Origin of the sequence: Anaerostipes faecalis (assembly GCF_018982945.1) — a bacterium.
In the GTDB taxonomy this organism is placed as follows: domain Bacteria; phylum Bacillota; class Clostridia; order Lachnospirales; family Lachnospiraceae; genus Anaerostipes; species Anaerostipes faecalis.
In genome coordinates, this window is the sequence record NZ_JABRXE010000007.1 from 57,672 (window position 1) to 111,014 (window position 53,343).

The following is a 53,343-nucleotide window of genomic DNA, read 5'->3' on the forward strand; positions in this document are numbered from 1 at the left end:
TCACTGAATACATTTAAATTTTTGCCATTTGCAAATTTGGTTACATTTTGCACTGCGATTTCATTATCGACTAAAATCTCTATCTGAGTTTCACCATTTATCTCATCTAATGCCTTTTTTGTATTAACTACTGGTAACGGACATACCAGTCCTCTTGCATCTACTTTTTTCATGCTATTTTTCTCCTTTTAAATCAATACAGTATAAATTCCTTCCCAAATAATCTTTTGTTTTAACATAAATTCTTTCAGATTTTTTTCTTTCTCAGGTTCTGTACACCATGCCATTCCACATCCTGCCGTGATTTGTTTTGGCACAGGTATCAGTCTGCCTGAAATATTATGTTCTTTACAAAGAGTTTCCATTTTTATGGCGCCTGTGGTAGTTTCAAAAGTTACCACCAGCTTTTTTGTTTTCTCTCTCATATTTCTATCCTATCTTCACGAAAATACTTATGAAAGGCTTCTTGTGCTGCTTTCTCAACTTCTTTTTGAAAAGCCATATATCTTTCCATCATATCCTTTCCCTCCGGTGTCAAAGTTGAATAGCCGCCCTTTTTTCCTCCAGCTTTTCGTTCTACCAAACGTACACCCAGATCATGTTCTGCCCGATTTAAAATTTTCCATGCTTTACTGGCAGCCATTCCCATCTCATTATAGGCAGCAGAAAGAGAACCTTTTTGCTCTATCAGTGCTAAAAGCTGAGTAACACCTTTTCCAAAATCAGGTTCTTCCTTAAATACCCTTAATTTAACATCAAACTGTTGAGGCAGATATTGTTTCATTTTTTACCATCCTTTTCCGAATCCACAATTAGGATAAGTGCATATGTTACAGTTAAGACATAGACCACCTTCTCCAAGAGCTGCCAGTTCACTGGACGTTACCGGATCATCTGCCATAATTCTAGGAAGGACCAGATCAAAGATTGTTCGTTTTGCATACATTACGCATCCAGGAAGTCCTATGATTGGTATATTCTCTTTTGTATATGCCAGCATAAACATAGCTCCCGGCAATACAGGTGATCCATAAGAAACCACCTGAGCACCTGTATTTTTAATGGCAAGAGGTGTTCTGTCATCAGGGTCTACACTCATTCCGCCGGTACATAATACCATCTCTGCACCATCTTCTATTGCCTTTAAAATAGCTTCTGTCACCTTTTCATGATTATCTGGAAGTTTTACATGATGGAATACTTTTGCACCATACTCTTCTATTTTTTGTATGACGACAGGAGTAAACGTATCTTCGATTCTTCCATAAAACACCTCATTTCCTGTAGTAATGACAGCTGCTTTTTTAGGTTTATATGGCAACAATGATAGAATCGGCTGATTACCTGCCAGTTTTTTTACATCATCCATTTTTTCTTTCTCAATCACAAGTGGAATAATGCGGGTACCTGCCAGTTTGTCTCCTTTTTTTACTGGTGTATTCCCATGACGGGCAGCTATCATCATCTGCCCATAGGAATTTATCTGTAGAAGCTTTTCTTTCCTGATTTTGAAAAGACCGTCATATGCAGCAGACAGTTCAATTTTTCCTTCTTTAACCTCAGATTCTATCATACCATCATTTTTACAGATATCACAAAGAATTCTGGCGGCATCATTTTCATGTAGCATATTTTCTCCTGGTTCCCATACATATAAATGATCTTTTCCCAGAGATAAAAGTACTGGAATATCTTCTTTGGTTACCACATGTCCTTTTCGAAATCTTGCATCTTTTGTAACTCCTTTGATAATCTGCGTCATATCATGACAAAGAACAGCACCCTCTGCATTTTTTGTGTCAATTAATTTCAAAAAATATCCCTCCTATTTTTGAATGGTAAAGCCATAATCCTCAAATACTTCTAATGCTTCTTTGGATTGCAAAAATTCTACAAATTTGTCTGCCGCATCCTTATGTTTGCTGTTTTTCAATGAAGCAACAGGATAAATAACAGGTGTTTTTAACATCTTGTCTGAAGCTTCTGCTATGACTTTTACATCCTTTGTACTTGCTGCATCTGTTGCATATACAACTCCACAGTCAGCACTTCCTTTTGCTACCCAGTTTAATACCTCTGTTACGTTGGTACCGAGGCTTGCCTTTTTCTGAACCTGATCCCAGTTTTTAAGATTTTTAAAAACCTCCTGAGCATATTGTCCGGCAGAAACACTTTTAGGATCACCGATGGCAATGGTTTCTGCTTTTGTTATATCTTCATAAGATGTGATTTTTACATTCCCTTCTTTTGGTACGATTAATACCAGTTTGTTTTCCAGCAGATTTACAACATCATTTTTTGCTATGTAATCTTCTTTTACCAGCTGATCCATTTGTTCGGTGGCTGCTGACATGAAAACATCTGCCTCCATTCCCTGTTCAATCTGAGTCTGCAGTTTTCCTGAGCTGTCATAACTTCCTTCAACCTTAATACCTTCATTTTCTTTTTCAAACATGGGGATTAGCTTTTCCGTATAACATTTTTCAAGACTTGCCGCTACTGCAAGAGATAATGTAACTGTCTCCTTTTTCTTCGCTGTTTCTTTTGAACCGCATCCTCCAACACTACAAGCCATAACGGCTGCCAGTAATCCTGCAAATAACTTTTTACCTTTCATCTTTTTTACCTCACTTTCAAATGATATTGATTTATTGTATCTGACCCCTTATGATTTGATATTTCTTATTACAAAGATTATTAATTTCTTTGCTGTTATGACTTACCAATATGGAAGGTCTATGAAAATCTGCAAGCATATTTCGGATTTCATGCTGCAGTTCTTCCCGTAAATCTTCATCTAATGCTGAAAATGGCTCATCTAGCAATATAACTTCCGGTTCATATGCCATTAATCTGGCAAGAGCTGCTCTTTGCTTTTGTCCCCCGGATAGCTGCCTTGGGTAACGATTCTGTAATTCTTCAATATGAAAGCGTTTTAACATCTCCATTGTCCTGTTCTCTATTTCCTGCTTTGACATTTTTCTCGCTTTCAATCCTGTATGTATATTTTCCTCCACAGTCATATTGGGAAATAATGCATATCCCTGAAAAAGGTATCCTATTTTTCTTTCCTGTGGTGTCAAATTAATGTTCTTATCCGAATCAAATAATACTTTTCCATCTAAGATTATTTTCCCTTTGTCTGGTGTTTCAATTCCGGCAATGCATTTTAAAGTCATGCTTTTTCCACTACCAGATGGTCCCATCAGCCCTAAACACTCTGCATCAGCTTTTAATTGGGCTTTTAGAGTAAATTCTTTTAAAATTTTTTCAATGCTGACTACAAGCCCCATAGATTTTCCTCTCATTTTTCCTGTTTTTTCTTTTCTAAAAATAAATAAATATTCATTGCCATTACCATAACAAAACTAATAATTATAATCACCAGCACATACTGATATGCAAGATCCATATTTCCTGCAGCAACCTCTGCATAAACTGCCAATGGCAATGTTCGTGTTCTTCCTGGAATGTTTCCTGCAATCATAGCTGTAGCCCCAAATTCTCCCAGCCCTCTGGCAAATGCCAGAACACCTCCGGAAATAATACCGGGCAAGCCATTGGGAATCATGATTTTCCAGAAAATTGTCCATTCGCCCATTCCAAGTGTTCGCGCTGCATAAATTAAATCTTTATCAATCTGCTCCAATGCTCCTCTGGCAGAACGATACATCAATGGAAAAGAAATAACAACTGCTGCCAGGACTGTCGCACCCCAGGAGAATGCAATCTTAATATGTAAATTGTGGTAAAAAAATTTCCCAACAGGTCCATAAGAGCCAAAAATATATAAAAGAAAAAATCCGGCTACTGTTGGAGGCAATACCAGTGGCATGGTTAAAATCCCATCCAATATTACTTTAGTCTTTTCACTTTTTCGACATAAAACCCATCTTGCAGCCAAAATTCCCAGAAAAAATGTAATAAAGATTGTCACTATAGATGTTTTCATAGATATCCAGATTGGTGATGTATCCATTTTTAAACTCCTTTAGAATGATTTCCGCATTCAGATACTGTTCCCCTTAAAATATTAAGTCCATGTTCCAATTCACTAATGATAAAAGACAAGCTTTCTTCCACTGCTTTTTCGCTTCCGGGAAGATTAATAATCAATGTCTGTTTTCGAATAACAGATACTCCTCTGGATAGCATAGCTCTTTTAGTTATGCTCATGGACCCTGCACGGATAGCCTCTGCAATTCCAGGAACATTTCGCTCTGCCACTGCCATAGTTGCTTCCGGTGTGCAATCTCTTTCAGAAAATCCTGTTCCTCCTGTTGTAAGAATAAGATTTACCTGACGACTGTCACACAATCGAATCAGCTGTTTTTCAATCAATTCTTTTTGGTCAGGAAGGAGAATCTGCTCCACCACATGATAACCTTCCAGTGTTAAAATTTCAGCTGCCTTAGGACCGCTGGTATCTTTCCTTAATCCTGCAGCACCCTTGTCACTAAGGGTAATTACTGCTGCGGTTAAAGGTGTATCCGCAGCAGGCAGTTCCACATACATATGATCTCCTGTGGAAATACTTCCACCAGACAAAACTTCCGCAAACACCCCTTCTCTTGGCATAATACAATCTCCTACTCTTTTATATATTTCGCAATGATTATGACATTCTTTTCCAATTTGTGTCATCCGAAGAATCACATCTTTACATTTCAAAATCGTTCCCACAGGAAGATGTTTAAAATCAATACCTTCCACTAGAATATTTTCACCAAAGGCACCCTCTGCTGCATTTCCCCCTTTGTTATTAAATTCTTCTACTTTATCATAACTTAGCAGACTAACCTGCCGATGCCAATGTCCTGCATGAGCATCTTTATCAATTCCATAATCTTTTATCAGCTTTACTGTCTGAACATTTCTTTTTGCTGTTCCTCGCTTGTCACTGATGCACACAGCTCTTACGATTCCTTCCATTGAAAATCACCACTCTTTCCTCCTGTTTTTTTCAATAAATGAATTTCATTTATCATCATTGATTTATCCACAGCTTTGCACATATCGTAAATTGTAAGTAAAGCTATTTGAACTCCTGTTAATGCTTCCATTTCAACTCCTGTTTTTCCTGTGGTTTTTACTGTGCATTTTGCCTGAATTTCCAGGTCTTTCTCCATCATTTCAAAGTCAACGGTACATTTTGTCAGCATTAGAATATGACACAGGGGAATCAATTCAAATGTCTTTTTTGCCGCCATAATTCCTGCTATCCTTGCAGTTCCAAGAACATCTCCCTTTCCAATTTTTCCTTCTTTAATTTTCGTAAAAACTTCCTGGCTAACCTGAATTTTCCCTACAGCAACCGCAGTTCTCACAGTTTCGTTTTTATTTGTAACATCAACCATTATTGCATTTCCCTGTTGATCAAAGTGTGTTAATTCGCCCATAATCTATCCTTTCATTATCCTCCAATGGAAGACATATTAACTTCAGAAGGTTCCTTTTCAAAATCATGTGATTTTGGTTTTTCATAAATTGCCTTTTTAATTTCCTGCATCATTTCATCTTCATCGTATTTATTTCGGATCATATCCCGCAAATTCAAAGTTTCCGGATAATACAGACACGGTTTTAACTGACCGGCAGAAGTAAGCCTGATCCGGTTGCACATATGACAAAACTTACCATGAAGTGCTTCTATGAATCCAATCAATCCATCGTACCCATCTAATTTATAATACGTTGCAGGACCATTTCCAATAGAGGAAGTATCTGAAATTTTTTCAATCCGTATACCTTTTTTAATAATTTTTGTTAAAATCGCTTCTTTATCCAGAATTGAAAAATCTTCATATTCAAATCCCATTGGCATACGTTCAATAAATCGAACAGGAACTCTGTGGTTTTTTACAAAATCTATAAAAGCCCATATATCCTCCATAGAAGTTTCTGATTCCAGTACCGTATTAATCTTCACCGAAAGTCCTGCTTCTGATGCAGCAATGATAGCATCTTTTACAATTTCAACCACATCTGTTCCGGTAATCTTTTTATAGGTTTGTGAATTCAGTGAATCCAGGCTTACATTCACACCATCAATTTCTGACTCTGCTAATTCTTTTATAGAATCTTTCAACTTTATACCATTGGTAGTTAAGGTTACAGAAGATACTCCAGGAAGTTTTTTCAACTGCCTGATAAAAGAAATGCAATCTTTTCTTACTAAAGGTTCTCCACCGGTAATTTTAAATTTATGAATACCAAGTTTTACAAAAATTCTACATAAGGTAAGAATCTCTTCATATGTTAAAATATCATTGTGGGATAAATGATCTATATGATCCGGCCTGCAGTATCTGCAGCAAAGATTACATCGATCTGTAATCGAAATCCTAATATAATCGATTTCTCTTTGAAACTGATCTTTCATAATACCTCCTGAATGGTTATTCTTAAGTGAGAGTAACGACTTTTAAAAAATAACCCTTTCACAGGGCATTTTTTATATGAAACTGACTTTATTATAACATAGAAATTTCTTTAAGCGATTTATAGAGATATTTTTTCTACTCAACTTTAATACTATTTCCTTCTTCCGGGGTTACATAACCAATAATCCTGGCACAAGGTATTTCACTTTGCAGCTGTCTCAGCATGTCTTTAGCCTCATCTTCTGGTACTGCTATCATCAACCCTCCTGAGGTCTGCGGATCATAAAGAATATCCTGCATAGCTTCTGAAATATTTGGGGAAAATGTCACTCCACTCTGGGCATATTTACGATTTCTATAAGCACCTTCAGGTATCATGCCCATCAGCGCCATTTCAAAAGCTTCTGAGTGATATGGTATCTGATCTGCCATAAAGTGAATCGTTACACCACTTCCCTGAGCCATTTCATATCCATGTCCCAGAAGGCCAAATCCAGTAACATCTGTACAGCTGTGAGGATGGAATTTCACCATAATATCTCGGGCCTTCTTATTTAATGTTGCCATTTGTTTATAAATTTTATCCATGATTTTCATATCAATAAATTCAGCTTTTGCAGCTGTAGTCAGAATTCCCACACCTAAAGGCTTGGTTAAAATTAAAACATCTCCAGGTTTTGCCCCTGCATTAGTAAGCACTTTCTCTGGATGTACAAAACCAGATACAGATAGCCCATATTTCGGCTCCTGATCCTGAATGGTATGTCCTCCTGTAATAATAACACCTGCTTCATAGGCTTTTTTGTATCCACCTCGCAATATGCTCTGAATAGACTTCTGGTCCATTTCTTTTGTGACACACATGACGTTTAATGCCAATTTGGGGTCACCTCCCATAGCATAAATATCGCTAATGGAATTGGCAGCAGCAATCTCACCAAACAATTCCGGATCATCTACAATAGGAGGGAAAAAATCGATGGTCTGTACCAGGGCCGTCTCGTCATTGATCACATATACAGAAGCATCATCACTTTTGTCATATCCCACAATCAGTCGTTCATCATATCTGGTGGGAATATCCTGAAGCAATCTGGCAAGAGTTCCTGCTCCTACTTTTGCGCCACATCCTGCACACTGGGCCAGTTTTGTTAATTTTACTTCTGTTTCCATATCTACACTCCTTCTGCCATGTCTCTTGTTACATTTCTCAGCCACTTGTAGCTTTTGAATCTTATCCATGTAACTGGCACTTTGATTAATTCATCACTCATTAAAATCACATATACCACAGGTACACTTGCATGAAATACAAAAGCTGCCAGTGCGCCAAATAAAATAGAGCATCCCCACATTGTTGACATATCTAGAATAAGTCCAAAACGAGTATCTCCTCCTGAACGAAAAGTTCCAACAATCATTGTTGTATTAAAAGCCTGTGCCACAACAAAATAAGACATAACAAAAAACATGAATCTTAAATATTCTTTTGCCATTGGTGTCAATGCAAGGAGAGATGTGGCAACAGGAGCTGCTATCAGAATCATTCCTCCACCTATAAGTCCCATTAGAACACTTAAAACCAAGAATCGCTGTGCATAGGCTTTGGCATGTTCAGGTTTCTGCTCTCCAATGGTTTTTCCAAGATAAATTGCTGTTGCACTTGCCAGTCCAAATGCAACAACTGTTGCCAGCTGCCTTGCAACCTGTGCAACAGAATTTGCTGCTACGGCTGCACTTCCCATATGTCCAAGAATGGCGGTATTGGCTGCAGTTCCCATTCCCCACATAACTTCATTTAAAACTACAGGAAGTGCATATTTCAGAAAGTCTTTTAACAGCACAGAATCCAGATGAAGAAAATATCTGAACCGAAATAAAATATCCCGGTTAAATTTTTTTGCATAAATAAATACCAGAAAAAGTTCCAAGATTCTGGAAATCAGTGTTGCTAAAGCTGCGCCACGGATACCCATCGCCGGACATCCAAACAATCCGAAAATAAAAATCCCATTAAGAATTACATTACATATTAAAGATATCAGATATACTACCGTTGCAACAACTACTCTTTCAACACTGCGCATAATATACAGATAAACCTGTGTAATGCCCATCATAACATAAGAAAAAGCAACGATTTTTAAATACTTGATTCCTTCTGTAATTACCAGAGGATCACTTGTGAAAATTTTCATAAGTAACCCTGGAATGGTCAATGCTGCAATTGTAAAAATCAGGGTAATAGTAACAGCTGCACGGATTCCCATTCCTAAAATTTTCTCAATGGTCTTTTTATCCCCTTTTCCCCAATACTGGGCAGTTAGGACCGTCGCTCCTGAAGTCAGTCCAAAAAGAAACAGTACCATAATATATTGAACCTGCCCTGCAAGCGAAGAACCTGACAGTACTTTTTCTCCAACTTTTCCAAGCATCATAACATCCGCAGCGGTCACTCCCACATTGATTAAATTCTGCAATGCCATAGGAACTACCAGGGCAAATACATTTCCATAAAAAGTTTTCCAGTCTATTCCAAGTTCACGATTATTTTGTCTAATAAACATTTTATATACCTCTCTTTAAAAAATCTGCTTTTATATCTTTTCGTAATTAATATTCCATAAAATCAGATGCTTACTTTTATTATACCTGTATTCGTTTAAATATCTACTATATTTTTTTCGTATTCATAAGAATCAAAAAAGTGAAAATTAATTATCCATAAATTCCCAAAAACTTGATATTCAGGGGCTTCTATGCTATATTTACCAATAGAAATTAATAAGATGTGTATTGGTAAATATACATAGAATTGGAGAAAATTATGATTTACAAATGGGATATTACTATTCCGGAACTAACTGGAGCAGAACCGCGCAGTGCATACATATACCTTCCAGAATCTTATAACGATAATCCAGAAAGGCACTATCCTGTACTCTACATGTTTGACGGACACAATGTTTTTTTTGATTCTGATGCAACTTACGGCAAATGCTGGGGAATGAAAGAATACATGGATCAGACCAGCACCCAGTTAATCGTTGCAGCTGTAGAATGCAATCATAGTCCGGATAACGGGCGTCTGCGGGAATACTCGCCCTTCACATTCAAGGATTCTAATTTTGGTAAAATAACCGGTCTTGGAAAACTGACAATGGAGTGGCTGATTAATGATTTTAAAAAAGATATTGATTCCCGTTTCCGAACAATTCCTGACAGAGAGCATACATATATTGCCGGAAGTTCTATGGGCGGACTTATGAGTTTATACGCTTTAATGGAATACAACAATGTTTTTTCCAAAGCAGCAGCACTGTCCCCTTCTTTATGGACAGCACCAAAAAAGATTATTTCGCTTATAAAAAATTCCATGATCCAGCCGGATACTGTTCTTTATATGGATTATGGTTCCAATGAACTGAATCAACATGATAATATGTTGCTGATTTATGAAAAAATAGCGAGAAATCTTTTACACTGTGGTGTTTTGTTAAACAGCCGGATCGTTCCTGGTGGTGATCATTGCGAAGCCAGCTGGGAACAGCAAATTCCGTTTTTTATGCATACATTATTATACTAACAAGAAAAATTGGAGGTTTTTATGGAAATTCATTATTTTAAACAGTACAGCCCTGCACTGAATCGAGATATGGAATGTAAAGTATATGGACATGGAGGACGTCCAGTCTTATTTATTCCTTGTCAGGATGGGCATTTTTATGATTTTGAAAATTTTAAAATGACCGATGTCTGGTCACCATGGATTGAATCTGGACAGGTCATGGTATTTTCCATTGACACTATTGATGAAGAAACCTGGTCAAACAAAAGCGGAGATCCTCACTGGAGGATTGATCGTTATGAGCAGTGGATCAAATACATTGTTGATGAAATGGTTCCTTTCATGCGTGCAACTGTTAACCAGCGAAACGGATGGGACGGCTATCCTGGTATTATTGCATTTGGCTGCAGCCTTGGTGCAACACATGCTGTAAATCTTTACTATCGCTTTCCTGATATTTTTGATGGACTTCTTGCTTTAAGCGGTATTTACACAGCTGATTATGGATGGGATGGATATATGGATGAAATGGTTTACAACAACTCCCCTGTTCACTATCTTGGAAATATGTCACCAGATCATCCTTATATTGAAAAATATAATTCCGGGAAATCCATCATTTGCGTCGGTCAGGGTGCATGGGAAGAACCTGAAACAACCCGACAGCTTGCTTCTATTTTTGCAGATAAAGGAATCCATACATGGGTAGATTTCTGGGGATTTGATGTAAACCATGATTGGGACTGGTGGTATAAACAGGTAACATATTTTGTCCCTTATTTACTTAATGATTAAATTTCAATGATTTTTAGAAAGAAGGTATATATGAAAAACTTTATTTTTATCTCTCCAAATTTTCCTACAAACTACTGGCAGTTTTGTAAAGAACTAAAAAACAATGGATTAAATGTACTTGGAATTGGAGATCAGCCTTATGATGATTTAAGCAATGACTTAAAGGAAAGCCTGAATGAGTATTACAAAGTAGATAGTCTTGAAAATTATGATGAAGTATATCGTGCTGTTGCATTCTTTATTCATAAATATGGACCAATCGACTGGTTAGAATCCAATAATGAATACTGGCTGGAGCGGGATGCAAAACTTCGTACTGCATATCATATCACAAGCGGGTTCCAGGAAGAAGATATTCCTCGCATCAAATTCAAATCCAAAATGAAGGAATTCTACATAAAAGCAGGAATTCCTGTAGCTCGTTATCATTTGGTTGATACCATTGAGAACTGCAAGAAATTTATTAAAAAAGTGGGATACCCAGTTATTACAAAACCAGACAATGGTGTTGGTGCTGCTGATACATATAAAATCAGTAATGACAGTGAATTAGCTTCATTTTTTGAAATAAAACAGGAAAATGTTCAATATATTATGGAAGAATTTATTAATGCTGAAATAAATTCTTACGATGCCATTATTGACGCTGATGGTAATCCTATGTTTGAAACAGGAAATGTAACTCCAATGTCTGTTATGGATATTGTAAATAATGCTGACAATTCCATTTATTATATCGTAAATAAGCTTCCTGCTGACACAAGAAAAGCAGGACGCGCAACAGTGAAAAGTTTTGGTGTAAAAAGCCGTTTTATACACTTTGAATTTTTCCGTCTTTTGGAAGATCATGAAGGAATGGGGAAAAAAGGTGATATTGTGGCTTTGGAAGTTAACATGCGTCCATGTGGAGGATTCACTCCAGACATGATCAATTTTGCTCACAGCACAAATGTATACAAAATCTGGGCAGATATGATTGCTTTCAATAAATCCACTCTTCCTGTCGGAAACCACTCTTATTGTGCATTTGCAGGATTAAGAGATGGTAAGAAATTTGTAATGACCCACGAAGATATTATGAATAAATACGGAGAGCATATGAAAATGGTAGACCGCATTCCTGATGTTTTTTCAGGAGCCATGGGAAACCAGATGTATGTGGCAACTTTTGCAACAAAAAGGGAAATGAATAGTTTTTACAATAATGTATTAAAATGTGAAGAATAATTCATTTGCAAAAAAGCAGATTATCAGACTTTAGAAGCTTGATATCTGCTTTTTTACTACTATACTACTATCTTTTATACTACTATCTTTTTTTTACAAATTTGATCTTTTCATCCCAGAAATCAGGCTGTACTTTTATTTCTAACTGTTTCCAATCTTTAGGTACCTGGTAAGCAATAATACCATTCATTTTTTTACCTGCACTAAGATCTCCATCTAGCTGATTTTTCTCTTGAAATTCATCTAAAGAAAGGGCCATAAAATCCTGATTTAATGAATAATCATCTATATATGCCTCAAAGTTTAATTCTGAACTTATGGCAATATCATGATCAGATTTATTATCAATCTGGAATTCACATACCATAAATATCTTATTTTTATCTGGCTTGTTATATTCTTCCCCTCGTGAAGTCTTCACACTTTTTAATGTAATCTGAATATCATTCTGTGTTGCTGTTTCCCCTATTTTATATGAAGTTTTCTTAGGCTTTTCTTCTTCTCCTCCTATAAAACTTAAAGCAACAATGATTACGATCAGTGTCAGCAAAATCCATTTAAGTTTTCCTCCTTGCTTTTTCCTGCAGTTAGGACAAACTTTGGCTCCCGCCGGTATCTCGCTTTTACAATGTCTGCATAGTTTTGTGCCTGTTTTCTCCTTTTTCATATATCTCCTCCTGTGTATTTATTCCTGATAATCATATCAAATATGATTTTCTTCCTGTTCCGCTGACAGCGTAAAAAAATATAACGGCTGTTACAACAATGGAAAGAAAAAAAGGATATTGCTTTAGAAAGGCCTAATTGAAATAATATTAATTTTTAATATTTTACTTCTGGTTTATTGAAAACTCTTTTTATAGGTTCAAAGTTTCTTTTTAGCTTTTTCACCATAATATTCCGATCTGAATCTTCCACATATACATCATATTTCTCTTTCAGACTTCCAAAAGTGACTACCTTATGTATATCCAGTATTTCTAAAAGTCTCTCCAGCATATGCTCTCGTGTTGCATCACGATGATACAGCTTAATATAAGTATATCCTGGATAATCCACAGAATCATACATTACAATTCTATACTCGTTTATCCATTGCTGCTCCAAAAGTCTCTGATGCAGCTTTTCAATCTTGCCTCTTTCATCTATGATCGTAAAATAAACTACATTTTCACCTTTAGGTAAAGAATGTTTAATATAATTACGAAAAGGTGATTTTTTCATTTGCTGATAAATTTTCAATACTGCTTCATTGTTTAGTTCTTCATAATAAATAATCAGAGAATCATCGATTACTACATTTGTAAAATATGCTACATGCTCTTCTTTCATAATATCTATAATTCTTTTAGCTTGTTCATATGTCATATGATAAGACATAAGGTATGAATTATTTTCTATATCATATAGAACTGCTCCATTCATTGCAATGATTGGAAGTTTTAAATTCACCCCGTCTAACGATTCTCTTACAGACGCTGGAGTACGAATAGTTGACACTGTAAACATAGCACCTTGTTCAATCATTCGGTTTAATTCCACTTTACTAAATGGTGTTAATTCATCATTCTTCGTCAGTATTGTGTCATCCACCCCTGAAACAAACAGCACATCTCTCCTCTTTTCCCGCGGAAGATGGAAAGAGTTAACTAATATGGCAATTACCACACCAAGCAAGGTGTCCCATACTCTGTCAAGCACGAATAAAAAAGGATTTTTATCAAAAATATGCATAACTGTAATGCTCAGAAAAACCACACAGGAAAAATATGATGCATTTTTACATTCTAATAAAACTGTAGTATATAAAACAACTCCTGTAAAAAATGAAATCATTAAATAGTAGAAAAAACTTCCAAAACTCCAGAGTTGAAGCCCATATACTTCTATTATGATTACAATCAGTCCCCAAAAAGCTCCTATAAAAGTTCCTATGGTTCTTTTTCTTGCCATCTTCATACTGCTACCATGGTAGGGCTGAATACATTGCAGCACGGCTAATGCCGAATAAAAAGGAATTCCTGTCTTGCCCATACAAAAATAGACAGCAAAACATAATATTACAGCACATACAGAACGTACGATTCTCTGTCCCACAGGAGGTATTTTTAAATTAAGTCTCATCTTCTAACCCTTACTTTTTCAGCTATTATAAGCATTCTGTCAATCGTTTTAATACTTCTTTTAACAATTTATAAAAACGTTCAAAGGAGTCCAGCGGAAGGCATTCTTTTGGAGTATGACATTCGTAGATGGCCGGACCGACTGCTATGGCATCCAATCCTGGAAGGGCATCCGAAAACAGACCACACTCCAGTCCTGCATGAATCGCTTCTATTTTCAATTCTTCATGAAATAATTCTTTATAACTTTCTTTAAAAATTTCTCGAATCGTAGATTTATCAACATAACTCCATCCAGGATATTCCCCCATGAAATCACATTGAAATCCGAATATATCTGCCAGTAATATAATCTTCTGCTTCATATTGTCCATTAAAGAAGCTACAGAAGATCTTGGAGAAAAAACTATTGTAACAGAATTTTTTGAAGTTGCTACAATCCCCATATTGGAAGAAGTTTCAATAAATCCATCCATTGTCATATTTCTTTTTTGAACTCCATTCGGAGCCAGATACATGGCATTGACCACATCTGTTCCATCTTTTTTAGAAAGAGCTGCTGCCTTCCCTTTTTTTAATGATATTTTGCAGGAAAAATCCGGTTCGCTGGCAATAACTTCTTTTGTTATTATTTCTGCCATATCCAATGCCAGTTTTTCGGCTTTTTCAGCTTCCTGATAATCTGTATAGATTAGAACTGCATCACATTTTCTTGGAATAGCATTATCCTTATTACCGCCATTAATACTGACAATATTCCCATCCGTATCTTTTAGTAATCTATATAATATTCTAGCCATTAAAAGATTAGCATTCTCCCGTCCTTTACCAATATCTGAACCCGAATGTCCACCCGTCAGGTGATCTATAGATATCTGTAGCAATATTCCTTCTAAGGATTCTGTCTCTACATTCTTTGAACAATTGATACGTAATCCTCCGGCACAGCTAACTGTTGCAATTCCTTCTTCCTCAGAATCCATATTAATCATTGTTCTGGCATGGATCAAAGATTTGTCCAGAAATGCTGCTCCATTAAGACCAATTTCTTCCTGTGTTGTAAATACGCACTCTAATGGCGGGTGTACGATATTATCATCATCCATAACCATTAACATCAATGCAACGGCAACACCGTTATCGGCACCAAGAGTTGTTCCTTTTGCCATCAGATTTCCATCTTTTATCATTAAATCTAATCCGTCCTTAAGGAAATCATGGTCTACATCAGAATTTTTTTCACATACCATATCAATATGCCCCTGAAGCATAACTGCCGGAAGATTTTCTTTTCCTTTACTTCCTTCTTTTTTGATAATCACATTATAAAATGAATCCTGATGATACCATAATCCTCTCTCCTGGGCAAATTTGACAAGATAATCACTGATTTCCTTTTCGTTTTCAGATCCACGTGGAATTGCACTGATTTCTTCAAAAAAATGAAATAATTTTTCCGGTTCATAACCTGTGATCTTATAATCCATAATGTATCACCTATTCCTTCCTGGTTTTTGTACTTTTATGTAAATATTTTTTCCTGTTGATAAACTTGCTCCATATTTATGATGTATTATTCCATTATAGACATTATACCTGCAAAAATAAATACAATCAGGAATACAATCAGTATCTGCAGCAGCCAGCTCCATGGTTTTTTATCTTTCCATTTCCCAAGGATTATTGTTTTTATATCCATATAATCCGAACAAAAGAGAATGGAAATAAAAAAACACAAGAAAAGGGTACTTCGTTGTAACCACAATGTTTTTCCTGTCAATATATTACCTGCTACATCTGTAAGTTCTATGGTAAAACAGAACCATCCAAGAAAAAAGTATCCGAAAACAGCAGAAATCATTTTTACTGGATGACCTGATCTAAAACCTGGAAAATTCAAAATATTTCTTTTTTTCTTCATAATCCCCATGGATATTTGAATATCTTTCTGCAATTCCCTCACATCCTGGTATCTTGAATTTACATCAAGTTTTATACATTTTTCTATAATCTTCCTATATTTACCAGATGGTGCTTTTTCATGCGGAAATTTACCAGTCATCATCCTGTGAAATGTAATTCCAGCCGCATATATATCTGAACGTGCATCAGACTGTCCAAAACCATACTGCTCAGGAGCTGCATACTCTTCTGTTCCTAGTAATTCTGTATCTCTGCTTTGCCCTGGTTCATAGTTTCTGGCAGCATTAAAATCAATTAAATATAAAGTTCCTTCATTACTTATCATAATATTTAGAGGCTTTATATCTCTATGAATCACCGAAACTTCTAAATGATGAATCTGATCTAGGATTTTGCAAAGATCTAACATCAGTTTTGCTGCCGTATCTTCATCTAAGGGACCTTCGTTTTTCAAAAATTGTTCTAGATTCCGTCCATGAATATATTCCTCAATAATAATGGCATTGGCTTGATCACAATAAATATGATAAACTTCTGGAATTCCTTTTATATGATTGCCCATTATCTGCTGATAAACTTCTTTTGAATACCAGCTTGTTGTTTTCTTTACAAAAATTTCTCCTGTATCTTTTTGTTTTACCAAATACACTTTCCCTGATTCATCCAATGGTGTTAGTTCATCATAACATGATAATTGGTATTCCTCTTCTATTGTCATAAAACAATCCCCTATCACTCTTGTATAATTACTTCACCTATTGTATCATAACAAAAGATAAAAGAAAAATGCGAGGTAATCATCATGTCAAATCCATCAACAGAACAACTGAATCACAGATTAAAATCTGCAACTTTAGCTTCCTTTCCATCTTATCTAAAAGAATTATCTGCTGCTCCAGATTTACAGGAATTTTTTTCCTGCTATATTTCTCAAAATAATATAACACCTGCAGAGATTATTAGAAATAGCGGCATATCTCAAAGTTATGCCCATGAAATATTAAATGGCAAGAAGCCTCATCCCTCCAGGGATTATCTCCTTGCCCTTTGTCTTGGTGCGAATATGGATTTAAATACAACGCAACATGCGTTAAGAATTGCACAATTAGGTGAATTATATTCAAAAGTTCCAAGAGATGCTGCCATTATGCTTCATATTAACCAGAAACAATGGAATATTACAAAACTTAATCTTTTTCTAACAGAGCATAATCTTGATATCATTCATTATGCCAAAAATCTGACAGACAACTCTGAGTTTTAAATTATTTTTTATTATTATAAATAATATAAAAACCTAATCCGATTCCTGCTCCGGTAATAATCGGTATGATCATTTCATTTGTTATTATTCCAGTTGTCATTCCAATTATAAATATGATAACCAGAGCACATAATGTTCTTAAAACTAATTTGATTATATTCATATTCTGTCTCCTTTTATTGTCCTTCATTAGTTTTTATATCACAACTATTCATGGTCAAAACCAAATACAATAACAATACTTATATAAATAACTGTATGTTTGGTCTCTATTATGTAGTTTAAAATATAAGTTATCTGGATTATAGCATGTGGATTTACAGATTACAATTCTAATTTTATGAAGTAAAAAGAATATCCCTTCTTTTGATTTATACCATCTTTAGTATTTTATTTTACAGATTTAGCATTTGAATAAATTCTTTCCAGACGCTCATCATTATAATGTTCATCCACCCACATCTGCCAGCTGTCACTTGCCTGAATTCCATCCTTTCTTTGAGCAGATCGTGTTAAAGCCATACATGAAACTACAATATTACAACTCATAAATAGAATCAATATCCATGTGAAGATTTTTCCCCATAATAAAGGAAGCTTCTCTATTATTTTAGAAAAGAACGGATAAAGATGTTTGATCCAGACCACAGCTGCAATTCCCCAAAAAAAGCAGTATAGTAGATTAATCCTGCCTCCAAGATTAAAAGGAATCTTGCTGTAATCCCAGAACACAGTACCAAATATCATCTCGGTAAAGACACTGCAGAAATATTCATATGCACCTCCTAAAACGGTTCCTACAATAAACAAAAAACCATCCGAACGGTCTTTATATTTATATAACATTGCAGTTACAGCTGCAATTGCGAGACCCCAGGCACTTGAAGATCATCGCAAACAAATCTGCAGTTATGCTCTTGAGCAAGTAGTTCTGGCAATCGTTGTCACAACCGGAATTGCTTCCATTTTCTTGACCCGTGACTTTACACCTGATTATAACAGTGGTCTTGCCCATGCGATTTTCTATGCTTTGACCAAGTACCCTGTCATAGAGGAAAAGCATCTCCATGGTGAAGTCGTTGGATTTGGAGTATTATTTGCGCTACTCTGTGATGAACAAGAGGAAGAATTTCTCAAAATATATAAGCTCAATAAACAACTTGGTCTCCCGACAAAACTTTCTGAGATTGATATCACACCGGATGAATTTAGAGAAACGATTACACGGATTCCTTTCATGTCTGATGTCAACCATTATCCTTATCCGATTACAGAAGATATGCTTTACCAGGCATGGAACAGATTGAAAAAAATGTCTGTTCTATAGAAGACGGCTCATTTAGGCGACTCACATTTATTTCTATGTTCATACAATTAGAATGACAATCGCAACAAAAAATATGCATAACTTATATAACATAATTTACACAGATAAGTTTTTTGTGTTATACTATTTTTACAAGAAGAGCTTTCGCTCTCCTTAGCTAATGTAATAGCTTATGGATAATCAATAAGATTATCCCGATGATTAAGTCCGTCAGTGCCTGTCGCAACCAGTCTCTATCGGGTTTTTTCTTTTTAATATCTAAAAAATGGACCATCCAGGACTCGAACCTGGGACCATATATCAGTACTTCTTGAATCAGAAGATCTCTTTTTATTTCTCTTAAGGGATCTTCTTTTATGCTCTTCCATGCTTTAATAAGTACAATTATTTCCAGAATAAGAACCCCGACTATTACTAATTTTGTCATCTATATATTTCGTCTTTCTCACTTCCTGGTTATTCAACCAATCCTCTTAATTGAATCTCTATTGAAGGTTTTGGAAATAAAATCGGCGTTCAGAATTATCTAATGTCTACTCGTTTGCTTGAACTATGTCATAAATGGCTTTCTGAACAGCTTTAGCAAAAGTTTTTCAACACCAACTCTTCTAAAATACTTTTTAGTACTTTCACATCTACATCCCTCCTTCCTTTGATTTTTTTATTTATCTCTGATTTGCCTTAACTCTACTCTTTGTAGAGTAGCATGGTAAAAAATATTGTCTTGCAGAATCCTATAGATTCTACTTAACATCTCCATTTCTGGAATCCATGGAACAATTTTTCCTTTTTCCCAAGATATAATCGCGGCCCTCGTAACTTCCTTTTTTTCAGCTACTTTTTCCTGTATTAGTTCAGCATTTACTATTGCTGTAGCTAAACTAACCTGTATTGCTTTCAAATGTTTACCACTTTTCTCAACTTTTTGTAGATATTGTAATTATATAAAAAGTAGATATCAATACATTTTGTAGATTATTTTTACAATTTATATTGTCCTTTTCTACTTAAAGTAGTATGCTTTAAATAAGTTATTTATCTCAAAGAAAGAGGTGAACATATGGGGAACGATTATTATAAAGATATTTTTTCAAAAAACTTAACAAAGTACATGGAACTCAATGAAAAAGATCAAATGGATTTAATTAATGATTTAGGATTTAACAAATCTTCTGTATCGGCTTGGTGCAATGGAACAAGATTACCGCGAATGGATAAAGTTGATGCTCTAGCTAAGTATTTTGAAATTAATCGTTCTGATTTAATAGAAGAAAAGGACGAAAATGCATCAACTTATTATCTAAACAACGAAACAAAACAAATTGCTCAAGAAATATACGAAAATCCAGATTTACGAATTTTATTTGATGCATCAAAGAACGCTTCTCCGGAAGATTTAAAATTTGTAATTGAAATGGTAAAGAGAATGAAGGGTGATGACTAGATGTCCGTACTTTTGGACAGCCAACGTAATTTACAAAGATATGCCAGATGGATTAGAAAATTATCCAATCGTTTTAAATTCTTGCCTAAGCTTTGAACAGAAGCGTATATCTACACAACATGAAATAGAGCATATCGAACGCGGTGATTACGATGATATTCAAAATGTAGATATTTTAGAATATTACCGACATAATATTAAAAATTTAAGCTAAATTCAATATTGATAATTTTGACCATGAAAGGGGTTGTGCAATTATGAAATTTGGAATGAGGAAGCCAAGTTTAAAAAAATCCATTAAGGCAAGAACTACAGCTAAAGCCAAACGCGCAATTAAAAGGGCTGTTATTCCTGGATATGGGAAAAAAGGAACTGGCTGGATAAAAGATCCAAAAAAGTCTGCATATAATAAAGTTTATAACAAGACTACATTCGGATTAAAAGATTTACTTAAATGAAATAGAAAACCGCCCGGCGGCAACCAGGCGGCAAAAATAGCAGAGAATAATCCTCCATCTATAAACAAATTATATTATACCAATTAATTATATTTTTTACAATTACAATGGAGGAAAAAGTATAAAAAAGAAACTACTATGTATCCTACTAACATTTGCATTACTATTACCTGTAATGCCAGTTCAGGCAGACGACACCTGTGAACATAATTGGAGCAACTGGTCCACAGATTATGAAGCAACATGCGGAGATACAGGAGAAGAATCCCGTTACTGCTATAATTGCTATGAAACTCAAACCAGAGACATTCCCGCCAAAGGAAATCATGACTGGGACGATTGGTATGTTGTAAAAAGTGCCACCATCTACAAAACAGGATTGAAAGAACGCGAATGCTGGTATTGCTACACAACACAAACAGCTACAATCCAAAAATTAAAACCTTTTGTTAAATTTACTAAAAAGACCGTAAAGATAAAAGCAGGAAAAACTTATAAATTAAAATTAAAATATGCCAAAGGTGATTCTGCAAAGAAATGGAAATCTAGCAATAAAAAAGTTGTTACTGTATATAAATCAGGAAAAATTAAGGCCAAAAAGAAGGGGACTGCAAAAATTACAGTTACGATGAAATCTGGCAAAAAAGCAACATGCACAATTAAAGTATCTGCAAAAAAGAAGTCTTCTTCAGCTAAGAAATCTAACAAGGGTGGAACTGTTTATTGGGTACCAAACGGATCCGTGTATCATTGTACTAAAAATTGTCCTACATTGAGTCGTTCTCGTACAATTTATAGCGGTTCAAAATCTAAATGCCCTAAAAAGCGAGCATGTAAGGTTTGTTATTAACTTGTTTTTCTGCAAAAGTTAATAAATCAAAATAAAAAACCACCCAGCATAGCTGGGCGGCGGAACCTATCAACCAAGGATGTTGATATAGTCCTACTTCGCAACTAGAATTATATCATACATCCTACACAAATTACAAATGGATAGGGTGTATTTTTTGCACCTTCACTAAAAGGAAGCCAGAATGCTTAATGGCAGAAATCATGAAAATCACATAAATTTATACGAAAAAAAGAGCTAAGATATGATATACATTCTTAACTCTTTTTTTATTCACTTGTAGGAATATTGTAGGAACGACCTACTTTTCCTTACTTTTTACTACTTTTATCGTTCCAAAAAAACCACGAATTTTAGCGGTTTCTTAGAATTTACCTGCTTTAGCAGCTTCTTCAATGAAAGCTTAAAATCATGGTTTTATGCGGTTTCTTTGACGTGTTTATAATAATAATGTAGAAATAATTTGATTCCTACAGCTTTTATTTTTGATTTTTGAGTTACCTTATTTCTGTTAATTTATCTATAATTAGTTTTCTTACTGCATAAAGTAATGCTATTATACATGCAACAACAAATACATTCATAACTATAATTCCAAGAAATATTTTGTTCATATTAGTTGTTGTCAGCTTAAAAGCAATATTAGCATTTACTGTAATCAAGGCAAATATCGCAACAAATATAGATACGATTCCTATTAAATCCGCATATAATTTTTTAATATCCATAACTGCAGAATTAACTTGATCCTTTACAATATCTTGCTGCATTTTAAGATCCTTGCTAATCTTGGCTATATAGCACATCCTATTACATTCTAACATTACATGATCATACAATTTATTAAAGGATGCTTCTACATTCTTATTATCTTCATCATTCTTAAGATTTCTCTGCACTAATTGCAAGAATGCCTCCATATTATCTTGCAATCTAATTATAAAAGTGGTTTCTTTTTTCATATTTTGTTGAATAGATGCAGAAATTACAGAATATGAATGTCTATTTCCATTTGAGTATAACTCATACAATCTATAATATATTTCTAACAAGCGTTCACTACTAGTATTTTTATCTTGTGCTATTTCTATAACCATCTGCGCTATTTCTGCAGACACATTATCGGCATCGCTTTCTTCATTTCTTACTTTGCTACTATTTGTATGGACATCTTCATCAAGAAATATCTTATCATTATTAGTTTTGTACATAATTTCTCATCACTTCCTTCGGTATTACCTTATCAAAATTTCCATTAAAACTTTGATGCCATGGTCCACCGACTTTATGCGATCTCTCTACTAGCTCCCACGGATCTAATTCAATACAAGCATCTGTTACATTATCTATTAAATTCTTATCTCTTACCGAAAACATACTTTCTGTACTCTGCATAATTCTTGGCACAATCGCATGTCTTCCGAAAATATTATACTTATAATACACTTCTTTTACTACTGGTCCATGTCTCCATGCTTGAATATCATCCCAGAAAGCGCATTCATCAAATTTTCTTAGAAAATTCAATTGTACATAATATAATATTTTTTGTAACTGTAAGTTAGATACTGGTCGGCCCAATCCTGCACATCTGTCCACAATATAATCTGCTATATCTACTGCACTATACATAATTTTTCACCTCCCAAAATATCAAAAAGCTGCTACTTCAAATAAGTAGCAACTTATAGTAACTGTTAACTGATTCTATTTGCATCTATCTACTATTATACTCTTTTATACACTTCTATGTGCTTCTATCTGTTATTTATTATACACGTTTTGTGATATTTTGGATACATCATATATAGATTTTTCATTTTGAATTTTACAAGATATTGTGGTTTTGGATTGTGTTTTAATCTAAATACACAAGAATTGCAAACAAAGAAGACAGAGATTTCTCTCTGGCAAAACATTATTATTTATTGCTTCCTATTAGAATATAGAGACTTGCATGTATTTCTTATTCCGAAAAAAATAAATAAATTTTTGCATAAAAAAAAGACCGGGATTTCTCCCGGCCGTAATCTTACACAATCTGTAAATATTTTGTTGGTACCCAGCTGTTAAGCTGTTTAATAAGTGCTTCCTGCTGTCCGTTGTTTGTCTGGACTTTTGTTACTGTGTATTTCTTTCCGATATATGCAGATGGGACATCTTTTCCATTAGCAGATCCTCCATACTTCGCATTTCCGACAATTTTAACAGATACACCTGTTTTAAATACTGCTGCTACCTTAGCAGTTGCACTTGTTTTGATTGCATGCCCTACGATTGCTTCTGCAATAGCTTTTCCAATCGCATCCGCACCAACTGTTTTGTACAGAAGATAATCATCTTTATCATCGACAAAACAGATTTCGAACAACAATGCTTTAGCCTTTGTGTGGTTCAGATAATATAAATTAGATTTAGTTTTATATGGATCTCCATGGGATGTGAATCCTAATTTCTTCATATTAGCTACTGCTCTCTTAGCCACTTCTTTCTTCAATCCTGTGTATGCTGTAGCCCACACTTCAAACCCACCAATCTTTTTATCTCCTTTGTGATCATTACGACCGCTGTTAAGATGAATGGATGCATCGAGTCTTACATTATGCTTATTGCATTTTTCACAAATCTTTTTAAGCACATCCATCTGGCTTGTTCCATTGCTAACTGTGCAATTATATGCTGTTGCTCCTTCCTTTTTTAGATACTTAATAATTGCTTTTGCAATCTTTCTATCTTCTTTGGATTCGTCCAATAAGTCTGACGCTCCACACGCAATTTTCCCAGATGGATTGTGTCCACCATGTACATTATAACTTGCCATTTTATTTACCTCCTAAAATAAAAATAGGACGATTACTCGTCCTCTGAATCCTTATCTCTCAACTGCAACAATACATCACGCATCTTTTCCGGAATTTTTACAAATATCGCTGCATTTTCAAGTAAACTAAGCGCTTCATTCGAAATATAGAACATTATTACAACTTCTCTTAGTGGTACCGTACCGCCAATCAGCTGCTGAATCACAAAAGCAACAGCAATCACAATAAACATCATAATTTTTTTTAATAAACCCTTAAACCCAATTTCAGATGACAGCTGTTTTAAGTATACAGCTTTCATGATTCCGGTTATGTAGTCGACTACTGCAAGAAATACAATCGTCTTTAGTAGTATGTCCCATCCCCCCATCCAATAAGAAAAGAATCCTCCGGTGATTCCAACTGCAACGCTAATCCAATTGAATAATTTATCCATTTTTTTCATTTCCTCACTTTCCTTTCTATGATACCCGCACCCACATATATACAGTGATATATGGCTGCATGTTATTATGTTCTTGTCCGCCGCCAACGTTGCTTTGACTAAGTGTATGTGCATGATTCGGGACAGTGTGTGTATGTGCCCCATTATCTGTAATAACACCACTCCAACTTGACCCCGTTCCGTCTACATGAATTATATCCCTTGCACCTTCGGTCTTGGTTTGGTTCTTTAGGACCTTAAACTTATGTGTATGTCCTCCTGACTTAGAAATGGAGCAACTTCCACTGCTGTTTACTTTTACATTATGTCCATGGGAAGGAATCTGATCAGTTGTCAATGTAACTGTCTCTGTACCTCCTGTTTTTCCAGGAGTATTATATTTTTCAACTTCTGGATTTACGCCCACAATTGTTCTGCCTTGTCCATACACTTCCCATTTTCCACCTAGCAAATTCTCTGGAGGAATTTCAGATGTTGCAAGAAAAAGAGAGCCTACCGGATATGTTACATCCAGCAATCCCTCTTTTACAGTTTTTATTAATGCATCCATTCCATCCAAACGTGTTTTAAGAGTATCGGATACGTTTCCATCTGCATCGGTTCTAGCATCTACAACTTCCGCAACTGAAGGATTTTCAGAAGACATGTTTTTAATATACTCATCAAATCTGGTATTCAAATCTTCCTGTCTCTGTTTCGTATCATTTACAGACATTTCCATCTGTGTAACTGATTCTGTTACAAAAGAATTAATCGTTTCGAAGCCAGACGCGATTGATTCTCGAACATCTTTTCCAAAAATAGCTGTCCGTACATTTTTTACTACTTCTAATATTGTCATCTACTCACCTCTACTTAAACATAAACTCCATTGCCATATAGTCTGTTGCGGTCGGAACATTGAATCTCTCGCTCTCATCACATTTATCCAATTCCGCCACATCCACGGTATGAATATCCAAGTCAATTTCTTCTCCTAAGAGGTCCGCATACTCTTTATTACACTGTTCCTGCGCGTCCCCAGAAAATACATACATCCCAGTCTCTCCGTTGTTCGTTTTTACAGTCTTGGTCTTTGCTTTGCCATCCTTGTCCTTGTCTGCGTAGGATTCACAAATCTTAATCCGCTGTTCTTCCAGTTCCTTAAATTCGCTTTCTAACATTTTCAAATTCTTTGCAACTGCGTAATTAACTTTTGCTGGGAATGTTTTCTCTGCAACTTTCAGCAATCCTTCCAATCTTCCTCTGATTTCTCCAAGTTTCATCTTCATAACTTGTTACCTCTCTTTCTTATTCCTCTGTTGCTTCTGCATCTTGTAATGCGTAGAACTCTTCCGTAAACGCTGCGATGTCTTTTCTTACTTCTGCCTTATTGTCTGCATATAAGGTTTTGTCCTGAATCGTCTGATTAATGTTATCAGAGCTGCCGTCAGAAGATATGGAGGCATTTAAATAAACCACTTGTTTATCCCCGATTTTTACAGTTCCCGTTAACGTTGTTGATTTTTTTGTTTCCAGCATAATTTTGCTCCTTTCGTGTGAATAATTAAAAACAGACAACAGTTTTTACGCTGCTGCCTGTTTCAGTTCTTTTAATTGTTTTTGTAATTGATAAACACGATTTTGTAAATCCTGAATAATTGTCTCGTGCAGGTCGATTCGACCAGCCTGATACATTAAATCTTTTCTTGTTTTCTGAATCATGTAAGTATTTAATGCGATGAATCCACTGTAATTTAGCGAATATTGTTTTTCTATATCAGGTGGATTGCCTTCAAACATTTCATTCAAGAAATCTTTGTCTGCTGTTTCGCAAGATATTAAATCAAGTTCCGCAGGATTAATGTCTGCATTGCATAGTGCGTCTTCAACGTCCTGAGCGATAAATCCATTTGTGATTTTATATTCTTCTGAATTTTTCGTGTAAGCCATCCTATACATTTGTGGTTTTAAATTCATATAAAACTTATCATACCGTTCATCAAAATCAGCAAAATCTTTCTTCAATCGCCTGTCTGATGATACTACAGTTCCTGTTGCGGATGATAACCTAACCTGACTTCCATACAGTACAGTTCTTCTATTTCCGTTACCTAGTGCTGTAACATTATAATCACCAGAAGTGTATGGTCTTAATATCCATTCACTTGAACCGTATTTAATACCGTTTCCTAAATTGAATTTTATATCATAACCACCCATTGATATGCCTTCGCTATTGATATATGCTATACCAACCCCATTACAATAAAATGCATGGTATCCTTCTACGGAATAATAGTTGTTATATAGATTATTATAAGATTTACACGTAATGTAATTAATTGAATAGGCATTATTTGAAAATGTATATTTAATTGCTCCGAGCGTGCCGTTTGATTGTGCGAATATATTGTCATTACCGTTTTCACTCAAATTTATGCTGTTATATCCAATATTTGTTGAATACGCTGCCCCGCCCAATGTATATCTTAATTGTATTCTTGGGGAAAAACACATATTTGCTATTGATTGGTCAACATTTCCACCATCAATAATTATGGAACTATTATCTATACTGGTATATTTAGTTTTATCTGATTTTCTTTCTAATACTATTCCCCTAGAACCAACGTTTGTATTAAACTCCACAGTTTCTCCAGTTACATCATCTATCATACTTGAGTTTGCTGTAAAAGTTCCAGTCAAATTAACATTATTGGCAGTTACGGTTCCATCTTCTGTCAGTTTAAAATTATCCGAATCAACAACAAACCTGTTTCCTTTCAAAGTAACCACATCGGCACTTGCATTAATCTCGGAGATTAATGTATCTTTGTTAACTTTCAATTCCAAAGATGCTTTTATAGAATTAACCTGTTCTTCCGTGTCGGTTTTTGTCGTATATGTTTCCTCTACTGTAGAAAGAATGCTGTCTGCCCTCATATTTATTGCACTGTTCATCTCAGAAGTAGTTGAATATCCAGATAGCTTGTTTTCCACTTCTTTTTTTGTCGCAGCAAGAGTAATTGCCTCTGCGTTTTGGTCTACTTTTGTACTCATTGTGGTAACAGTATTTGCAAGATTACCAATAGCGGCATTGGCTTCATCGGCAGACTTTTGAGCATTATCCGCTGCAGTTTTAGCATTTTGTGCATTTTTCTGTGCGATATCGGCTGCACTTTGGGCTGTTGCGGCATCTGACTTTGCTTTATCTGCTACTTTCTGCGCAGCCGCAGCTGCAGAACTTGCATTTGTAGCATCTGCTTTCGCAGAGTCCGCAGCTTTTTGCGCTGTATCAACGGCAGCCTGTGCTGCTGCAATATCTTCTTCTGTAGCACCTACTCTATTTTTTACTGTTTCAAGATTTTCTTTTGCAGTATCTAAATCTTTCTGTGCAGCTTGAGCTATTACGTTAGCATTTTCAGCGGCTTTTTGTGCTGTATCAGCAGATGTCTGTGCATCATTAGCTTTTTCCTGTGCCGCCTGTGCGGCTTGTACAGACTGCGTTGCGGACACCTGTGCATCATTAGCTTTTTGTATTGCTTCGTCTGCAGCACTCTGTGCATTACCTGCTGTCACTGTAGCCTCTGCTGCTTTATTTTGAGCATTCGATGCGTCAATTCTTACTTCTTCTACCGCTGATGCTGTGGAAGTTATGTTTGTGGCATTTTGGGTTACTTGAGTCTGTAAATTTGACTGGACTTCTGTAAGTTCGGTTTTCTTTGCGTAATCAGATTCCATTGTCGTCTGGATTTCTGCGACACTCTTGCTAATTTCCGCCCTTATTGTTGCCTCTGTATCAGATACATCTGTTTTCTTCGCATAAAACGCCTCCATCGTTTCTTTTACAGTTGTTACCTTGTCTTGAAGGTCATCTCTTACTATAGCAACATCTTCTCTGATGTTTGATACTTCTTTGCTAATGACTGCAACATCTGCATTTGCTTCGTCTGCAGCTTTCTGAGCGGCATTTGCAACACTTTGTGCTGTAGATGCAATAGCATTAGCTTCATTCGCTGTATTTTGCGCCTTTATTGATGCGTCGGAAGCTGTTTTTGCATTATTTTCAGCCGAAATTGCTGCGTTTTTGGCATTATCTGCCGAATCTTTCGCAACGCCTGCCTGCTGTATAGCGTAATCAGATGCTTCGTTTGCATGATTAATTGCGCTGTCAAGGACAGGGCTTGTATAAGTCACAGCTCCATCTGACCACGTCACAGCATACCGCTTCCAGATATATTTTCCACTTTCCCATTCCGGCATTTTAAAAGACCATTCTCCGCCGATTGCTTCTGTATTCGACGTAGAAAGATAATACTGGTCCTCTACTTTTTCCTGACTTCTTCCAGGTTCTCCCTGTCCACCCTCAATTTTAGACCACGCAAAAATCGAAGGGTCAGAAATATCTACTTCTTTTTTTAATTTATTTGTTGTGATACCTATATATGGTTTATTGTCCGGATCAAGTGTAATTCCTGAACCATATTTGTCATCCGCATATGCAATCCACGTATAAAGTGTCCTGTTTTTTGCAATCTCAGAAAATTGTGCCGCAAGCTCCTCGACTTTTTGACTGATTCCGTTTTCTTTTATCAGATAGTCTCCGAGAGTTGCCACATTTGACTTATCTGCAACACTTTTTTCTAGCTTCAAAACCCTTGCAGATAGATAAAGTTCACCTTCGTCATCAACGATATTAACAGTATCGCCGATTTTTACATCGTCAGGCAATTTTGCAATATCTACCTCGTAATTTGCAGAAATATCACACACTTTTTTTAATTCCGCAATGGACTGCTTGCACAATTCTTCCTGATTTACTGTGTCATATGTAAATGTCTTTACGATATGCCGTTCACTTTCTGTCATTTTCCCAGAATCGTTTTTCCATACAACTCTTCCCCAGCGGTCAAATGCATTTCTTGATTTTAGGTAATGACCATCAACATAGAAATCTCCATCATCGTATTGATAACCGTCTAAAGTTACCGGAATATCCGTTCCGTCCGGTGTAGCACCTGTTACTAAAAGTGCTGTTGCCAAATCTGCTACAGATTTTTTAGTAATTATCTTATTGATGTCCCTGTTTAGCCTTAACTGTATACCAGTATCTTTTCCTCGTTTTTTATATATATTCACGTATTTGTGCGTGATAGATAAGTTTTCAACAGAAAAGCTAAAAGAAAGTTCATAGCTAAATTCTTCTGTGATGGAATTAAGTCTTTTTGTAATTGTTTCTTCATCAAAGGATAACTGCTTTTCAGCATCATCCGACTCATCAATGCCAATTTCAAATCCTGTGTCTTTTATTGTCTCTGAAACATACCATGTCTGGTTATGCGCAGAGTCATAAGAAACCTTTAATGCAATATCATTTAACAGTTCAAGACCTGCATCTTCTGCGTAAACATAGATATCACGAGTTTCTGTATCGATTTCTGCATCGATGATGGTATAAAATTCGTTTTCGTCTCCATTGCTTCGCAAAAGATAATTGCCAACCTCTGTATATTCTTCTGCTTTTTTTCTTGTCTTTTTCGTAAACGGTATTTTGCAACTAAATGTCGCAACTCCTGTTTCGGTTTCTTCAGTTTTGACGTCTTCCAGAATCTTAATACCATTCGGCAGATTTGTAGCAGCACTTCCCAGTATTTCCATTTTTCTGTTTGCAAAATAAAGAATCATATAAATACCTCCCGATACCGCATCTTAAAGGACGGGGCATAGGACGAATCTACCCAGTCTGAATAGCTTGTCCCGATTTGATTCGTCCCTGGAATCAAGCAAAATTCCTCCCAGTCATTTCCGAGTGCTCCGAGATCAGGACGGTCAAGGTCATTAAGTGTAACACTACCATCGCTGCAATTAACAAGCAAAACGTCATTCACATTAAACTTATTCTGCACATCGTGATACTCTGTTGTTATCGTTTCTATCGTTTCATTCACAGTCTTTTTGTAATCTTTAACCATTTTCATGCGATAAAGACCGTTAAAACTTAATGTTTTTGAGCTTCCTTTTGCAAGAAATGCGACTGTAACTTTTGTTACTGATTTACTTTTTACTGCACTAACGGTAAAAGTTTTTTTGATTCCACCAATATTAAAAGTAATCGTACTTCCTTTTTTTGTAATGCTCGATGCCTTTACTGTATTAATTGCTGTTATCTTCTTCTTTTTATCTGCAGACCTGTTGTTTCCGAAACATTTATTATGATATGACAAGTCAAGTGATGCTTCTTTCATCACTTTTCCATTCACAATCATCCTGCAGGTTCCTTTGGTTCCGTCTGCTCCTTTGAATATATCAACACCGGCAATAATTGCCCCACTGGAATCCGATAGAATCATCTGAAATGCACCGCACTGTTTTTTATCTGCTTTTGCACTTCCGACTGCAAGTTTCTGGCTGTATGTAAATTCAAAATCTGTTGCTGACTCGCTTAGTGCATATGTTGCCGTCGGTCCATGCCATGACTTTCCGGAACCGTATCCTGTAGCCGCAAGATAATATGTGCCTTCCTGTGTCGTGTTATATGAGTGTTTTTCTCCTATCGTACCGGTTTTGGTGTGATTTTTATAAACAACTCCATTGTTTAATGTATATTTTGACTTTACAGAGTTCCAGTTGCTCGATTTTGTAAATACGTGATTTTGCAACACTTTCGTTGTTGGTACTAAATAAGTATTTGTTTCTGTATTTACGACCTCGATTGCCTCTTCTGACAATTCTTCTGGATTTCCAAATTGCAGAATCTTTTCATTGTCATTGAAAAATGCAACATACCCACAACGTCCATTGTCATGTTCTTCTCCACTTTCATCCTGATAAAAATCGGCTTCAAACGTCGGAAACGCCTTGTATGTTCCGTTGTAGTCAACAGCGAACGTACCGCCACTGTCTATTGTAGGAGTTACCTCGTATTCTTCGACGGAATATTTAAACGGGTCCACGCATGTAAATTCAATTTCACTCGTGATTGCATTTTTTCCTGGTTCAACTTCGCCCAATCCAGACGGCGTACCAGTAAAGAATTTATCCGGTTCGTCGTTAAATATAAGCTCTGCGTCCTCTGTATCTAAGATACTTGCAAGCTTATTGTAAGCAGACCGAAACGCACCAGGAGAGTCTGATACAAGCTGGTACCCGACAACAATCGTTCGTATCGGGTATCTCCTGTAATTCACTCCGGATCCATTTCTGTTTCCAACTTCATATGTGCTAAGCTCCTGAGCCAGTCCTTCTCTTCCGGATACATAAAGTGTCCTATATCCTTTAATCAGATCCTCGATATACTCTCCATTTATTTTTAAGGCTTCGGAGGGCAGGACTGCTTCACTCATATATTCGTTTGTGTCAATAAAATTATACATTTCCTATCCCTCCTTACTTTCTTCCAAGTTTTCTGTTCTGCCTTGTCTGTCGTTTGTTTAGCTCTGCTTCTGTGTATGGTGCTGTTACTCTTGCAACCTCTTTCCCATCAAGATCAACTGGGACAATAATCGTGTATTCTGCCTGTGTGTAATAGTCATAATCACTGTTAAGACTTCCTCCAACATCTCCTGCGATCGCAAGGTTGTTAAAGTTTGGAATTGTAATTATACTATCCATCGTTTTATCTAATGTATTTGCCATAGAAGAGATTCCATTGACAAATCCCTTTACAACGAATACTCCTAAGGCTTTCATAACACGGGATGGCGAATGGATTTTTAATTTCCCTTTTACGGCTTTGGTAAGGATGTTTGCCAAGTCTTTCGCCGCCTTATTTAAAGCTTTCTTGTTCGACTTAGATGTTAGCCCTTTGACAAATCCTTTTGTGGCATCCTGTGCGATCGTATTCATCTGCTTCTTAAGTTTTTTCAGTACTTTTGTAACTTCGCTATTATAATCCTTGTCTAAAGAATCAATGTATGGCTTATAGTATGCTTTTGCGTTTTTATTTGCACTACTCATGAATGAGCTGTAGTCTTTTCCATACTGCTTCAGCCAAGAGTCACTTTTCTTTAAAAGCTCATTTGTATATTTCAGTCCCTGCGCTGTGTCGAGATCCTGAATATCTCTCATAAGATCATATGGAAGTACATTTTTTAGTTTCTCCATGTTCTTCGCAAGCTGGTCAGCCTGTTTCTTCTGAGCTTTAAAGTCTACCAAAGAGATATATCCATAATTATCGGAACTGAACAGATCGCCATAGTCTGCTAATTTGCTCTTATAATTATCTCTATCCTCCGCAATTGCATCGTATTTTTCTTGGTACTTCTTTCCAAGAGCTGTTAATGCCTTATCTACTGCGTTGATCGCTTTCTGACCTTGTTTTTTGATCGTTTTGCTCATATCGGATTTCAGAATTTTTCCAACCTTCGTATAAGCTTTTTTCAATTTCGGATGTTGTTTCTTAAGCTTCTTGATACCTGCATTGATCTTATTGTTTAAAGATTTTGTAATGCTGGACACCTTATTGTTCATTGATGTCTTGTATTTGTCGATCGCATTACTTGCTGCATCTTCGTATTTACGAGATTTTGTTGCTTTCTTCATTGTGTTTATCGCTGTTTTTGCTAAAGTTTTACTTGCAGATTTCACGCTGCTGATACCATTTCTGATACCAATTGCAAGACCTGCCGCTATGTAACGACCATCTTTTTTCGTCATTCTGGATGGCGAATGGATCTGAGCTTTTGCCCTGATCGCTTTTTCTGCTGCTGATACCATTCTGGATGCTGCGGCTTCGATCTGTCCCAGACATGAACTCATTCCTTGTGCAAACCCTTGACTGATATAAGCACCTGCACTGTATGCTCCAGATCGTCCTGAACGTAATCTTGAATTTGTGCTAGATACAGCTTTTGAGGCAATACCTGGTCCTTTGCTTAATCCACTTTGCATGGAAGAGGTGAACCCGCTTCCCATCTTCTTTCCAGATGATTTTGCAGCATTGGCCGTACTGGACATTGATTTTTTGATTCCAGATAGCGCTGATGTTGCTTTCGCTCCCATGGATCCAAAACTTGAATTTACAGAAACAGACGCTGCGGATAAAGTTTTCATGCCATTTGCGGTCTGTTGGATATCAGAGCCTTTTCTTGAAATCTTCCCAATTCCAATTGCTACCGCTCCGAGGCTTTTTGCTATTGATCCGATTGATAATCCAGAGATCATCTTGATTCCTTCAGCTACGCTTTTAAAACCAATTCCTGCATTCTTAGCGGAGTCTCCAACGGATTTGATCACATTTGCAATTCCGTCTAATACTGTCCTTAGACCACCACTGATTGCATCTACAACTGTTTTGATCACTTGTGCAAATGTTGTGAATCCTTTACTTGTTACAAGCAATACGGTTCCAAGTATTAAAAGTCCGCCTCCCGCAGCTGTTGCACCAACTCCAACTGCTAGTAATCCAGCTCCAAGTACAATACAGCCAGCTCCTGCGACTGCCGCTCCTGCTCCGAATACTATCATACTTGCTCCAAGTGATGCTATAGCCACGGCTCCTGCAGTTCCATATTGCACCACTGTTGGAAGAACTCCTGCAACAACCGCTAACGATGCAGCTGCTAATAATGCTCCTGCTCCAACAAGGACAATTGCTGCTCCAAAAGCTATAAATCCAACTGCCCCTGCTGTCATCGCTGGTCCAACCGCTCCTGCGATTGCCATTAATGCTCCAACTGCTACAACCATTCCTGCCATGCAAGCAATCGCTGGTGTTCCTGCATTAGCAAGTGCGATACTTGCTGCTGCCATGATTGCTAGACCTGCTGCAACCATTAATATTCCTGCTCCTAAAGCGAGTAAAGCTACTGCTCCAGCTTGTGCTCTTGCTGGTGTTTGAGAAAATATCTTCATTGCAGCCATTCCGCCAATTACAAGTGCAGCCAATGCACCAGTCATCCCAAGCATTATCCCTATTGCCAATCCGCCGGAATTAGCTAGTGCAATACTTGCTTGTGCCATAATCCCAAATCCAGTTGCAACCATTAAAACTCCTACGCCTAACATCATTGTACTTTTTGCCATCGCTAAAACTGACTTATTGCTTACTTTAGCCGAATTTCCTGTAGCCACCTCACCTGCAGCTACCCCAAAAAGCTTTGCTGCAAGTCCTGTAATTCCTTTTCCAGCTAACGATAAAATTGATTTCGTAAAGCTTCCTATCCCAGGTGCAAGAGTTTTTACAATTTTAAAACCTTTGTAAGCTACTAATAATTTTGGTAATTGCGTTATCAGTGATGCAATTGCATCTGAATGATCTTCACAAAATCCAGCAAAACTTTTTAATCCTCCGGTAATTCCACCAAATATACTTTTAAATCCAGATATAGATTTTGCAGAACCAAATGAACCATTTAATTTCCCAAAGCTTTTGCCAACAGCATCTACTGCCGAACCAAATGCTTGTCCTACTTCTTTTGCATCTGCCTTAAAAACTGAAAAATATTTCCCTGCCTTTGTTGCAAATCCACCGATCTTGTTTGCTATCTTATTTCCATCGACATTATCTAAAAGATTTGTTACATCGCTTACTCCTTTAATCGCAATGCTGGATACTTTGTCAAACACAGGCTGCAGTTTATTTGCTGCTGTCTCTGTTAAACCATCCATCGCCTGGCCAACAGTTTTATATTCTGTTGCAAGTTTTGTAAATTGTTTATTGGTTCCTGTCTTAGCGATCGCTGCAAAGAAGTCTTCGGTTTTTACTTTGCCATCCTGAACATCCTTAATTAACTGCTGTGTAGATCTTCCCATCGTTTTTGCAACAGCCGCAATACCTGCAGGTGTCTGTTCAACCATCAATTTGAAATCTTCCCACTGTATTTTAGGTTTCGCAGCCATCTGTGTAGCCTGCTGAGACAAGGTCTTCATTGCTTGCTGTGGATTTTCTGCTGCTGCCGCTAAACCTCCAAAACCTTTCACAAGTTTTGTTGTGCTTTTGGTTCCAACTGCATCTAACTGTGCATATGTAGATGCCATATCAGAAGAGCTATAAATTGTTTGCTCTGCAAATTTTTGAAGTTCCTTTTTGGTACTTGCTATTTCTTTTTTTGAATGGCCATTCATGCTCATATTGCCTTCGAAAGTTTTCCATGCAGCACTCGATTCATTTAAACCACCTACAACTTCTGAAAGACCAGAAGTAACTACAGATACGGCCTTACTTCCTACTGCTGCCATTGCCCCGAAACCGATTCCGCTTTTAAGAACTTTTCCTAAAGATAGTGTGGATTTTTGAGCTGCTTTCATTCCGGCTTCAAATCCAGCATCTCTTGCTGTTAATATTGCTTCAACACTATATGATTCTGCCATCAGCTCTCCCTCCTTCTTAACAATCTCTTCATCTTTTCAAAGCGATCTGGCTTGTTCTTTTGTTTTACCTGTTCGATCGCATCTTCATAGTCATAAAACCTCTTAAATGTTGGATAAACTGGTTTCTGCTTATTCTTTCCAGCTTTCTTCTTTGCACGTACCGCAAAATTAAGGAATGCTTGCAAATGATTTCGATAATCTTTGTCTACTTCTTTTAACCTTGCTGCTTCGGCCATGATCTCATATTGCGCAATCGTCAATTGATCTACTTGATCAAACGACGTAAAACCAAAATACCGGAAACAGTCAATCGCTAGTTCCCGGTATATTTCTTCAAAATTTTTTATTCTTCCTGTTGTTTCTTTTTCTGCTTCTCCACTTCTTCCTTGAGTTCTCGTGTCGTTTTCTTCGTAGCATTTGCACTCTCTAAGAAACCCAGTACCGTATCAAATAATTCATCGATATCTGTGTTTTCATCTTCGATGTGCTTATCCAGTTCTGTTCGTTCAAGCCGTGGTAAAAATCCTTTGTTCGCTACCAGTAAGACATCTTCTAATGCATCAAGATCTCCATCCAACATTTCTGCAACTTTATACTGAAGTCCAATATCTTTTGTTTTCCCTTTAATATTTTCTACTGGAACAGCGATTGTTTTATTGATTTCTCTCATAAATCCCATTCCAAAGTTAAATTCGTATGTTGTTCCATTAATCTGTAATTCGTACATGTGTTACCTCCTAAGCTCCTGTTTTTGGTGTATCCACAAATGCATATGCCTGTTCCTGCTGCTGTGCTGTCACAGTTACATCTCCGTCTACACCTGTTCCGTTAATACCGAATGTTAAAGAAATCTCTACAAACTCATCTGCATTCGCTGTTCGTTCAATTTCTGTCAGATACCCCTGAAAATATTTTCCTTTAAATTTATTACTTCCTGATCCAACTGGTTCCGCTAAATTAGCTTCCCAAATCTCAATCAGTTCATCATCATCTAAAGCCTTTTCAAGCTTATCCACTAATTCATCGTCTTTCTTCAGAATTGAAGTTGCAGTAATTTCTACTTCTGCTGCACCTGGTGTTCTGATAGAACCATCCTTTGTTGCTGTAGAATCTGCATCCTTTGACTTTGTACGGCCGTTTTCTGTTGTAAACGCAAGTGTCGCACCCGCTTGTGTTGCTGATTCAGATAAAATTCGATACAGATAAACAATCTTCTTACCTTGTACCGCTTCGTTTCCAAAAAGCTGTAAATTTAACATTGCTACCTCCTAATTAAATGTAAATTCTAATTCTAAAACCCCATGCATAAGGGGTTCTTTTGTTGTTGTATCCGAGAGGATTCTTTGGTTCACTCTTACAAGACTCCAACCAAAGTTTTTTGTTTCTCCGATCTTGTAGCACATATCTTTGATTTCTAACAATATCTTCGATAGTGTTCCTCTCTGTCTTGGATTGTTATGCCAGACATGGATTACCTGGCTGACTGCTCCAAAGACTGTTGTTTTATTTGCTTGATCATCCTGTGTGCTGTCTGCAAGGTAAACAAAAGGATACGGGGTTTTATCCGGTGGCAAGAACGTATCGTACACACCAATTCCCGTATCCTGATATTTTTCCTTTAATTCTAACAGCAGCTCAGTAAATAACTCCTGCTGTGGGTCCATAATCACCTCATTATCTTTTCTAAGTCTCTTTTAAAAATCTGCTTCTGCTCACCCAGTGCTGGGCGCATATATGGCTGTGATTCCATGAAACGTGTTCCATACTCAACATATTCTGCATAATCTGTCGTTGGTGCTACAACCGCAGTTAAACCACCATCTTTAATATTAAGATCAATGCTTCTCTTTAACGTTCCAGTATCTACTGGCGCATATCTCTGTGCCTTTTTCTGAAGATCTGCCCCATTCTTTTTAACCACTGTCTTTACTACATTAGGATCCATGTTTTTCCTTAATTTTGCATTAAGTTGATCTAATCCATTTACCTTAAGACCACTCATCACTGCACCTCCGATACAATAAAAGTCTGTTTTGTTCGAAGTTTCCTTGAATAATCAACTTTATAGATCTTGTTTCCAGTTCTGATCTGATCAAATGGCTGATCATAGTGATTCTGTAACTGAATTGTCAAGCTTCCTTGTTTGATCATTCCATAAACAACCTGCATCATCTGTGTTGTTGTATCCATAACCGATGCTTGTTTTTGATCTTCGCTTACAGAATCTTCTTTATAATCCCCTGTTTCCTGATCATATTCTCCTTGTGTCAACTTTTGAAAGTAAATCATTGTATCATATCTCATAGAAACCTCAGCTTTCCTCGCTTTGCATCCTTTTGCATCTGCAAATATGCTTCGATTTCATCCATAAACGGAGCAAAATCATTTGCAGATGCATACGACTGTGTTTCTCCTTCCACATTGTGACTTGCCAATCCTTCGGATCCGATACGATTAAAACGAATGATCGCTACTTCGATAATGATGTGTTCCATCTCATCTGGTGGATCTGTGCCGCCAAGCAGTAATCGAAGCCTTGATTCTACAGAATCTAAGATCAACATCAGTTTTTCATCCTGCGTGGAATCCTCAAAACCAAGCATTGTCTTAAGCTTTTCCAGCATTCGCTTTCTCCTTTACTTCTGCAATTAAAGGAACTCCCTGAGCGTTTCCGCTGCTAAGAAGTTCCTCGATTCTTGTTTTGTTTGGTGTTGGACTTAATCCCTGTCTTGGATAGGTATCCCCGACATCATAGTGATGATATACTTTACCGCCTTTGACATCTTTATAATCCTGCAAATCATGAAATGCTTTTACTACTTCATAAGTCATATCAACACCTCACTACTCTTTTGCAGCGGATACTACATCCCCTGATCTTACTGCTTTGTAGTTACGATCACACTCAACGATTGTCACATGATTGCCTTTTGCTGCTGTGATCTCTGATACTCCATCCCATTTAGACCAGTTCTTTACATCCATGCCATAAGTTACGGCTGTTGCTGCAGATGCGTTTACCTTATATTTGAACATATTTTTCATAGACATAAGCTGTTCATCTACCATGATCACTGTATCGCCATCATTTGTACCTTCTGTTGCTGTAAGATGTAATTCTCCAAGAGTCTGCGTATCTTTGCTTCCAACACTTGTATAGGCGATCGCATCGAGATATTCACAGAAAAGACGTAACCCCATGATCGCAAATAAGTCAGAGATCGCTCTTTCATAAGTTCCCTGTGCATGGAATCCGATAAATCCTGTTGTTGGGTCTGTTGTGTAGGATAATCCAGCTTTTACAAACTCACTGTCCCCTGGATCAACATAGTAAGCTACAATGTTGTTCAACGGAGTAGCAATTACAACACCTTCTGGGATCTCGGAACTGATGAATACAACATCAGCGCCTAAGAAATTCTTCATGTACTCAAATCCGAATGCTGTCTGCAGTGTGATATCTGCTGCACCTACATATTTGTATACATCGAGTGTGTTAACCCATACGGCTACACCTGTTGCGGTTCTTTTCATCTTCTTAAATTTGTCTTTCACTCTTCCGATGGACATTGCAACTGCCATCTGCCATGTTGTTTCTGCTCCTGTGAGTGATCCAGCTTTTAACTGCTTGTAGAATTTATCACTAACCTTATTTTGAAGATCTGATTTAAATTCTTCGTCTGTATCATTGACAGCAACATCATATCCTTTTTCTGCAATTGCTTCCAAGGATACGCCTTTTCGATACTTTTCAATCTTAATCGTATCGAATACCTTTTCTGTTACTTTGTACTGAGAATATGGGATTTCTTCTCCCTCTCCAATATCTCCTGATTTCAGTTCTCCTGCTACTTCTTTTGTTTTTAAGGCACTTCCATTCTCTTTTCTGATCATCCTTGCGATACCAAGTACATCTAATAATGCCTGAATATTCTTTCCGAAAGATGTTACAAAGTCAATTTCCCTTGCCTTTACTTCTAAGTTTCCATGTCCAGTCATTCCATCTGGTGCTGCAAATAACTGCAGGTCTAATTTATATTTTCCCATTTCTTCTCCTTTCTTTACTGGAACAGATTGATATTTTCTCGGATCATCTTCTGACGTTCGATCGGGTCTTTGATGTCCATGATCTGTTCTTTTGTGATCGTATTTCCACCGCCTGTTCCTGCTTTTGGTGGTTTTCCTTTGATTGCTTCTTTGACTGCTGCCTGCACTGCTTCCTTATACATTTTTGCAAACGATTTAACCGCGGTATTAGTTCCATCTGCATCGTCTGTTACCAAATTGCTAAGAAGTTCATCTGGAATATTGATGCATTCATCCGCTAACATCTTTCGTGCTGTTTTAGCCAGTTCGGTTCTGGCATTCATCTTTTTCAGATCTGCCAGTTCTTTTTCTGCTTTCTTTGCACGATATTCCGCTTTTTCTTCTTTGGTCATTTTGGCGAGCTTTTCTGCTTCTGTCAGCTTGTCGTCAGTCAGTGCCTTCCATTTTTCTTCTGCATTGGTCACTGCTGTTTTTACCGCTTTGTTCAGTCTGCGGTCAAATTCTGCCTGATTTCCTTCTAGGCCTAAGAAGTCATCAAACGACATTGGTTCATTATTTCCACCTTCTGCTCCGGATCCATCGCCATTCCCGTCACCGGTCCCACCGTCATCTCCTTCTGTGAACAGCTGTAAAAATAACTTGTATTTCTCCATATTTGCTCCTTTCGCCCTGATCCGTCTCTTTCCAGATCATTGCTAATAAAAACTTAGTTTAACGACATTTCGGTCACAACAGTTACACGATCCGGACATAATCCGGATAAGCATCTGCAACGCTACAAATGCCAATAAAAAAGGAATCTATCAAAGTTTTTGATTTCTCTGATAAATCCCTGTATCTGATAAAAGCCTGTCCAGCTTTTAAATCGTATTCTATTTTGTCGTCGGTTAGATCATGAATTGACTTTACTAGGTTCTGCAATAACATCGACACCGATGCACATATAATGTCTCTGCCATACTCTGCATAATTTGCATGGCCTACTACTGTGATTTCATGATCACGCACTTTTATTTCTATCATTTTTTGTTTTTAGCTCTCTTTCGAAGTCTTTTAATTATTTTGTTTAAATCTTGTTCGGCTTGTACCAACTCTTCTTCCGATAAATTAGCGTCTCCTATAACTCGAAATTTTGGAATGTCATCCTTTATCATTCTTTGTTTTTCTTCTTCTGTTAATCCTTTATAAATATCTTCATACGCCATATCTATACCTCTCGTAAAAGAATATACCAAACTCCATCTACTTTCTTTTTACTTAAAACTTTAAACCCTGATTTTCGTTCATATAAAACTTCTTTTTCATCTAGTCCGAGCTGACTAATGTCCCTTCCTTTCTTTGAATTTTGAATATAAATCACAATTTTAGCTTCTTCATTATATCCTTCCTCTTTCGATGTACTCCAGTATTGATCTATAATGATTTCTTTCTTTTCAACAAATTCTTCCACGCATTTTATTATTCTTTCTTCACAATCTGCATAACTAGAAAAATCAACCGCTCTAACTAAATCCCCTTCGTATTGTGGAACTTTCGTTAATGCCGAGTCTAAATGACTGACAAATTGTTGATCTTTTTCTGGAAGTTTCTGTGGGTCTTCACATCTTCTCAGCAGATCATTGATTGTATAAGACTCAAAACTTTTATATTTCATTAAAGCGCTCAATTCATCTTCATCTAATTGAATTTTATCATTTCTGCTTTGTGCTTTCAACTGCTGCCACGATTCAAAATCAAGTCCATGCTCCGAATACGTATCTAGCCATTTCTCATAATCATTATCATCCATATGAGCCGCTGTACTACAATGACAATACGGATGCATCGGAGGAGCATTTTCTCCTGGCATCATATCAATTACTTTGAACACTTTCTCATCCAGTCTCTTACATTCACTGCAGGCATCTAACTTCTGACACGCTATATACTGATAATGATCAAAACCATTCTCTATGTACGACTGCTTCTGGGCTTCTGTCTGAACTCTTGCAAGTTCTGTAACCATCAGTCTCATTGCGTTACTCTTGCTGACTCCAAATAGTTTTTCTAAATGTCTCGCAAGTACGCTTGGGTGTTTCCCTTGGATCAACCCTTCCTGAAGAAGCTTGTCGATTTCTGATTTCAGCATTGACTGGTGCGCCCAGATACGTTCGGACCACGTTGCGTTTTTATAAGATGCGTCAACGATCACTCTTGCCTTTTTCGCATTATCATTAATCGTCTTTCCTAGTATACCTGCTTGTTTCCGCATTTCTTCCTCAGTTCGCTGTGTGAACACATCTCCAAACATCTTCTCTATCTCATCATAGCCGCCTACCAAATGCATTCCTATGTTGGCTTTTAACAATTCTAATCGATTGATCTTCATTGCTGCATTATAATATCGCATCTCATCATTGGCTTTCTTCGAGAGGTCCTTATTCTTAACATAACGTTTTGCTTTCTTGGCATATGCTTCAATATCAATCTTGGCGATCCGCTTCTTGGCTTCTGCCATCGTGATTCCCTCTGCTTTAGCATACTTCACATAGAATCCGTTGATCTCCTTTTCTATATTTTCAAGCATATCCGCATAAATATCATCTAATTTCTTTTGATACTCAGCTTCATTTTTGATATTCAATTTTCTCTGACGTTCTTCTCGCTCTCTCCAGTAATTTTTACTGCTCATCTGTCTTGTCTCCAAACATCTGCTGCATCACTACATCTCTTGGCTTCTCCTCTTCTTTGTCTATACGCTCAATCTCTGTCTTCGGATTATCCACAACACTTAAGACTCCGAGCTGTGTTTCTTGTGACACAACACCAGAAAGATTTTGTGCGATCTGACTTTCTTCTAATAGGTTTGCTGGAACATTTGGTGTGAATTTATAATGCAACTTCACCCAATCATCTTTTTTCATAGCGTTTCCAGGATTACTAAAGATCAGTTTGTATCTTCGATTCATCCCAGATGTAAATTTACGCTCTTTGGTTTTTCTAAGATTATTCATTGCCTGCAATTTATAACTCATCGCAATACCGGAGCTTGTACCAAAGTTCTCATCACTGATGTTTGCCACCATAGCAATCTGAAATATCAATTTTTCCAAGCGATCAATCAAATGTTCCTGTGTTACATCTCCATCCGGCTTCTGTAAAAAATCAATCATCAGATTCTCTGCATCTCCATCGAAGTTGATCACGCGATCTGATCTAATATGTTTCAATTCATCCTCATCCAATAAAGTCCCTATAATTTTCAAATATGCATCCGCAAAATAATCTACATCATTCGCTTTTTCACTGATTGCTTTATTATATGCATTGATCATAGACATCACTGGTTCAAAGATTCCCTGGCATTCTTTATTTTCCCGGTACTCTGTTGCTGGCACTCCATTAAAGTAATGTAATTGTTCTTGTTCATTCCAAACAATCTTCCCTTTTATAGTAAACCATCGAACTTTTTCTTGGTCCGATACACTTCCATGCAAGACATTATCCTCATCCCTATATAGCCGAACAAAATAGCGTTCACGTTTAAGTACCGAATCATCATAGATCATAAACGCTTCTGTTGGATTTAAATATATAATTCCGACGTTTCCTTCTTCATCGTTATAATACATTTCGTACCCTTTTCCATAAATAGAGCAAATCTTAGACAATTCTGCATTGTTGTCATCCTGATCATTGTACTGATCAAGAAATTCTATGTATTTTTCAATCGTTTCCTCTCCATCATCTACTGTGATTTTGATTGGATTTCCAATGAAATACCCGTTCATTGTGTCTACAATGTATTTTGCAAAGTTTACAGCAATACGATTATCGGGTTTCCACTCTGGTTTTGGTTTTTCGTGAAAGATTGGGAAATCTGTTTCGTATGCATCCTGTAATTGTTTATACCGAAACGTGCTTTCTGCAGCATGCCTTGCGATAAACCGACTCAACTTCGCATCTGTTAGTTCTTCGTCTGGCGATATCCTATAAATTTCTTTACGCATCATATTCCTCCTTTCACTTTTGTGTTTAGTCTTGGTTTCTGCTTTCGTTCTTCTTCAATCGAATAACGCAGCATAGCCATTGCATCATCAAAAAATGGAACTGGTTCATCCAGATAAGTATTTGTTCTCTCATCTTTCTTCCACTTCCATTGTTGTATTTCTTTAATTGTGTTTACACAGCTTGGATAGATGTGTATTCTGTGCTGTTTCAAATAGTCAATCTGTGCACTGACACTGTTTAGCTCTTTCTTTACTCCTTTTGCCCTATATCCTGCTTTCTTCCACATCTTAATACGATCTGGTTCCGCAGAGTCACACCACATACGAAGTTTCTTGTTGAATCTCCCTGCTGCCTTTTTGATAATTTCTTCTGTGTCCATTTCGTAGACATAGAGTTCCTGGCATAAGTACAGATCGCCATCTTTGAACCCAACCTCCCCAATACAGTTTGCATGGTTAAATCCAAAGTCCTGTGCATTTACCATGTAATCAAAGCGTTCTGGTGTACGATCAAATTCTTCTATGACATAATTTTTAAGGATCAAACCTGCAACTTCTCCCCACTCTCCAAGGCCATAAACTCTGTATCCTTCTGGGTCTACCTCTTTACGTCTTAGCATTCGTCTGTGATATGCTTCATCGATGAATCGGTTCTTTTCGTAAGTTGACTGGTGTGTGAGTACATCAGGATCAGTACGATCAAAGAACACTTTCTTGATCCAGTGGTGTGCTGATACAGGGTTAAATGTCATTCTAATCTGATAGAACTGTCCTTCTGGCAATTCGCCTCTTAGTCGGTCATCGATAATTTCAAAATCTGACTGTGTAATCTCTGTTGCTTCTTCTATCCAAACATCGGTAAGTTTTCCTCGCTTGAATGTGATTGATTTCAGCTTTTCTCTCTGCCTTTCATCATTCACACCTCTGAATATAATCTGATTATGATTACTCTTGCATTCTATAATCATATTTGATGCATTGATGTACCAGTATCGTTTATACTGTTCTCCGAACATACGAAAAATAGCACCCTGCAATTCTGCAAAAGTGCTATCTCTATTTGTTACATCCGCTTTTCGGACACATAAAAGATTTCGGCCAGGATCACTCATGAGCCTTAGGATATAATGCTGTGCTGTATCCATACTCTTTCCGGATCCGGCAGAGCCTTTCATCACGATGTATCGTTTTTTACTGCGGTCAACCTCTTTAAAGCATGGATTAGCTTGAACATTTATTTTCACAGGCAATCAGCTTCTTTAAAGGCTTTGAAAAGTTTCGGTGACTGAATAGCAATCCAGTCTGTAATCTCCTCGTTCCGTCCCCAGCTTTCGGCACCGCCACTGTTATTCCATAATCCAGACTCGTACAGAAACGCGTGAATAATTTCATGCCTGAGTACCTTCTTCTTGTACTCTTTCAAATTCCTTAAAGAGTTTCTACTGGATTCTAACTTCGCGATCCTAATCTGATGAATACTCTGATCCATACATCCATCACAACCCTCTGGAAGTTTTTCATCTGGCGCATCAAAATATATCGTATATAACGTTCCTAAAATATTAACTTTCTTCATTGTCATTATCTCCATAATCAATTGTGATATTCAGATCCATATCGGTATCCATGTCAACCCTGTCGGTGAATAGCGCATACCGCTTACCAAGAAGCTCCGCAGCCTTTAATCGTTCTTTTTCTGATGGCGCTTTCTCTACAGTCTTTGCTTTACTACAGCCGTCACCAGTTCCCACAACTACAATTTCCTGTGCGGTACTCTCTCCGCGAAGGACAGCAGACAGATACTCGATTACTTCCTGAGCATCTGCCGTCTTCTCATTGTGAAGTTCTTCCATTCGGGCATCTATATATTTTTTGATGTCAGCATTTGTCAGCAATCTACTTCCATTCCTTCTTGCTACTCCATCATTTTTTATATTTTTATAAACTGCCTTGTAAGCCCGAGTGGCATTACAATCAATCAGATATTCGTCACAAAATCTTTTTTGTTTTTCCGTCATTCAGACTCACTCCTTTCTTTTAAATGGACCATCCAGGACTTGAACCTGGGACCGATCGGTTATGAGCCGACTGCTCTGACCAACTGAGCTAATGGTCCTTAAATTTAGATACAAAAAGACCCGGGTCCCGAAGGTCACCCGAGTTCATTCTGAAAAATATATTTTATAAGGAGTAGCTTATGAAGAAAAGATTAACCAATCACCCTTCACTTGTTCTATCATAACTATATCAAATTGTTGTGGTACATTTCAGTACATTTTCAAAAATTTCTTATATTTTTTCTGTACAGTCCTCCTGTCTTTTCCAACTTCTTCACCAATCTGATACCAGCTCATGCAATTAATCGCTCTTAGTCGAATAATTAAACGAATCTCACTATCATCTATTTCCTGCAAAAACCTCTCTACTCGATTTCTGGCAAGGTATAATTTCTTCAATTCCATATCCAGCATCAGCTCCAGTTCTGCCTTTTCAGTAGCATAATCTGCTACCTTGTCCGATGCGCCACTAGCGCCAGGAAGACCGGTAATCTCCTGTCCTTTTACAAGGCTTTTATATTCTAATCTGTTTAATTCCGTCTGAATGTGCTTTATTTCAAGGTTTATGTAATGAATTTCACTCAGTTCCTTTTCTGTCACGCTCTCCCCTCCTGCTTACTTCTCTGATTTGTTTCCTTACTTTATCGCGATAGTTGCTGTACCATTCCAGATACTCTGCTCTTTCCCGGCACAAGCCCATGCAGACTGGTTCTGCACAGGCTTTACATGGGTTCTTCATCGGTTTCGCATCGCTTTCTTTGCGATGCTCCTTTGCTTCGTGTATGAATATGGATTTACATTTTGCTTTTTCTTTTTATGCTTGGCCTTTAAGTCCGCTATCCAGCTTTTATATGTACTACACCCACCATGACATGCTGGATGTCTGTCTTTGCAATTAAAACAAGGTCCCGTTCCTGCCATACTACTGTCTCCTTTCAAAACGCTTCATGAAATTTCGCTTCCAATCCGGTACTTCATTTTTTTCTTCTTCATCTTCGATTTCTGCAAGTTTTTTCATTGCCTGCGGCAGCAGGCTACGGTCTTTAATTACAGCAACTCCTGCATGATACTCTGTTAATCTTTCCATCTGTTTTCTCCTTTCTATCATTTCTCCTGGCTATATGGTTCAGGAAGCGGTTGCCATGCGATAACGTCATATGCGTTCCATTCTTCGTCAACCCATTTACCATTCCTTGTAAAATATAATGTTGTAGGCTTATTCGCCCATTTAATCATTACGATAAATTCCGCTGCATATTTATTTCTTAAGTACGCATTAATAAATCCTTCTTCATTTGGTAACCGTTCTGAAACAGGAATCCACTCACCGACATATTATGATCTAAGCCAGCCATTTTCGCTCTCCTTTTTTGTCCATTTTCTGTTTAAAATCCTGATTTAATTACTTATAATTCCAATCAATTTCTTTTCATTAAATCATCCATCTCTTTCGTTACATGACACAATGCCATTACTACGACTCCACATACAGTTCCTAAAAATATTCCTGCTAAAAAATTAACCATTGTTCTTACTGCCCCCAACATCGTAAATATAGCATGATACTACTTCGTTTCCTGTTCCATTATCTGTTACTTCAACGTCCACATCGTAACCGTGATTCGCCAGAGCATCAATGATGATACTCTGGATACCTATTTCTTTTGTATGGATGTAGGCTTTACCTAATCTTTGTCTTATTTTACTCATGTAATTCCTCCTTAATATCTGCTAGTTTTGCATAATCCCAATCGTACATGCATCCATCGTAATCTGACCCTGACCATGATGTTTGACCACCACTCCAAGCATAAACCTTTCCGTTCTCATATTTTGCAAAATATCTCTTGACCCATCTATCGCTTCCGGATTCTCTAACCAATATCGGTGTATCCACAGCAACTTTACCCCAGTCAACTTCCGGTTCCTTGTATTCTTCTTCCAGCCACATATCGGAGATTAACTTGCACTGTACGCAAGAAATTTCACTGCAGTTAATTCCTAATGGTTTTAAAATATTTGGTTCTATAAAATTATCACAAAATCCTTTTCTTTTATAATTCAAAATTTCTTCTCTGTATTTTTCTCTGTTCTTCATGATTGTTCTCCTTAACATTTCTTAACAAAATTAAATTCCATCTGACCTTCAACTTGTAGCAATCCAATCTTGTCCAGTTCTTCTTCCAAAAATTCCCCACATTTGACAGAACATCCTTTGTTGCAGAACTTCTTTATAAAATCGTCTGTAAGATTGTACTTTTTAACTGCATCTGATTTTAGCATCGGACATATATTGTCTTCAAACACCTATATCACCTCTGTATTAACAATTACCACATATCTTCATATTCCGGCTTCTTTGGCATGTATCCGTTTTCCAGTTCTATTTTTCTGATAACTTTCTGCAATCTTCTTTCATCATCCCATGAATAAGCATATCCATCAGGGGCAAATACGCTTTTTACTTTGCCGTTACATCGGTCGATAATCGTCTGGTAGCTCATGTAATTCTTTCTTCCAGCTTCTCTTGCAGATGAATAAAATTCTTCAATCTCTCCATTCTGATTTATCTTTACAACCGGTTTTCTTTTTGATTTTGCTCCGGTTGCTTGTCCTACTTTACTTTTATCCATGTAACATAAATTACTGATAAAGTTGTCCTCGCAAATGCCGTTTTTATGTACCGGTATGTAGCCATCCGGACACGGACCGACATATGTTATTAATATGATTTTATGTACTGCGACATCTGTTGATTTTCCCGTATCCGGATTTGTTAACTTAACATAATACCTTTTACTTCCGCGCTGTCGTTTCTTAACATACTGTGCAAATATTTTTCTCTTACCATTTTTATACAGCCTGGAAATCTGCCCATCCTGACTTTCCTGGTATCTTCCGTTGTAACCTGGTATATCTTTCCACATGTTATAAAAGGAAGCTGCTATAGCTTTTCCCGGGAGCTTCCGCCTCCTTTCTTTAATTTAATCCTAATTTCCCTCGCTTAACTCTTTTAGCTTCGCTTCCGCTTCTTCTTTGCTGAGAAATGCATTAATTCCAGGCATTTCTTCAAACGTCCACCAATCATCTGCTGCATAAACGGATTTCGCTGATACGTCTGTGATTATATGTTCGCTTATGTAAACAGTCGGATTATGACACTCATCTTCTATCACATGGTATAGTTTATCTCCAACCTTGCAAGGCAATCTAAGAAGCAATCCCTGTTCTTCTAAATCCTCGTATTCTTTCAATCTATTAAACAGCATTTTCACTTCGCAAGTATCACAAAATCCGAATTTTTCTGTATACTGTTTCCCTTTTTCGTCTGTCTTTACCTGTGCGTTATGCCTGCATACAATACAAGGCATATGATGTTCCATGCTGTTTAGATTTGTCATGCATAAACCAACTGGTGTTATAAATTTTGTTAATCTCTCCATTACTCTTCCTCATCTTTCTGTGCTACACACAATGCCCAACATATAACTGCTACTGCTCCAAAAAATGTTCCTGCCAAAAATGCGATTATTATCATTTTTTCTTTTCCTTTCTGCAATAGATGCAATCTTTGTCGCACGACAATCTTTTCAAAAGAGGAACGTCCTTGCACGGACATAAAAGCATCTTGTCCTGTGGTTTATTCGTCGTTTCGCAGATATAACCTTTCATTCTGTTTAACATTTAGCTACCTCCTCATTTATTTTCACGAATCGCCAGTTCTATTCCAACTTCATCTTTTATAATTTCCAGAATATCCGCCCAAGTCATATGATCGTCCTGAAGGCATTCTGTTTTAAAATTGAATTGTTCTTTAAATCTGTTGAGTCTCTTTGTTCCGAACCCGAAATCATCTCTTAGCACCATGCAAGACATTGCAAGCACTGTATCTAATACCTGCATCTTAATCTTCTCCAGCTCCTTGTCTATTTCTTTGTGCGATACCGGGAGATTGATTCCAATGATTCCTCTTCGCTTAAGCTCTTTTTCTAGTCCTTCTACACCTTCTTTTTGTGCTATCCTTAAAGCATATGCCATGCCATCCATCCTGGCTTGCGTTGTTGCGTCAATTTTCCCCACGTCTTTCTCCTTTCCTCCGCTCCTGTTTAAGGAGCGGAATCATGGCTTATACATTGTTTCTTATGCTATAGTTACATATGTGGTATATAATAAACCGACCTACAGCTATCGGTTAGTGCCTATTCCCCAGAAAAATGATATTCCATCAAATCTGCTATTTTTAAATATTCCTGTGCGATTTTACCTTCTCTTGTTACTTTTACTTGTTCTCTAAACTCTTCGATTGTCCCAAAAAAGCAACCGCAAGATACTCTAACCTCACCATCTTTGCATCTAAAAAATGTGGTATTCCTAAATTCTGTTCCGAATCCTTTAATAGTTGCGTAATCATCGTTACCGTATACCTTAGCGTCACCGTATACCTCAGCGTTACCGTATACCCAAGCGTCACCGCATACCCAAGCGTCACCGTATACCTCAGCGTTACCGTATACCTTAGCGTTACCGCATACCCAAGCGTCACCGCATACCTTAGCGTCACCGTATACCTCAGCGTTACCGTATACCTTAGCGTTACCGTATACCTTAGCGTCACCGTATACCTCAGCGTTACCGTATACCCAAGCGTCACCGCATACCCAAGCGTCACCGTATACCCAAGCGTCACCGCATACCCAAGCGTCACCGTATACCCAAGCGTCACCGCATACCTTAGCGTCACCGTATACCTCAGCGTTACCGTATACCTTAGCGTTACCGCATACCCAAGCGTCACCGCATACCCAAGCGTCACCGCATACCCAAGCGTCACCGTATACCCAAGCGTTACCGCATACCCAAGCGTCACCCTCTTGTGATAGATTTTTTTCGCTCTCGATATAACCCCCAAGCTCTCCAGCTTTCGCATATTTAAAATCAATTAAAGATTTAATCTGAAACAATTTTTTCCCACAAATATTAATTTTAAAATTTGTTGTTAATTCGTATTTTTTCATCTTCATCCTCCTAGCAATGCTTGTATCCCCAGTATCCTGCTCCTGGTCCTGTCCTTATAAATTCAAGATTTTTCATTTTTGGTTTAGTTTCTTCATGTATAAAAACGGATATCTGGTGTTTGATTCGCTTGTCGATGTATAGACCTCTCTGCTTCGCCCAGTCTCTTACGGTAGTTGTAGATATACCGTATTTTTTTGCAATTTCAGATAATGTCATACCGCTTTGATAATCTTTGCATACAGATGTTCTTTCCTCTTTCGTAAAATCTATTGCTCTCTTTTTCCTGTAGTATCCATGCTTATTTGCCCAGGATTTTATTGTTGATTCAGCGACGCCAAAATCTCTTGCAATATCTTTCAATTTTTCTCCTGCTATGTATCTTTTAATCGCATCTTTCTTGTCCATCTTTTCCCTCCACAAGTCTGTATACTGCAACCGGTTTGCCGGTAACAGAATCTTTCTTTTGCTCAAATGCTTCTACGATACCATCTTCTGCCAACTCTGTAATTCTAGGAGCCACTTCATTCCTGTCTCTTGTTTTTATCTTTCCTTGCTTATAGAGTACGGCAATTATTTCCCTAACCGTTGCCGGCCCGTATTGTAATACACCTAAAATCGTCTGTTTTTTCGTCTCTTTCTTGACTGTGCTGTTTGCATAACGCTGCGTTTTCTTAGTTATTTTTCTGCTTCTGTATGCTGTCTCACAGTCAAACGTATTTAATCGTTCCATTCAATCACCTACCTAACTGCTTTTTCATAAGCTGTCTTTCAAGCTCGTCAAAATCATAATCTCTCTGTGTAAAGTTGTGCAGTTTCTCCGTCTCTTTCTTCTTCCCGCCTTCTCTCCGTTCCCAGTTCCGTACTGCTGCCTTCCAGTCCTTCATCTTGTTTTTGCCGACCATCCAGCCTTTTGACTGATAAAAGTCCAGGAATCTCTGTGCGTCCACATCGTTCCCTCTCTCCTGGCAATAACTGGAGACTTGCTCGTATGAGGGCGGCACGAATCGTGCCCTACTACACTTCTTTTCATTCTTTTCATTCTTTTCATTCTTGTTTGTGTGTTTCTGTGACGTTTCAGTGTCGTCTTGCTGTCGTTTTAGTGTCGTTTTTTCGGTTTCAGAATCCTGATAAACACTGTAATTTACTACGTTTATAAGCGTCTTTTTACTGTCGCTTTTTATGTTAACCATTCCGTCATCTTCGAGCATTTTCAAAAACCGCCTTACTTTGGTGTTGCTCCATCCCCACCTATCGCACAATTTTCGAATGGATGTAACCGTCTGACCTCTCTCTATTTCTTGCAACGATCCATCAATTAAAGTTTTTTTGGATGTATGGTTTACAAGTAATAATAGGTCAATCCATGCCTGCCCTTTTGAAAATGGTTTATCTTCCCAAAGCCAGTGGTCTGTCAGGCTCCTGTAAACCTTCATCCATCCAGACAATTAATCACCTTCTTCTATCATTATTTCTATCCTTGGGTGTTCTTTATCAACGTGAAAAAAATCATGAAATCCTCGGATATATTTCTGGCTGTCATTCGGAAATACCTGTTTTGCGACCAGGGCATCCAGGATAAACTTTTTGGCAAAGCAGATATTATCTGGGTCCCTCCGCCGGTCCTTTTCATACCAGTGAAATGTGAGCGTGACCGGATACTTCATCTCCTGATCCCGCATCTGGTATGGAACCTGTGCAGCTATCAGTTTTTCATTCCTGTGCTTCATCTTGGCTCCTTTGTAGGACTTTGTCCTGTTCGCAGCAGTATAATCATTCAGTCCGTCTAATTTCCCGTGTATGATGATCTTATGTATCACAGCCATGATTTTCCAAACTCCTTCCTAAAATCTTCTCTGGTGCCGATATATTCTTCAAAATACCGCTGTGCTGCCTGTTTCAGATCCGTATCAATATCTCCGTTATTTGGATTAAAATGTACGCCGTTCGGGTGGTAGTCCGGCCGGAGTGGTACGACAAAGCCGTACTTCTCACTCCGGGAGCGATTGGCTCCTCCAAAAATATGATGCCGCTCCACTTTGTGGGAACCGGTATAGATACAGCAGTCCAGGTTGTCTGTAAATGCACTCCATAATCTTTTAGACATTTATCCCATACCTTTCTTTCAGTATTTCTTTTTCGTTTGGTGTCACGATCTCTGTTTCCGGGATCCCTGCTTCCTTGCAGCAGGTGATCAATCCGTCGATCAGCCTTGACATCTCCTTTGTGTCATAGGTCCTGGAACCTCTTAACAGGCGGTATGTCCGGTACATCACTCCATCATTACCGATTCTTACCTGTGATGTAGGGGCAAGA

General features: G+C 37.3%; 73 protein-coding genes, 1 tRNA gene and 1 pseudogene (2 of these 75 running past the window's edge). 9 read left to right on the forward strand and 66 right to left on the reverse strand.

Annotated features, from left to right (window positions below; genetic code table 11):
- The 12 genes from yedF to KTB61_RS08810 all read right to left on the reverse strand — a co-directional run.
- Window positions 1–173, reverse strand: the 5' portion of a protein-coding gene (gene yedF / locus KTB61_RS08755) for a sulfurtransferase-like selenium metabolism protein YedF (RefSeq protein WP_216697300.1). It extends 451 nt beyond the left edge of the window; 173 of the gene's 624 nt are visible here — the first part of the coding sequence; the start codon lies at window positions 171–173; its stop codon lies beyond the left edge, outside the window.
- 15 nt (window positions 174–188) lie between these two features.
- On the reverse strand, window positions 189–425 hold the full coding sequence (locus KTB61_RS08760; protein WP_075758662.1) for a DUF3343 domain-containing protein: 237 nt from the start codon (window positions 423–425) through the stop codon (window positions 189–191).
- Entirely contained in the window at window positions 422–784 is a 363-nt protein-coding gene (locus tag KTB61_RS08765; RefSeq protein ID WP_075758663.1) for a winged helix-turn-helix domain-containing protein, read from the reverse strand. Before KTB61_RS08765 ends, KTB61_RS08760 begins: the two co-directional genes overlap by 4 nt.
- Window positions 785–787: 3 nt before the next feature.
- Window positions 788–1,813 (reverse strand): molybdopterin-binding protein, encoded by a 1,026-nt coding sequence (locus tag KTB61_RS08770; RefSeq protein WP_075758664.1) that lies wholly within the window; start codon window positions 1,811–1,813, stop codon window positions 788–790.
- Between the two features lie 12 nt (window positions 1,814–1,825).
- Window positions 1,826–2,617 carry a molybdate ABC transporter substrate-binding protein gene (gene modA / locus KTB61_RS08775; protein WP_075758665.1) on the reverse strand — a complete coding sequence of 264 codons (792 nt, stop codon included), beginning with the start codon at window positions 2,615–2,617 and terminating at the stop codon, window positions 1,826–1,828.
- A gap of 31 nt (window positions 2,618–2,648) precedes the next feature.
- On the reverse strand, window positions 2,649–3,308 hold the full coding sequence (locus tag KTB61_RS08780; protein WP_230973692.1) for a sulfate/molybdate ABC transporter ATP-binding protein: 660 nt from the start codon (window positions 3,306–3,308) through the stop codon (window positions 2,649–2,651).
- Window positions 3,305–3,979 (reverse strand): molybdate ABC transporter permease subunit, encoded by a 675-nt coding sequence (gene modB / locus KTB61_RS08785; RefSeq protein ID WP_075758666.1) that lies wholly within the window; start codon window positions 3,977–3,979, stop codon window positions 3,305–3,307. Before modB ends, KTB61_RS08780 begins: the two co-directional genes overlap by 4 nt.
- A gap of 2 nt (window positions 3,980–3,981) precedes the next feature.
- Window positions 3,982–4,932, reverse strand: coding sequence for an MOSC domain-containing protein (locus KTB61_RS08790; protein ID WP_075758667.1), 951 nt, complete (start codon window positions 4,930–4,932; stop codon window positions 3,982–3,984).
- Window positions 4,917–5,399: a cyclic pyranopterin monophosphate synthase MoaC gene (gene moaC / locus KTB61_RS08795; protein ID WP_075758668.1), complete on the reverse strand. Its 483-nt coding sequence runs from the start codon at window positions 5,397–5,399 to the stop codon at window positions 4,917–4,919. Before moaC ends, KTB61_RS08790 begins: the two co-directional genes overlap by 16 nt.
- 14 nt (window positions 5,400–5,413) lie before the next feature.
- Entirely contained in the window at window positions 5,414–6,382 is a 969-nt protein-coding gene (moaA, locus tag KTB61_RS08800; RefSeq protein ID WP_075758669.1) for a GTP 3',8-cyclase MoaA, read from the reverse strand.
- A 136-nt stretch (window positions 6,383–6,518) separates the two neighbouring features.
- Window positions 6,519–7,556 carry a selenide, water dikinase SelD gene (gene selD, locus KTB61_RS08805; protein WP_075758670.1) on the reverse strand — a complete coding sequence of 346 codons (1,038 nt, stop codon included), beginning with the start codon at window positions 7,554–7,556 and terminating at the stop codon, window positions 6,519–6,521.
- Window positions 7,557–7,558: 2 nt separating this feature from the next.
- On the reverse strand, window positions 7,559–8,950 hold the full coding sequence (locus KTB61_RS08810) for an MATE family efflux transporter (RefSeq protein WP_075758671.1): 1,392 nt from the start codon (window positions 8,948–8,950) through the stop codon (window positions 7,559–7,561).
- Window positions 8,951–9,210: 260 nt separating this feature from the next.
- Here KTB61_RS08810 and KTB61_RS08815 point away from each other — a divergent pair, with 260 nt between their 5' ends.
- Genes KTB61_RS08815 through KTB61_RS08825 form a run of 3 tightly spaced genes read left to right on the forward strand, consistent with a single transcriptional unit; the run spans window position 9,211 to window position 11,973 of the window.
- Window positions 9,211–9,969, forward strand: a complete 759-nt coding sequence (locus KTB61_RS08815) for an alpha/beta hydrolase (RefSeq protein ID WP_216697301.1) — start codon at window positions 9,211–9,213, stop codon at window positions 9,967–9,969.
- Window positions 9,970–9,990: 21 nt separating this feature from the next.
- Window positions 9,991–10,746 (forward strand): esterase family protein, encoded by a 756-nt coding sequence (locus KTB61_RS08820; protein WP_075758673.1) that lies wholly within the window; start codon window positions 9,991–9,993, stop codon window positions 10,744–10,746.
- Between the two features lie 30 nt (window positions 10,747–10,776).
- On the forward strand, window positions 10,777–11,973 hold the full coding sequence (locus tag KTB61_RS08825; protein ID WP_075758674.1) for an ATP-grasp domain-containing protein: 1,197 nt from the start codon (window positions 10,777–10,779) through the stop codon (window positions 11,971–11,973).
- An 82-nt stretch (window positions 11,974–12,055) separates the two neighbouring features.
- Here the strand turns inward: KTB61_RS08825 and KTB61_RS08830 are convergent, their stop codons facing one another.
- From KTB61_RS08830 to KTB61_RS08845, 4 genes are all read right to left on the reverse strand, one after another.
- Entirely contained in the window at window positions 12,056–12,640 is a 585-nt protein-coding gene (locus KTB61_RS08830; protein WP_216697302.1) for a DUF4352 domain-containing protein, read from the reverse strand.
- A gap of 155 nt (window positions 12,641–12,795) precedes the next feature.
- Window positions 12,796–14,097: an HAD hydrolase family protein gene (locus KTB61_RS08835; RefSeq protein WP_216697303.1), complete on the reverse strand. Its 1,302-nt coding sequence runs from the start codon at window positions 14,095–14,097 to the stop codon at window positions 12,796–12,798.
- A 25-nt stretch (window positions 14,098–14,122) separates the two neighbouring features.
- The gene (locus KTB61_RS08840) at window positions 14,123–15,583 is read right to left on the reverse strand and encodes an aminoacyl-histidine dipeptidase (protein WP_216697304.1); all 1,461 of its coding nucleotides are present in this window, start codon (window positions 15,581–15,583) and stop codon (window positions 14,123–14,125) included.
- A gap of 86 nt (window positions 15,584–15,669) precedes the next feature.
- Window positions 15,670–16,737: a serine/threonine-protein kinase gene (locus tag KTB61_RS08845; RefSeq protein WP_216697305.1), complete on the reverse strand. Its 1,068-nt coding sequence runs from the start codon at window positions 16,735–16,737 to the stop codon at window positions 15,670–15,672.
- 84 nt (window positions 16,738–16,821) lie between these two features.
- On the opposite strand from KTB61_RS08845, the gene KTB61_RS08850 reads away from it, so the two are divergent.
- The gene (locus KTB61_RS08850) at window positions 16,822–17,283 is read left to right on the forward strand and encodes a helix-turn-helix domain-containing protein (RefSeq protein ID WP_075758678.1); all 462 of its coding nucleotides are present in this window, start codon (window positions 16,822–16,824) and stop codon (window positions 17,281–17,283) included.
- A gap of 1 nt (window position 17,284) precedes the next feature.
- Here KTB61_RS08850 and KTB61_RS08855 read toward each other — a convergent pair whose 3' ends face one another.
- Both KTB61_RS08855 and KTB61_RS08860 read right to left on the reverse strand, forming a co-directional pair.
- Window positions 17,285–17,446: a hypothetical protein gene (locus tag KTB61_RS08855; protein ID WP_158024870.1), complete on the reverse strand. Its 162-nt coding sequence runs from the start codon at window positions 17,444–17,446 to the stop codon at window positions 17,285–17,287.
- Window positions 17,447–17,673: 227 nt separating this feature from the next.
- Window positions 17,674–18,168: pseudogene (locus KTB61_RS08860) on the reverse strand (putative ABC transporter permease); the annotation flags it as partial.
- A gap of 85 nt (window positions 18,169–18,253) precedes the next feature.
- Here KTB61_RS08860 and KTB61_RS08865 point away from each other — a divergent pair.
- On the forward strand, window positions 18,254–18,610 hold the full coding sequence (locus tag KTB61_RS08865) for a dehydroquinate synthase/iron-containing alcohol dehydrogenase family protein (RefSeq protein ID WP_216697307.1): 357 nt from the start codon (window positions 18,254–18,256) through the stop codon (window positions 18,608–18,610).
- Between the two features lie 157 nt (window positions 18,611–18,767).
- On the opposite strand, the gene KTB61_RS08870 is transcribed toward KTB61_RS08865, so the two are convergent.
- Window positions 18,768–19,037: a hypothetical protein gene (locus KTB61_RS08870; RefSeq protein WP_075758679.1), complete on the reverse strand. Its 270-nt coding sequence runs from the start codon at window positions 19,035–19,037 to the stop codon at window positions 18,768–18,770.
- A gap of 234 nt (window positions 19,038–19,271) precedes the next feature.
- A complete protein-coding gene (locus KTB61_RS08875; RefSeq protein WP_216697308.1) occupies window positions 19,272–19,511 on the reverse strand; it encodes an XRE family transcriptional regulator in 240 nt (79 codons plus the stop codon).
- Between the two features lie 159 nt (window positions 19,512–19,670).
- Here KTB61_RS08875 and KTB61_RS08880 point away from each other — a divergent pair, with 159 nt between their 5' ends.
- The 4 genes from KTB61_RS08880 (at window position 19,671) to KTB61_RS08895 (ending at window position 21,362) form a co-directional block, all read left to right on the forward strand.
- On the forward strand, window positions 19,671–20,054 hold the full coding sequence (locus KTB61_RS08880) for a helix-turn-helix domain-containing protein (RefSeq protein ID WP_075758681.1): 384 nt from the start codon (window positions 19,671–19,673) through the stop codon (window positions 20,052–20,054).
- A 40-nt stretch (window positions 20,055–20,094) separates the two neighbouring features.
- The gene (locus tag KTB61_RS08885; protein WP_216697309.1) at window positions 20,095–20,268 is read left to right on the forward strand and encodes a hypothetical protein; all 174 of its coding nucleotides are present in this window, start codon (window positions 20,095–20,097) and stop codon (window positions 20,266–20,268) included.
- Window positions 20,269–20,311: 43 nt separating this feature from the next.
- On the forward strand, window positions 20,312–20,512 hold the full coding sequence (locus tag KTB61_RS08890; protein WP_075758683.1) for a hypothetical protein: 201 nt from the start codon (window positions 20,312–20,314) through the stop codon (window positions 20,510–20,512).
- Between the two features lie 175 nt (window positions 20,513–20,687).
- A complete protein-coding gene (locus tag KTB61_RS08895) occupies window positions 20,688–21,362 on the forward strand; it encodes an Ig-like domain-containing protein (protein ID WP_216697310.1) in 675 nt (224 codons plus the stop codon).
- 497 nt (window positions 21,363–21,859) lie between these two features.
- On the opposite strand, the gene KTB61_RS08900 is transcribed toward KTB61_RS08895, so the two are convergent.
- The 46 genes from KTB61_RS08900 to KTB61_RS09125 form a co-directional block, all read right to left on the reverse strand.
- Window positions 21,860–22,573 (reverse strand): hypothetical protein, encoded by a 714-nt coding sequence (locus tag KTB61_RS08900; protein WP_216697311.1) that lies wholly within the window; start codon window positions 22,571–22,573, stop codon window positions 21,860–21,862.
- Window positions 22,560–22,994, reverse strand: a complete 435-nt coding sequence (locus KTB61_RS08905; RefSeq protein ID WP_216697312.1) for a Panacea domain-containing protein — start codon at window positions 22,992–22,994, stop codon at window positions 22,560–22,562. The genes KTB61_RS08900 and KTB61_RS08905 overlap by 14 nt, the downstream gene beginning before the upstream one ends.
- A gap of 400 nt (window positions 22,995–23,394) precedes the next feature.
- A complete protein-coding gene (locus tag KTB61_RS08910) occupies window positions 23,395–24,183 on the reverse strand; it encodes an N-acetylmuramoyl-L-alanine amidase (RefSeq protein ID WP_216697313.1) in 789 nt (262 codons plus the stop codon).
- 32 nt (window positions 24,184–24,215) lie between these two features.
- Entirely contained in the window at window positions 24,216–24,620 is a 405-nt protein-coding gene (locus tag KTB61_RS08915) for a phage holin family protein (protein ID WP_216697314.1), read from the reverse strand.
- Between the two features lie 25 nt (window positions 24,621–24,645).
- The gene (locus KTB61_RS08920; protein ID WP_216697315.1) at window positions 24,646–25,470 is read right to left on the reverse strand and encodes a phage baseplate protein; all 825 of its coding nucleotides are present in this window, start codon (window positions 25,468–25,470) and stop codon (window positions 24,646–24,648) included.
- A gap of 10 nt (window positions 25,471–25,480) precedes the next feature.
- Window positions 25,481–25,900, reverse strand: coding sequence for a hypothetical protein (locus KTB61_RS08925; RefSeq protein WP_216697316.1), 420 nt, complete (start codon window positions 25,898–25,900; stop codon window positions 25,481–25,483).
- A gap of 19 nt (window positions 25,901–25,919) precedes the next feature.
- Entirely contained in the window at window positions 25,920–26,150 is a 231-nt protein-coding gene (locus KTB61_RS08930; RefSeq protein WP_216697317.1) for a hypothetical protein, read from the reverse strand.
- Window positions 26,151–26,195: 45 nt separating this feature from the next.
- Entirely contained in the window at window positions 26,196–30,296 is a 4,101-nt protein-coding gene (locus tag KTB61_RS08935) for a phage tail spike protein (RefSeq protein ID WP_216697318.1), read from the reverse strand.
- Window positions 30,293–31,984 carry a distal tail protein Dit gene (locus tag KTB61_RS08940; protein ID WP_075758477.1) on the reverse strand — a complete coding sequence of 564 codons (1,692 nt, stop codon included), beginning with the start codon at window positions 31,982–31,984 and terminating at the stop codon, window positions 30,293–30,295. Before KTB61_RS08940 ends, KTB61_RS08935 begins: the two co-directional genes overlap by 4 nt.
- 13 nt (window positions 31,985–31,997) lie before the next feature.
- Window positions 31,998–35,921: a tape measure protein gene (locus KTB61_RS08945; RefSeq protein WP_075758476.1), complete on the reverse strand. Its 3,924-nt coding sequence runs from the start codon at window positions 35,919–35,921 to the stop codon at window positions 31,998–32,000.
- Window positions 35,921–36,157 carry a hypothetical protein gene (locus KTB61_RS08950; protein WP_083638210.1) on the reverse strand — a complete coding sequence of 79 codons (237 nt, stop codon included), beginning with the start codon at window positions 36,155–36,157 and terminating at the stop codon, window positions 35,921–35,923. Before KTB61_RS08950 ends, KTB61_RS08945 begins: the two co-directional genes overlap by 1 nt.
- 107 nt (window positions 36,158–36,264) lie before the next feature.
- On the reverse strand, window positions 36,265–36,648 hold the full coding sequence (locus KTB61_RS08955) for a tail assembly chaperone (RefSeq protein ID WP_075758474.1): 384 nt from the start codon (window positions 36,646–36,648) through the stop codon (window positions 36,265–36,267).
- Window positions 36,649–36,658: 10 nt separating this feature from the next.
- Window positions 36,659–37,180 (reverse strand): phage major tail protein, TP901-1 family, encoded by a 522-nt coding sequence (locus tag KTB61_RS08960; RefSeq protein ID WP_075758473.1) that lies wholly within the window; start codon window positions 37,178–37,180, stop codon window positions 36,659–36,661.
- A 9-nt stretch (window positions 37,181–37,189) separates the two neighbouring features.
- Window positions 37,190–37,585, reverse strand: a complete 396-nt coding sequence (locus tag KTB61_RS08965; RefSeq protein ID WP_075758472.1) for a hypothetical protein — start codon at window positions 37,583–37,585, stop codon at window positions 37,190–37,192.
- A gap of 2 nt (window positions 37,586–37,587) precedes the next feature.
- Window positions 37,588–37,923, reverse strand: coding sequence for an HK97-gp10 family putative phage morphogenesis protein (locus KTB61_RS08970; RefSeq protein WP_075758471.1), 336 nt, complete (start codon window positions 37,921–37,923; stop codon window positions 37,588–37,590).
- Window positions 37,923–38,225: a hypothetical protein gene (locus KTB61_RS08975; RefSeq protein ID WP_075758470.1), complete on the reverse strand. Its 303-nt coding sequence runs from the start codon at window positions 38,223–38,225 to the stop codon at window positions 37,923–37,925. The genes KTB61_RS08970 and KTB61_RS08975 overlap by 1 nt, the downstream gene beginning before the upstream one ends.
- Complete coding sequence (locus KTB61_RS08980) at window positions 38,222–38,545, reverse strand: phage head-tail connector protein (RefSeq protein ID WP_075758469.1); 324 nt, start codon at window positions 38,543–38,545, stop codon at window positions 38,222–38,224. The genes KTB61_RS08975 and KTB61_RS08980 overlap by 4 nt, the downstream gene beginning before the upstream one ends.
- On the reverse strand, window positions 38,529–38,753 hold the full coding sequence (locus KTB61_RS08985; protein ID WP_075758468.1) for a hypothetical protein: 225 nt from the start codon (window positions 38,751–38,753) through the stop codon (window positions 38,529–38,531). Before KTB61_RS08985 ends, KTB61_RS08980 begins: the two co-directional genes overlap by 17 nt.
- Window positions 38,754–38,765: 12 nt before the next feature.
- Window positions 38,766–39,968 carry a hypothetical protein gene (locus tag KTB61_RS08990; protein WP_230973693.1) on the reverse strand — a complete coding sequence of 401 codons (1,203 nt, stop codon included), beginning with the start codon at window positions 39,966–39,968 and terminating at the stop codon, window positions 38,766–38,768.
- A 14-nt stretch (window positions 39,969–39,982) separates the two neighbouring features.
- Window positions 39,983–40,621 (reverse strand): DUF4355 domain-containing protein, encoded by a 639-nt coding sequence (locus KTB61_RS08995; protein WP_083638208.1) that lies wholly within the window; start codon window positions 40,619–40,621, stop codon window positions 39,983–39,985.
- Window positions 40,622–40,703: 82 nt separating this feature from the next.
- Entirely contained in the window at window positions 40,704–40,976 is a 273-nt protein-coding gene (locus KTB61_RS09000; protein ID WP_075758467.1) for a ribosomal-processing cysteine protease Prp, read from the reverse strand.
- Between the two features lie 11 nt (window positions 40,977–40,987).
- Entirely contained in the window at window positions 40,988–41,173 is a 186-nt protein-coding gene (locus KTB61_RS09005) for a hypothetical protein (RefSeq protein WP_075758465.1), read from the reverse strand.
- A 2-nt stretch (window positions 41,174–41,175) separates the two neighbouring features.
- Window positions 41,176–42,639, reverse strand: a complete 1,464-nt coding sequence (locus KTB61_RS09010) for a minor capsid protein (RefSeq protein WP_075758464.1) — start codon at window positions 42,637–42,639, stop codon at window positions 41,176–41,178.
- Window positions 42,629–43,960 carry a phage portal protein gene (locus tag KTB61_RS09015; RefSeq protein WP_230973694.1) on the reverse strand — a complete coding sequence of 444 codons (1,332 nt, stop codon included), beginning with the start codon at window positions 43,958–43,960 and terminating at the stop codon, window positions 42,629–42,631. Before KTB61_RS09015 ends, KTB61_RS09010 begins: the two co-directional genes overlap by 11 nt.
- Window positions 43,957–45,201 carry a PBSX family phage terminase large subunit gene (locus tag KTB61_RS09020; RefSeq protein ID WP_075758462.1) on the reverse strand — a complete coding sequence of 415 codons (1,245 nt, stop codon included), beginning with the start codon at window positions 45,199–45,201 and terminating at the stop codon, window positions 43,957–43,959. The genes KTB61_RS09015 and KTB61_RS09020 overlap by 4 nt, the downstream gene beginning before the upstream one ends.
- Window positions 45,198–45,533, reverse strand: coding sequence for a hypothetical protein (locus KTB61_RS09025; protein WP_226976426.1), 336 nt, complete (start codon window positions 45,531–45,533; stop codon window positions 45,198–45,200). The genes KTB61_RS09020 and KTB61_RS09025 overlap by 4 nt, the downstream gene beginning before the upstream one ends.
- The gene (locus KTB61_RS09030) at window positions 45,520–45,975 is read right to left on the reverse strand and encodes a terminase small subunit (protein ID WP_075758460.1); all 456 of its coding nucleotides are present in this window, start codon (window positions 45,973–45,975) and stop codon (window positions 45,520–45,522) included. Before KTB61_RS09030 ends, KTB61_RS09025 begins: the two co-directional genes overlap by 14 nt.
- A 24-nt stretch (window positions 45,976–45,999) precedes the next feature.
- Window positions 46,000–46,073, reverse strand: a tRNA-Ile gene (locus tag KTB61_RS09035).
- Window positions 46,074–46,224: 151 nt separating this feature from the next.
- Window positions 46,225–46,614 (reverse strand): sigma-70 family RNA polymerase sigma factor, encoded by a 390-nt coding sequence (locus KTB61_RS09040; RefSeq protein ID WP_216697320.1) that lies wholly within the window; start codon window positions 46,612–46,614, stop codon window positions 46,225–46,227.
- Entirely contained in the window at window positions 46,592–46,753 is a 162-nt protein-coding gene (locus tag KTB61_RS09045; RefSeq protein ID WP_216697321.1) for a hypothetical protein, read from the reverse strand. The genes KTB61_RS09040 and KTB61_RS09045 overlap by 23 nt, the downstream gene beginning before the upstream one ends.
- Before the next feature lie 183 nt (window positions 46,754–46,936).
- Window positions 46,937–47,101, reverse strand: coding sequence for a hypothetical protein (locus KTB61_RS09050; protein WP_216697322.1), 165 nt, complete (start codon window positions 47,099–47,101; stop codon window positions 46,937–46,939).
- A 17-nt stretch (window positions 47,102–47,118) separates the two neighbouring features.
- Window positions 47,119–47,295: a hypothetical protein gene (locus KTB61_RS09055; RefSeq protein ID WP_330656361.1), complete on the reverse strand. Its 177-nt coding sequence runs from the start codon at window positions 47,293–47,295 to the stop codon at window positions 47,119–47,121.
- A 137-nt stretch (window positions 47,296–47,432) separates the two neighbouring features.
- Window positions 47,433–47,540, reverse strand: coding sequence for a DUF3789 domain-containing protein (locus tag KTB61_RS09060; protein ID WP_216697323.1), 108 nt, complete (start codon window positions 47,538–47,540; stop codon window positions 47,433–47,435).
- On the reverse strand, window positions 47,533–47,724 hold the full coding sequence (locus KTB61_RS09065) for a hypothetical protein (RefSeq protein WP_216697324.1): 192 nt from the start codon (window positions 47,722–47,724) through the stop codon (window positions 47,533–47,535). Before KTB61_RS09065 ends, KTB61_RS09060 begins: the two co-directional genes overlap by 8 nt.
- On the reverse strand, window positions 47,717–48,112 hold the full coding sequence (locus KTB61_RS09070) for a hypothetical protein (RefSeq protein ID WP_216697325.1): 396 nt from the start codon (window positions 48,110–48,112) through the stop codon (window positions 47,717–47,719). The genes KTB61_RS09065 and KTB61_RS09070 overlap by 8 nt, the downstream gene beginning before the upstream one ends.
- 11 nt (window positions 48,113–48,123) lie before the next feature.
- Window positions 48,124–48,321 (reverse strand): hypothetical protein, encoded by a 198-nt coding sequence (locus KTB61_RS09075; RefSeq protein ID WP_216697326.1) that lies wholly within the window; start codon window positions 48,319–48,321, stop codon window positions 48,124–48,126.
- A gap of 23 nt (window positions 48,322–48,344) precedes the next feature.
- Window positions 48,345–48,941, reverse strand: a complete 597-nt coding sequence (locus KTB61_RS09080) for an HNH endonuclease (protein WP_216697327.1) — start codon at window positions 48,939–48,941, stop codon at window positions 48,345–48,347.
- A gap of 63 nt (window positions 48,942–49,004) precedes the next feature.
- Window positions 49,005–49,457 carry a hypothetical protein gene (locus KTB61_RS09085; RefSeq protein ID WP_216697328.1) on the reverse strand — a complete coding sequence of 151 codons (453 nt, stop codon included), beginning with the start codon at window positions 49,455–49,457 and terminating at the stop codon, window positions 49,005–49,007.
- Between the two features lie 253 nt (window positions 49,458–49,710).
- Window positions 49,711–50,094, reverse strand: a complete 384-nt coding sequence (locus tag KTB61_RS09090) for a hypothetical protein (protein WP_216697329.1) — start codon at window positions 50,092–50,094, stop codon at window positions 49,711–49,713.
- Window positions 50,095–50,213: 119 nt separating this feature from the next.
- Window positions 50,214–51,029, reverse strand: coding sequence for a hypothetical protein (locus KTB61_RS09095; protein ID WP_216697330.1), 816 nt, complete (start codon window positions 51,027–51,029; stop codon window positions 50,214–50,216).
- A gap of 10 nt (window positions 51,030–51,039) precedes the next feature.
- On the reverse strand, window positions 51,040–51,435 hold the full coding sequence (locus KTB61_RS09100; protein WP_216697362.1) for a helix-turn-helix domain-containing protein: 396 nt from the start codon (window positions 51,433–51,435) through the stop codon (window positions 51,040–51,042).
- Window positions 51,413–51,760 (reverse strand): hypothetical protein, encoded by a 348-nt coding sequence (locus tag KTB61_RS09105; RefSeq protein WP_216697331.1) that lies wholly within the window; start codon window positions 51,758–51,760, stop codon window positions 51,413–51,415. Before KTB61_RS09105 ends, KTB61_RS09100 begins: the two co-directional genes overlap by 23 nt.
- Window positions 51,761–51,764: 4 nt before the next feature.
- On the reverse strand, window positions 51,765–52,475 hold the full coding sequence (locus KTB61_RS09110; protein ID WP_216697332.1) for a GntR family transcriptional regulator: 711 nt from the start codon (window positions 52,473–52,475) through the stop codon (window positions 51,765–51,767).
- Window positions 52,476–52,853, reverse strand: a complete 378-nt coding sequence (locus KTB61_RS09115; protein ID WP_216697333.1) for a RusA family crossover junction endodeoxyribonuclease — start codon at window positions 52,851–52,853, stop codon at window positions 52,476–52,478.
- On the reverse strand, window positions 52,844–53,134 hold the full coding sequence (locus tag KTB61_RS09120; RefSeq protein WP_216697334.1) for a phosphoenolpyruvate carboxykinase: 291 nt from the start codon (window positions 53,132–53,134) through the stop codon (window positions 52,844–52,846). Before KTB61_RS09120 ends, KTB61_RS09115 begins: the two co-directional genes overlap by 10 nt.
- Window positions 53,127–53,343 carry the 3' portion of a hypothetical protein gene (locus KTB61_RS09125; protein ID WP_216697335.1) on the reverse strand. 371 nt of this gene lie beyond the right edge of the window, so only the last 217 of its 588 coding nucleotides appear in the window; its start codon lies off the right edge, out of view — the gene reads right to left on this strand; the stop codon is at window positions 53,127–53,129. The genes KTB61_RS09120 and KTB61_RS09125 overlap by 8 nt, the downstream gene beginning before the upstream one ends.

What these genes read in the sequence shown, in the direction of transcription:
- KTB61_RS09080 (WP_216697327.1), bottom strand. Translation starts at nt 48,941, where the DNA reads ATGTGGAAAGATATACCAGGTTACAACGGAAGATACCAGGAAAGTCAG.
- KTB61_RS08995 (WP_083638208.1), bottom strand. Translation starts at nt 40,621, where the DNA reads ATGGAGAAATACAAGTTATTTTTACAGCTGTTCACAGAAGGAGATGAC.
- modA (WP_075758665.1), bottom strand. Translation starts at nt 2,617, where the DNA reads ATGAAAGGTAAAAAGTTATTTGCAGGATTACTGGCAGCCGTTATGGCT.
- KTB61_RS08965 (WP_075758472.1), bottom strand. Translation starts at nt 37,585, where the DNA reads ATGGACCCACAGCAGGAGTTATTTACTGAGCTGCTGTTAGAATTAAAG.
- KTB61_RS08825 (WP_075758674.1), top strand. Translation starts at nt 10,777, where the DNA reads ATGAAAAACTTTATTTTTATCTCTCCAAATTTTCCTACAAACTACTGG.
- KTB61_RS09095 (WP_216697330.1), bottom strand. Translation starts at nt 51,029, where the DNA reads ATGAAAAAATACGAATTAACAACAAATTTTAAAATTAATATTTGTGGG.
- KTB61_RS08980 (WP_075758469.1), bottom strand. Translation starts at nt 38,545, where the DNA reads ATGCTGGAAAAGCTTAAGACAATGCTTGGTTTTGAGGATTCCACGCAG.
- KTB61_RS08925 (WP_216697316.1), bottom strand. Translation starts at nt 25,900, where the DNA reads ATGAAGATGAAACTTGGAGAAATCAGAGGAAGATTGGAAGGATTGCTG.
- KTB61_RS08780 (WP_230973692.1), bottom strand. Translation starts at nt 3,308, where the DNA reads ATGAGAGGAAAATCTATGGGGCTTGTAGTCAGCATTGAAAAAATTTTA.
- KTB61_RS09015 (WP_230973694.1), bottom strand. Translation starts at nt 43,960, where the DNA reads ATGATGCGTAAAGAAATTTATAGGATATCGCCAGACGAAGAACTAACA.
- KTB61_RS08895 (WP_216697310.1), top strand. Translation starts at nt 20,688, where the DNA reads ATGCCAGTTCAGGCAGACGACACCTGTGAACATAATTGGAGCAACTGG.
- KTB61_RS08820 (WP_075758673.1), top strand. Translation starts at nt 9,991, where the DNA reads ATGGAAATTCATTATTTTAAACAGTACAGCCCTGCACTGAATCGAGAT.
- KTB61_RS08985 (WP_075758468.1), bottom strand. Translation starts at nt 38,753, where the DNA reads ATGACTTATGAAGTAGTAAAAGCATTTCATGATTTGCAGGATTATAAA.
- KTB61_RS08920 (WP_216697315.1), bottom strand. Translation starts at nt 25,470, where the DNA reads ATGACAATATTAGAAGTAGTAAAAAATGTACGGACAGCTATTTTTGGA.
- KTB61_RS09105 (WP_216697331.1), bottom strand. Translation starts at nt 51,760, where the DNA reads ATGGAACGATTAAATACGTTTGACTGTGAGACAGCATACAGAAGCAGA.
- KTB61_RS09050 (WP_216697322.1), bottom strand. Translation starts at nt 47,101, where the DNA reads ATGGAAAGATTAACAGAGTATCATGCAGGAGTTGCTGTAATTAAAGAC.
- KTB61_RS08810 (WP_075758671.1), bottom strand. Translation starts at nt 8,950, where the DNA reads ATGTTTATTAGACAAAATAATCGTGAACTTGGAATAGACTGGAAAACT.
- KTB61_RS09005 (WP_075758465.1), bottom strand. Translation starts at nt 41,173, where the DNA reads ATGGCGTATGAAGATATTTATAAAGGATTAACAGAAGAAGAAAAACAA.
- KTB61_RS09085 (WP_216697328.1), bottom strand. Translation starts at nt 49,457, where the DNA reads ATGGAGAGATTAACAAAATTTATAACACCAGTTGGTTTATGCATGACA.
- KTB61_RS08790 (WP_075758667.1), bottom strand. Translation starts at nt 4,932, where the DNA reads ATGGAAGGAATCGTAAGAGCTGTGTGCATCAGTGACAAGCGAGGAACA.
- KTB61_RS08830 (WP_216697302.1), bottom strand. Translation starts at nt 12,640, where the DNA reads ATGAAAAAGGAGAAAACAGGCACAAAACTATGCAGACATTGTAAAAGC.
- KTB61_RS09115 (WP_216697333.1), bottom strand. Translation starts at nt 52,853, where the DNA reads ATGGCTGTGATACATAAGATCATCATACACGGGAAATTAGACGGACTG.
- KTB61_RS08845 (WP_216697305.1), bottom strand. Translation starts at nt 16,737, where the DNA reads ATGACAATAGAAGAGGAATACCAATTATCATGTTATGATGAACTAACA.
- KTB61_RS09065 (WP_216697324.1), bottom strand. Translation starts at nt 47,724, where the DNA reads ATGAGTAAAATAAGACAAAGATTAGGTAAAGCCTACATCCATACAAAA.
- KTB61_RS08945 (WP_075758476.1), bottom strand. Translation starts at nt 35,921, where the DNA reads ATGGCAGAATCATATAGTGTTGAAGCAATATTAACAGCAAGAGATGCT.
- KTB61_RS08935 (WP_216697318.1), bottom strand. Translation starts at nt 30,296, where the DNA reads ATGATTCTTTATTTTGCAAACAGAAAAATGGAAATACTGGGAAGTGCT.
- selD (WP_075758670.1), bottom strand. Translation starts at nt 7,556, where the DNA reads ATGGAAACAGAAGTAAAATTAACAAAACTGGCCCAGTGTGCAGGATGT.
- KTB61_RS08870 (WP_075758679.1), bottom strand. Translation starts at nt 19,037, where the DNA reads ATGACAAAATTAGTAATAGTCGGGGTTCTTATTCTGGAAATAATTGTA.
- KTB61_RS08930 (WP_216697317.1), bottom strand. Translation starts at nt 26,150, where the DNA reads ATGCTGGAAACAAAAAAATCAACAACGTTAACGGGAACTGTAAAAATC.
- KTB61_RS08835 (WP_216697303.1), bottom strand. Translation starts at nt 14,097, where the DNA reads ATGAGACTTAATTTAAAAATACCTCCTGTGGGACAGAGAATCGTACGT.
- KTB61_RS08955 (WP_075758474.1), bottom strand. Translation starts at nt 36,648, where the DNA reads ATGTACGAATTACAGATTAATGGAACAACATACGAATTTAACTTTGGA.
- KTB61_RS08940 (WP_075758477.1), bottom strand. Translation starts at nt 31,984, where the DNA reads ATGTATAATTTTATTGACACAAACGAATATATGAGTGAAGCAGTCCTG.
- KTB61_RS08990 (WP_230973693.1), bottom strand. Translation starts at nt 39,968, where the DNA reads ATGGGAAAATATAAATTAGACCTGCAGTTATTTGCAGCACCAGATGGA.
- KTB61_RS08815 (WP_216697301.1), top strand. Translation starts at nt 9,211, where the DNA reads ATGATTTACAAATGGGATATTACTATTCCGGAACTAACTGGAGCAGAA.
- moaC (WP_075758668.1), bottom strand. Translation starts at nt 5,399, where the DNA reads ATGGGCGAATTAACACACTTTGATCAACAGGGAAATGCAATAATGGTT.
- KTB61_RS08855 (WP_158024870.1), bottom strand. Translation starts at nt 17,446, where the DNA reads ATGAATATAATCAAATTAGTTTTAAGAACATTATGTGCTCTGGTTATC.
- KTB61_RS09120 (WP_216697334.1), bottom strand. Translation starts at nt 53,134, where the DNA reads ATGTCTAAAAGATTATGGAGTGCATTTACAGACAACCTGGACTGCTGT.
- KTB61_RS08905 (WP_216697312.1), bottom strand. Translation starts at nt 22,994, where the DNA reads ATGTATAGTGCAGTAGATATAGCAGATTATATTGTGGACAGATGTGCA.
- KTB61_RS08910 (WP_216697313.1), bottom strand. Translation starts at nt 24,183, where the DNA reads ATGGCAAGTTATAATGTACATGGTGGACACAATCCATCTGGGAAAATT.
- KTB61_RS08850 (WP_075758678.1), top strand. Translation starts at nt 16,822, where the DNA reads ATGTCAAATCCATCAACAGAACAACTGAATCACAGATTAAAATCTGCA.
- KTB61_RS09025 (WP_226976426.1), bottom strand. Translation starts at nt 45,533, where the DNA reads ATGAAGAAAGTTAATATTTTAGGAACGTTATATACGATATATTTTGAT.
- KTB61_RS08915 (WP_216697314.1), bottom strand. Translation starts at nt 24,620, where the DNA reads ATGGATAAATTATTCAATTGGATTAGCGTTGCAGTTGGAATCACCGGA.
- KTB61_RS08900 (WP_216697311.1), bottom strand. Translation starts at nt 22,573, where the DNA reads ATGTACAAAACTAATAATGATAAGATATTTCTTGATGAAGATGTCCAT.
- KTB61_RS09100 (WP_216697362.1), bottom strand. Translation starts at nt 51,435, where the DNA reads ATGGACAAGAAAGATGCGATTAAAAGATACATAGCAGGAGAAAAATTG.
- KTB61_RS08890 (WP_075758683.1), top strand. Translation starts at nt 20,312, where the DNA reads ATGAAATTTGGAATGAGGAAGCCAAGTTTAAAAAAATCCATTAAGGCA.
- KTB61_RS08765 (WP_075758663.1), bottom strand. Translation starts at nt 784, where the DNA reads ATGAAACAATATCTGCCTCAACAGTTTGATGTTAAATTAAGGGTATTT.
- KTB61_RS09030 (WP_075758460.1), bottom strand. Translation starts at nt 45,975, where the DNA reads ATGACGGAAAAACAAAAAAGATTTTGTGACGAATATCTGATTGATTGT.
- KTB61_RS08760 (WP_075758662.1), bottom strand. Translation starts at nt 425, where the DNA reads ATGAGAGAGAAAACAAAAAAGCTGGTGGTAACTTTTGAAACTACCACA.
- KTB61_RS08970 (WP_075758471.1), bottom strand. Translation starts at nt 37,923, where the DNA reads ATGAGTGGTCTTAAGGTAAATGGATTAGATCAACTTAATGCAAAATTA.
- KTB61_RS08885 (WP_216697309.1), top strand. Translation starts at nt 20,095, where the DNA reads ATGCCAGATGGATTAGAAAATTATCCAATCGTTTTAAATTCTTGCCTA.
- KTB61_RS09045 (WP_216697321.1), bottom strand. Translation starts at nt 46,753, where the DNA reads ATGAAGAACCCATGTAAAGCCTGTGCAGAACCAGTCTGCATGGGCTTG.
- KTB61_RS09070 (WP_216697325.1), bottom strand. Translation starts at nt 48,112, where the DNA reads ATGAAGAACAGAGAAAAATACAGAGAAGAAATTTTGAATTATAAAAGA.
- KTB61_RS09010 (WP_075758464.1), bottom strand. Translation starts at nt 42,639, where the DNA reads ATGAGCAGTAAAAATTACTGGAGAGAGCGAGAAGAACGTCAGAGAAAA.
- KTB61_RS09060 (WP_216697323.1), bottom strand. Translation starts at nt 47,540, where the DNA reads ATGGTTAATTTTTTAGCAGGAATATTTTTAGGAACTGTATGTGGAGTC.
- KTB61_RS08960 (WP_075758473.1), bottom strand. Translation starts at nt 37,180, where the DNA reads ATGTTAAATTTACAGCTTTTTGGAAACGAAGCGGTACAAGGTAAGAAG.
- KTB61_RS08880 (WP_075758681.1), top strand. Translation starts at nt 19,671, where the DNA reads ATGGGGAACGATTATTATAAAGATATTTTTTCAAAAAACTTAACAAAG.
- KTB61_RS08975 (WP_075758470.1), bottom strand. Translation starts at nt 38,225, where the DNA reads ATGAGATATGATACAATGATTTACTTTCAAAAGTTGACACAAGGAGAA.
- KTB61_RS08950 (WP_083638210.1), bottom strand. Translation starts at nt 36,157, where the DNA reads ATGGCCGAAGCAGCAAGGTTAAAAGAAGTAGACAAAGATTATCGAAAT.
- moaA (WP_075758669.1), bottom strand. Translation starts at nt 6,382, where the DNA reads ATGAAAGATCAGTTTCAAAGAGAAATCGATTATATTAGGATTTCGATT.
- modB (WP_075758666.1), bottom strand. Translation starts at nt 3,979, where the DNA reads ATGGATACATCACCAATCTGGATATCTATGAAAACATCTATAGTGACA.
- KTB61_RS08840 (WP_216697304.1), bottom strand. Translation starts at nt 15,583, where the DNA reads ATGGATTATAAGATCACAGGTTATGAACCGGAAAAATTATTTCATTTT.